This is a genomic window from Asaia sp. A2 (assembly GCF_057319415.1).
The window spans coordinates 173,015-214,878 of sequence record NZ_JBXWTO010000006.1 but is presented as its reverse complement, the minus strand read 5'-3'; the positions used below and the strand labels follow the sequence as shown (position 1 = coordinate 214,878).

Here is a 41,864-nt window from a genome sequence, read left to right as displayed (position 1 = left end):
CCGAACGCACCCGCGACGGGCTTTGGAACAGGATCGGCAAACTCATCGATCAGGTCGCGCCCGCAGAATGCGCCAACTTCTTCACCGCCGCTGGATACAAGCCAGATTGAGAGGAAAACGCTCTAGCCGAAGTATCAAGCGAAAGGGAGATCTCGGACCGCCTCAGGAGAGGCTGGATATCCTTCGGCACGGCCCTGCGAAAATGGTAGCGGGACCCGATCAGACGCAGCATCAAACTTTTCCATTCTGGGAAGAAATCCGGGAAAGCCCCGGTTTGACGCGTTGAGAGCCAAAAAACCTATCAATTTCAATGAGATAGTGGTGCGAACTATGGGACTCGAACCTCAATACTTCGGGTCGATCGCATCACTATTTCCAATGATTTGAGGTATTTCGCCCTCTGCGCGCTTCTTCCTGTTTCTTTCTGTCCGCATTCTTGGACAAACAATCCGGGAAGGCAAGAACTGATTTCGAAGGTGCTTGTGACTTGTGATTGGCTTGTCATGATCGGATGGAGCGTTAGTGGAGTTCGACCGGTGATCGCGGGGAGAATGAGCGATTGATAGCGCTTCTATCGATCATGTAAGACGTATATAGTGATCGATAGGAATTGGGGATATCGATCATGCGTTGGAACTGGCAGCTGCAGGACTGGACATGTTTCCAATCCGACAGGGCTCGTTTGTAAGACGCTAAAAAGCGACGCTCAAAGGGATCGGGCATCGTCGTTAGGTCTATGCAACATCTGGACGCTAACGCCACTCAGCAGCTTATCGTGCAACTGCTGTCGCAAGAAATGATCGAGAATTCGGCTATCAAAGGCGATCTGCTCATAAGGAAGTAGGTGCCGTTTGCAGCTGATCAGGGGGTGTTCTCATCGCTCGCACCCACCACGCCACAATTGATGCGACGTCGCCGGTGGAAATGCTGAGACGTTCTCTCTGAGTGTCTGACCGAGAATGAGTTGAGTGATTTCAGCGGGTTATGATTCATGGGTTTGCGACAACCTGATGAGATCACGATGGCCTGGACTGAAATCACCCGCGCGCAGTATCGCCGGGACGACCTGGAATATGCAAGCGACCTACGTAATGCAGAATGGAAGCTGATCGAACCCTTGATGCCCGAGAGGAGGCGTCTGGGACGGCGGCGCAAAGTTGACCTGCGCCGTGTCGTGGAAGCGATCCTCTACATCGTCACGACTGGTTGCCAGTGGCGGCAGCTGCCGCGGCACTTCCCGCCCTTCACGACCGTGCAGGGTTATTTCTATCGCTGGATCCGCGAAGGCCGATGGGAAGCCATGAACCATATCCTCGTGATCCTGTCGCGCGAGCAGGACGGGCGCGAGGCTACGCCGAGTGCCGGGATCATCGACAGCCAATCGGTCAAAACCGCAGAAAACGGCGGCCCGCGCGGTTATGACGCGGGTAAAAAGATCAGGGGACGCAAGCGGCATATCGCCACCGACACGGTGGGGCACATCGTGGCGGCCGTCGTGCATCCGGCCGACATCCAGGACCGCGACGGCGCGCCGCTGGTGGCGAGCCGGATCCGGTCCCTGTTTCCCTGGCTACGCCATCTGATTGGCGATGGCGGCTATGGCGGCCAGAAGCTTCGGAGCGCCCTGGCGCAGCTCGGGAAATGGACCATCGAGATCGTCAAGCGCTCCGATCGGGCCAAAGGCTTCGTCGTCCTGCCGAAGCGCTGGATCGTCGAGCGCAGCTTCGCCTGGCTCGGACGCTGCCGCCGCCTCACACGAGACGTCGAGGCGACGATCGCATCATCCGAGGCTTGGCTCATGATCGCTCACATCCGCAGGGTTCTGCGGAAAATCAATCAGGTCGCATTCTGATTCAGGCACTGAGATCGAAAGTCGGGAGGGAGGCAAAATCATCGATGATTATATATAATGACCCTATGCACGGCGCTTGATGAAATTGCACAGGTTCGGCGCACGGCCCAGATGGGCAAGAACCGTCGCAAGGAAAATCTCATAGAAAATCCCACAGAAGGAAAGTGCCGTGAGACGAGTGGAGACGACATGAGGTCGTTCTCATCGTGTGGTGACATAAGGGTCGATATAAGTTTCCTGCTCTTCTGCCAGCCAAGCGAGACGAGACCGCTTGCCAGGCTTGGTGGCGCATCCTTCGTCCGGGCTGACAATCTCGACCATGACATGAATGCGCGACTGGAGATTGAGACCAAGACGTCTCAATTCGCATTCGAGCAGGCTGAGCGAGATGTCGAATTTGACCACGTCCGGTTCATTGGGGGCGGAAACGGGGACGGAAACTGGGCTTGCCTGGGCTTCTGAATGCGTTGCCCGGACAGCATTCAAGTAGGCAGAGCAACGGACATAGGTGTGGGCGCCCCCAACACCGCCTTTTGCGGGACGAGGTACTTCCTTTTGCTCGTGCTTGTCTTTGTCAGGCATGCGATCGGCCAGCACGAGCCAGATACTGGCCGTCTCCTCGCGAGGAACGGAGCGCACCGTCTTTCATAGTAAGACGTCCGCGGAGATAGGTTGCGACCGGCCACCCCGTCACCTCTCTGCCGTCATAGGGTGTGTAGTCGATGGCACTTTCGAATAGGTCAGGCGAGATCGTTTTGCGAAGTTCGGGATCCCACAAAACCAGATCCGCGTCTGATCCCGGCGCGATCGTTCCCTTGCGAGGATATAATCCGTAGCGTTTCGCGGGGTTGGTGGCGGTAACGCGGACGAAATCTGTTAGATCGATCCTGTTTCCGGTTATGGCCGCATCGAACAGAACAGGCAGGCGCGTCCCCAGCCCCGGCATGCCGTTCGGTATCTTCGAAAAATCGGCATCCCGCCCGTAGCGCGCCTTGCCTGACGAGCCTTCAAAAGTGTAGCCGCAGTGATCGGAAGAGACGACCGAGATCGTGCCGTCAAGCACGGCCTGCCACATACCCTCGCGCTCCGCGACGCTCCGCAAGGGAGGGCTGCATATGAATTTCGCCCCCTCGAAGCCTTCGCGCTTGAGTTCATCTTCGGTCAAGGTCAAATAATGCGTGCATGTCTCTGCAGTTACCTGCACGCCGCGATCGCGTGCACGGGCAATCTCCGCCGCCACCTCCGGGCTCGAGACATGGAATATCTGTATAGGCTGGCCGGTAACTTCGCTTAGGGCGATGGCTCGGGATGTGGCCTCGCGTTCGACACTCACTGGCCGTGATGTTGCGTGGCTGTGCGCGTGGATCTTACCCTCAGCCAGATGCCGGGACACCAGAAACCGTATCGCGTCATAATTTTCGCAGTGAAGGGAGACGATCATATCGTGCGGAAGTGCGGCAGAGAGCACCTGCAGAACCTGATCATCTGCGAGATGAAACGCGTCATAAGTCATGAACACCTTCAGACCTGCCGCCCCCAGTGCCACGACTTCAGGTATGCCTGTCTCCAGTGTTTCCTTGTCTGTGCGCGTGACGATTTGATGGATGGCATAATCACAACGCGATGCCTGGCCTTTCTCGCGATAAGCAAGAAATTGTTCCTTGAGTTCTCCGCCAGGCAAATGGGCTGAAAAACATACAACTGTCGTTGTTCCACCGAGCAGCGCCGAGCCGGTGGCCGAGGCGAAACCGTCCTCATGAACGGTGCCGTCCGCCTCATCCTGTTCAATATGGCAATGCCCGTCCACGCCTCCCGGCATCACGATCAGGCCTGTCGCATCGACTTCTTCGTCGCCGCGAAGATGATGGGCCAGGGCGACGATTTTTTCCCCGTTTATACCGATATCGGCTCTAATTTGATCGGTAGCCGTAACAATCAGACCGTTCTTGATAACGAGGTCATAGCGGGTCATTGCAAGCTCCTGTAAGAGCGGGGGACCTTAGCCGCCGCGCAGAATTTCCATGCAATCTGCGGCGACATTGCGCAGATGCGTGACCATGGCCTGCCGGGCTGCATTCGCATCACCGTCCAGCAGGGCATCGAGGATGGCCAGGTGCTCGACAGTAGAGGCAGGCACGCGACCGAGCGGGTAGGAAACCTCGCAAAGCCGCGTAAGCGTACGCAGAGAGTCGATCGTGCGCACCATCACGCCATTTCCGGTGGTCTTGGGAAAGAGGAGGTGAAGGCGGTCATCGAGTTGCCATTGCGCAGCAGTTTGCTCGGGCGTTTCTCCCAACTCGACAACTTCTGCGCGCAGCGAGCCGAGCAAACCCCGATCAAGCCGATCAAAGGAAAGCGCAATCGCCTCGCTTTCGAGAATCTCACGAATATGGATGCCCTGAAAGAACTCTGCCGCAGAGACATTGCGTACGGCAAACGAGCGTGAGCCCTGCTTTACCAGAAGGTCCTCCGCAGCCAGGCGCATCAGCGCCTCGCGTACCGGTGTGCGGGAAATTTCCAAGTGATCTGCCAGTCTTCCCTCAACTACAGAAGTGCCGCCAGGCAGCTTCTTCTCGAGGATCATCTGTCTGATCTGGGTATAAGCCAGTTCTGCAAGATTTTGCTCGCGTTCAGCAACCCGGTACTCACTCATGCCTCTTCTTCCACTTTCATTGCGGCTTCCAGCGCGTGCCGAAGAGCCGACCACTCATTGGAAGAGAGGATAACAGAAGGTCGTCTGGTGCGGCAGGCGCTCCATTCTCCCAGAATGACGAGGCATGCCTTGAGCCGCAACGTGGCCCGGCTGGATGGCGCCTTGCCGTAGATCAGGTTGGCGAGAGGCTGGATCGCTTCATGGATCGCACGGGCTTTCGCCATGTCGCCACTTTCGACAGCGCTCCAGAGCCTGCACATCGAGCGCGGCAGTATGGCTGCAAGGCTGACGAGACTGCCTGTCGTGCCAATCGCAAAACAGGGGAGCAGATGCTCATCTCCTGAGGCCATGACCTGCACATGCGGTGCAACCCGCGCGGCCAGTCTCCTGTGGCGGTCATAGGCATTCGTTTCCCAACTGCCCTCCTTGACGGCAACGATACCCGGCAGGCCGAGAAGCGTTTCGAGCAGGGGAAGGCTATAGGCCATGCCTCCGCTGCCGATTGATGACTGATACAGCATGACCGGCACTGTCGACGCAGCGCATATGGCCTGATGATGCGCGATGATGGCCGCATCGTCCTGTGCCAGCGCCCATGAGAACGGAGGAAAGACCAGCAGGGCATCAGCCCCGGCATCAATCGCGTCCTGCACATGGAAACAGGCCTCTGTCGTCTCCTCGGCGAGGATCCCGCTCACGATCAGACGGTCGTTTCCAAGCGTCTCCCGTGCGACCTCTATGACCTGTTTTTTCTCTTCCCGGGTGAGAAGATGGTTTTCGCCAGCGTGCCCGTTGCAGAGAATGCCCCTGATCCCGTCATCTGCCGTACAGCGACGCAGATGGGCGCGTAGCAAGGAGAACGCGATAAGCCCCGTCTCGTCGAAAGGAACGAGGGTGGCGGCATAGATCCCCCTGAAGTGCGAGGCCGTTTCGAAAGACGTCATGACGATCCTGTCAGGAGAGAGTGGGGGGCAGGGAACTGGTTTTTGTCGCTGGCGGGAGAGCGAAACGACAGGGGTCAAATGCCCTCAGGTCCGGATCACCCCCCAGGATACGATCTGCAAGGAGGCGGGCCATATACGGGCCGCTGGTAAAACCGGAATGGACCGAGCCTATGACAAACCGCGTGTCGTCCGGCCCCAGGGAGCCGATCAATGGCATGGCGTCGGGTGTCTCGGCCTCCTGGCCAAGCCATACCCTGAGCACCATCGCATTTCTAAGCGCGGGAATGACATGCTGGGCCAGCCTCACATTGCCTCGCAGGTTTTCGGGTATGACGCGCGTTCCGCCTGCTTCAAGCGTGCCCTCTCCCTGCCAGCCGCCGCCAATAAGCACACTTCCATTGGTGAATTGCTTGAGCGAGAGGAGACCGTTGGCAATGCTGATGACGCTTCCCATCACTTCGCTCATGGGCTCGGTGACGACGAGCTGATTGAACAGACAGCGTATCGGGATGGCAAAACCCATCCAGTCGAGCATTTTCTCGAGCCAGGCTCCTCCGCTCGCCACGACGCGTGCGGCATGAACAGGATGGGCACGATCGCGAAGATGGATGGCATGATCGCCCCCGTTACCCGTTGCGATCTGCGCCACCTCGCCGTGCTCAAGCAGGGTGATACCCTCTCGCTCCAGAGCGCGTGCGTAGGCGGCTCCGACGCGATAGGACGGGATATGGCCGTCAAGGGCGCATGACGCAGCGGCGCGCAGTCCCGGGTTCAGCCCCGGCTCTATTTCGACGGCTTTTCCGGCAGAAATAATCTCGATCGGTGCGCCTGCTTCCGACCTGACACGCGCCCGCGCCCTGAGCAGCGCTTCTTCGGCTTCGGTGAAAGCCAGGGACAGTCCATGAGTGGAAACAGCGCCTACCGGCTCGCCAAGCCAGCGCGCCGCATCAAGCCACATCTCCCGTCCCCTGATGGCATGGGGTATCAGTTGAGCCCGGGTCATATGCAAGGTCAGGGTGCCTGCGTTGATCCCGGAAGCAGCGCGAAAGAGGGCCCCGCGTTCAATCAACGCCACCTTCATGCCAGCTTGGGCAAGGAACAATGCGGTTGTCGCGCCCATGACACCGGCGCCGATGATAGCCGCGTCATAGCGTTCATGCGCAGTCCCGATGGTCACGCTCATAGCGGCGCCGCCTTTGGAAGCGGGATATCGTCGTAATCGAATTCTCCCGAGATCGCGCTCAATGGAAGCGGAAAAAACGGGGCGCGTACGGTAAATATCCCGGTGTCCTGAGGGGATATGCTGCCAGTCTCAATCAGGATCTGACGCAGCCCGTCCTCGCAGGAACGCCCCTGACAGGGGCCCATGCCGCAGCGTGTCCACGCCTTGACCTGATTGACATCTCTTGCCCCTGCCGCGATGGCCTGGCGTGCAGCCGAGGCCATGACCTGTTCGCAGCGACACAGGATCGTCGCATCCGGTATGGCAAGAGCGCCGTCGTGACCTGACCGCATCAAACGGCGCATCGTGACGGAAATCGCGGCCAGTTTTCGCAGGCGTCGAAGCGCCGGCGCCGCCAATGAGTCGAATCCAGCCTTGGTTATACGCCCAGTATCGAGCGCGATAGCATGGGCGGTGACAAGTCCTCTGAGCCGTGAAGCCTCCGCGCCCTCTATCCCGGCTGCATCGCCTGTCACATAGAGGTTAGTGATATCGGTGCGCCCCGCAGTATCGGTGACCGGTTTGAGGTAATCTCCTGACGGATCGTATTCATGCCGAGCTCCGGCTGCTCTCGAGAGGAGCGTTGTGGGCTTCAGGCCATCGCCATAGGCCAGTATACTGGCATTCACGGTCGAGGAGGATTTCCTGCGATCCTTGGGGCAGATTGTCACGAGAACCCCATCTTCCAGATTCTGGATATCCGAGATGCGGGCATTATAATGGATAGGGATGCGGGCAGCGGTGATCTGCGCCATCCATCGTGTGGCCTCCAGCAGACGCCCGGCGTCGCGATACAATTTCGTACCGAGTTCGATCCATTCCCCCAGCCCTGCAGATGAGACAATGGCCGCGACTTTGCCGCCAAGCGCAAGCACCTGATGGGCGACCGAAAAGAGCAGCGGCCCGGATCCAGCCAGGACGATACTTCGACCGGGGAGCGTCCCACCCCCTCTCAGGAGAATGCTTGCACCTGCAAGGCCGATAACCCGCGGTGTCGTCCAGCCCGGCGCAGGAAGGAAACGCTCAACAGCGCCATTTGCGATAACCAGTCGCTCGGCTCGGAGCTGAGCCATGCCATCAGGGCCAAGCAGATCGAGCTCAAATCGCCCCGTCAGCCCCCATATGCGCGTGGCACGACGATGGTCGACCCCGGAAGCAGCAAGATGCTTACGTATCCTGTCGCCCTTTTTCCGTTCCTGGTCCGCACGGATTTTTTCTCTCGCATAGGGTGATGGAGCCCTGAAAACCTGCCCGCCTGCATCGGGCTGATCATCTATGAGCGTGACGGCAAACCCATGGCGAGAGAGTGCCACCGCGCAGGTGGTCCCGGAGACCCCGGCGCCTGCAACGGTGATATCGGGTCTGTGCTCAGAGGCGGCCATAGGGAAGAACCTGCATGTCGGTTTCAACAAAGGTGCGGCAGGCCTGTGCAAGCTTGCCATCAACGATGACACGGCACTCCTGACAAACACCCATGAAGCAAAAAGCCCCGCACGTACCACGCTGGCCCTGACCCGGCATTCGGCTCTGTCCAAGGGCGAGATATCCGGCCCTGATCAGCGCAGCGGTCAGAGGCTCCCCTTTATAGGCCTCGAGCTTCTTGCCCTTGAAAGTGAGACGCACCAGGGTCACGATATTTCCTTATCAGAACGTTTTGATAGAGAATCTCAGAAACGGGTTTATTATCGTATACAAAGCGTATATTACGATTAGATGAGGGGCGGGGAATCCGCAAGAGCAAACTCGCATTGGGGCAGGAAATCATCTTATGAGCAGCCTCGAGGACAAGGCAGCGCAGAGCGTCAGGGGCGATGCCGGGTTGAATAGGTGTTGTGCCTTGTTCAGGCGTGGCGTCGCTGCGCGCGCGGCTGTTCTCTTCCTGAGTCTCCTCGGGTCTTGTGCTTTTAGTCCCAGGCTGGCGCAGGCCCGTGATCTCGACGCGATACGTGCGAGCGGGCATCTGAATATAGGGGTGGAGCCCGGATTACCCCCATTGGCTGGTTATGATGATCACAATCGCCTTGTGGGTTACGATCTCGATGTCGGCTCGTACCTCGCTCGCAAACTCGGGGTAGAGCCGCGCTTCGTCACGGTGACTTCAAGTGGGCGTATTCTCTATCTTCTGGCGGGTAAGGTGGATGTCGTGCTCGGCGGCCTGACACGGACCGCCGATCGTGAGGCCGTCATCGCGTTTTCCGCGCCTCTCTATCGGGAGTCATTCGCGGCCATCATGCCGGGTTTTTCTCCGGTGCAGCATTTTGCCGATCTCGCTACGGGCCGTTTTCGTCTGGTTGAGGTGCGTGGCTCCACCGCCGTTTCCTTTATGCGGGCACAGGCGCCAAGAGCGGCAATGCTCGTTCTTGATACATATGAGGATGCGATGCGCGCCCTCGCTCAGGGCCGGGGGGACGCACTGGTCGATGTCATTGATTATGTCGGGCATCTTGTTCCCCAAGATCCCCGCTCCCCCTGGCGCATAGAGAGGGAGTTTGCGCCGCCGGCCGGAGAGGACGGTATCGGGATGAATCCGCGAGACCGCCAACTCATCGCAGAGGTCAACAGGATCATTGAGGCGATGCGCAGGAGTCGCGCATTGCGGTCCATCGACAAGCGATGGTTCGGTGCGGATACGCATTCAGAATGAGCGGCCTCGATTTTCATCCTGTCATGCTGAAGCTGCCTTTCCTGCTTGGAGGTGTTGGTACAACAATGCTGCTCGCAGGCATTTCCTTTGCTCTGGGCCTGCTTCTGGCAGTGGTGCTGGTGATCATGCGCGTCGATGGGCGTGGTCCGGTGAAACGGCTGAGCGTTATTTACGGTACGGCCCTGACGAATACGCCGCAATTGTCGCAGATCTTTGCCCTGTTTTATTCATTGCCGTTATTCGGCATGACGGTATCGCCTTTCATTTCCGTGCTGACGGGCATGGCGCTCAATGCTGCGGCATACCTCGCAGAAATTCTGGCAACTGGTCTGCGAACCGTTCCGCATGCTTATCATGACGCCGCGCTCACGCTCGGGATGAACCGTTTCCAGATCTGGACCCGTGTTCTTCTTCCTCATGCCGGAAGGGCCATGTATCCGGCGCTTTCTAACCACTTCCAGATCATGATCCTCGGCTCCTCGATGGCCTCCATTTTTGGCGTGGAGGATCTGACAGGGCGTGCCTACGATATTGGCACCTCAAGCTTTCGTATCGTCGAAGTAATGAGCGTTACCGCAGGCCTTTATATCATCCTGTCCTTTGTCCTTGGGGGGCTTCTCGCGCTTTTACATCACCTTGTGGAGCGCAGGGTCTGATGGTTTTTTCGGTCTATGATATAGCCCTCTTCGAACACGCTGTTCTGCGTACGGCCATTCTCTCACTGGCAGGCGGTTTGCTTGGGGTGGCTGGGGGTATCGCCCTGACCGCCATGCGTTTGTCGACTGTGAGATGGCTCCCAGGCCTTGGGCTGGTCGGTGCAGCCTATGTGCAGATCATGCGTCGGATTCCCTTCATCGTGACGCTTTATGGCCTTTTCTTTCTCGCTGGTGCATTGGGTGCCGATATCGGGGCAATGGGAGTGGCAATAGGGGCCATTGGCCTGATCGCCTCGGCCTATCTCTCGGAAATCATCCTGGGCGGCATTCGTACTGTCGGCCCTGAGCAATTCGATTCCGCACTCGCTCTCGACCTTCCTGTCTGGGCGCGCTGGCGCCATGTGGTTCTGCCGCAAGCCATGAGGGCCATTCTCCCGCCGGCAATTGGCTATCTCGTGCTCTTTATCAAGGACACGGCGCTGGCATCCCAGATTGGTGTTGTGGAACTCAGCCAGGCAGGCGTGATCCTTTCAAGTCGCGGCTTGCCAGCGACACCCGTCTTTATCGTCGTCCTCTCACTATACTTCGCCTTGTCCTATCCGCTGACGCGGCTGAGTCGTGCTCTGGAGAAGCGTCTTGCCCTATCTTGATGTAAGCAATGTTTCTGTTCGACAGGGTCGCAAGGAGATCCTTGGCAATGTGGGCTTTCAGGCCGGCCGCGGGGAAATCGTCAGCCTGATTGGGCCATCGGGTTCGGGCAAGACAACCATGCTGCGCGCCTTGATCGGGCTGCAGGGCGCTCAGTCGGGCACGGTTACCGTGGACGGACGCTGGATCGACCTCTCGGCGCCCAACGCTGCCGCCTCTTTGAGACACAAGGCTGCAATCGTGTTTCAGAATTTCGGTCTGTTCGATCACATGTCGGTCCTGCGTAACCTAACCCTGGCACCGATGCTTGTGCATAAGCGGCCTGGCGACGAAGCCGAAAAAGAGGCACGAACGCTCCTGAAAAGGCTCGGAATCGAGGATAAGGCCAAGCTGTCCCCGCGCGAACTCTCAGGGGGGCAGAAGCAGCGCGTCGCGATTGCCCGTGCCCTGATGCAGCGCCCTGCCTTACTCCTGCTGGATGAGCCGACATCGGCTCTTGATCCGGCGCGTGTGCGCGAAGTCGGGCATCTGATGCAGGACCTGGCCGCTGAGGGCATGACAATCATTCAGGTGTCACATGCCATGCAGGCTGTGCGTAGCCTGTCCAGCCGCATCATTCTTCTGCAAGAGGGAAGGGTGATCCATGCCGCTGACAGCGCTGACGCCGCCACCCCCGATCATCCGATTGCGCGTTTCATGAATTCACAGGACGCCCAGGACAACATGGCCTGACCGCTTCGGAGGTCGGAGGACATCATTTTCAATCGAGGGTAAAATCATGAAATTTCGCGGCACTTATACGGTGATGATTACGCCTTTTGATCAAGAGGGGCAGGTGGATCTGTCTGTCCTGCGTCGTTTTACCGAATGGCAGATTGCGCAGGGTATCGCTGGTCTGATTCCGCTTGGTTCAACGGGTGAATTTCTGTCCCTCACCGACGAGGAGCGTCATCTCGTTGCCCGTACGGTTATCGAGCAGACAGATGGTCGCGTGCCCGTTCTGATCGGAACGGGTGCTGAAAACACGCATGATGTCATCCGATACAGCCGCGAGGCTGAAACGCTGGGCGCAGATGGCGTCATGATCATCCCGCCATTTTATTCCACCCCGACCGATGACGAAATCTTCGCGCATTATCGCCTTGTTTCCGAGGCTATCGGCTTGCCGATCATGCTCTACAACAACCCGGCGACAGCCAATGTCGATCTGCGTCCCGAACTGGTCGCGCGGCTTTCGACCCTCGCGAATTGCCGCATGATCAAGGAATCGACAATGGATGTCACGCGTATACGCGACATCCAGCGCCTGTGCGGCGATGGCATGGCCGTCTTCGGCGGGATTATGGGATATGAGAGTTTCCTCGAAGGGGCAGTGGGCTGGGTGGCCGTTGCCTCAAACGTCGCGCCGCACGCCATGAGCGAGATCTTCCGCCTTTGTGACGGATATCGCGACATCGCGCAGGCCAAAGCTCTCTATCATCGCTACCTTCCCCTGATCCAGCTTGTTGGCGGACAGGGGTATGTTGCGGGCAGCAAGGCGCTTCTGGGAATGATGGGTCTTGAAGTTGGTCTTCCCCGGGCGCCGCGTCTGCCCCTGCCGGAGGCGGCGCGTCTGAGGGCGGGCGAAATCGTGCGTGATCTCGATCTCAGGTTTGAGGACCCGATCTAAGATGCGAGGGAAGGGACTGACTTGCGCGGCCCTTACTCTTTGGACGGCCACAGCCGGGGCGCCTCCCGGTTTTTCGTCAGATAGCGTCGCGAGAGATCGGGGCTCGGCCAAGAGTAGCGAAGTCGTGCCCGATCACGCGACCGCTCCGGACTATCGGGTTGAAGCTGATCACCCGAGCGGTGAGAGATCCTGCCCGACGCTTGACGGCCTCGTCAGGCCAGGTGAGTTGGCCCTAGCAACAAACCCCACATTGCCGCCACTCCAGTATGTGACGCCCTCCGGGGCTCTCGTCGGATTGCGTGTTGAGCTCGGGAACGTCTTAGCGCGTCAGCTATGCTTGCGGTCGGTCTATTACCGGGCCTCCTTCGCCCAGCTCACGCTCGGGCTACTCGAAAAGCGCTGGGATGTCATCGACACCGGAATGTTTTTCACTCCGTATCGCGCAACGCTCATGACGATGGTGCCCTACGAGCTACAGGCGATCAGTGTGTCGATGCAGGTCGATGATACGCGCAAGATACGAGATATCGAGGCACTCTCAGGGCGCTCCGTGGGGGTCGAGATGGGAGGCATGGAAGAAGCTCATGCCCGCGCCACCGATGAATCTCTGCGGAAATCGGGGCGGGCAGGGCTCGATATCAAGACGTTCCAGAACGTTGGCATTGCTTTTGCTGCGCTACGGGCCGGACAGGTTGCTGCCGTCCTGTCGATAGACGCGGTTGCGCAGCGCAACGCAGATCAGGGCGGCGTGAAGCCTGTATTGCGCGGGTTGTTTCCGACGCCTGTCGCTCTAGCCTTTCGCGATCCCGGACTGGCACGTCTCGCGGCAACCGTGCTCGAACATATGCGCATGAATGGTGAGTTGCTTCGTCTGATGGCGCCCTACGGCGTCGCGCCGTTCAATCATGTGATCATGGCGATCGGCCCCGATATGTCCGCCAGTAAAAGCCGGTAAGGAACCCCTCATGCAGGTCTGGAATTGGCAAGGTTTTTTCTCCTATCTCGAAAGCGGCTATCTTTTCCGTGGCGCACTGATCACGATAGGTATGACGCTGATAGCGATCATCCTTGGCTTTGTGCTTGGTCTTGTGCTGGCGCTGATGAAGCGCTCACCCGTTTTGTGGCTCTCGGCACCAGCGCGGCTTTATATCTGGTTTTTCAGAGGGACGCCGCTGCTTGTACAGCTGGTGGTTATTTATGCCGGTCTGCCAAAGCTGGATATCCGCCTGAGCGTCTTGAGTTGCTCCATCATCGGGTTGACTCTCAACGAGGGGGCCTATCTTGCCGAGATCATCCGGGCGGGACTGAATGCAGTCCCCAAGGGGCAAATTGCTGCAGCGCGTGCCTTGGGCCTGAGCGAAAGGCAGATCGCCTGGAAGGTCACATTTCCGCAGGCATTCAGACTGATTATCCCGCCACTTGGCAACTCTGTTAACAGCCTGCTCAAGACAACGAGTGTTACTTCCGTGATTTCCATGGAGGAACTCATGCAGCGGGCACAGATCCTTGTGCAGGATCGGTTCATGGTGCTCGAGCTTTTCTTGGTGGCAGCCCTCTACTATCTGGCGATGACAACCGCCTGGGACGCCCTTCAAAGGCGCCTGGAAATCTATGCTGAGCGTCCGTACCGCCGGGAGAAGAGCGTGTCGGTAGGTCAGAAAGGCATTGCCATCGATCTCTCACAAGATGCTCGATAGGGGCATGCGATGCTAGATTTCACGTTCGAGGGCCGTCTGATTACCGCACAGCGCGGTCAGACAGTGAGTGCAGCCCTCCTTTCAGCGGGTGTGCTGGACCATCGTACGGCGTCCGACGGCACGAAGCGCGGTGCCTTTTGCGGCATAGGCGCCTGCCAGGAATGCCTGCTTTCGATTGATGGCGGTATGCCGCAGCGTGGGTGTCTCACCGAGGTCGCGCCGGGCATGAATGTCAGGCGTGCGCTCGCCCTTCCCGTTGACGAGAATGCGCCTGGCGTGTCGTCACAGGAGCCCCGGCGATCCGAAGCAATGCGTCCCGATAATCACGGGATGTCAGATGAAGCGCCGCTTGAAGAGATAGGGTGCGATATTCTGATCGTCGGAGCCGGCCCAGCCGGACTGGTCGTGGCGCGTGAACTCGCCAGAGGCGGACGCGACGTTCTCCTTGTTGATGAGCGGCATCTTCCGGGCGGTCAGTATTTCAAGCAAAACGCTGTTGCCACTGCCCAGGGCGACGCTCAAGCGAAGCGCGGAAGTATCCTGATTGAGGAAATGGTACATAGTGGCACCCGTTATCTGGGCGATACCATGGTCTGGGGCGCTGCACGCGAAACAGATGGCCTGGTGCTAGGTGCAATAAAGGCAGGCCAGGCCTTTTACATCCGGCCTTCCCATCTGGTTATCGCGACAGGCGCGCAGGAAGCGCCGAGAGCGCGCCCCGGCTGGACCTTGCCTGGTGTGATGACCACCGGGGCCATGCAAACATTCGGGCGTGGTTATGAGGTAAGGCCAAAGGGGCCGCTCGTCATTGCGGGTAATGGTCCGCTCAATCTGCAACTGGCGGCAGAATATCTGGCGCATGGGGAGACGCAGATTAGCGTGGTGGAGGCTGCACCGCCACCCTGGCGTCGACTGCGCCAGATGGTTCTGGCCTTCATATGGTCGCCACGTCTGGCCCTGACCGGGGCACGGCATCTTCTGGCCCTCCGGCGAGCGGGGGTTGCGATTTTATGGGCGAGCGCTGCTTCGGCATTTGACGGTAAAGGCTCCTTGCAACGTGTCTGCATTCGGGGGAAGGACGGCAGTGAAAAATGGGTGGAGGCGCGTCTCTGTACACTTGGTGACGGGTTTCTTCCCGCCAGTGAACTCGCGCGACTTCTGGGCTGCAGGACGCGGATCTCCACACGTTTCGGGACGCATCCTGAGACCGGCCGCCGTCATGATGGCCGGACGGAGCAGGAAGATATCTCGATTATTGGCGAGGCAGGGTGTTTCGGCGGAGCGACTCTCGCCCAGGCTCAGGCGGTGCTCTGCGCAGATCGCCTTCTGACACCGCATCAGGGAAGCTCGATAAGGGACATCGCGCCCCGACTTGTACGTCGCTCCCTGGCGAGGCTTCGTTATGCTGTGGCTGCGCGCTTCCAATCCACGCTCTGGAAGCTCTATGAGCCGGATATCGTCCTCTCACGGCCCACCGGAGATACGATCGTTTGTCGTTGCGAGTGTGTGACAGCCAAAACGGTCATCGAGCGGATCGAGCGCGATCACCTGTCTGATCTTGCCGCGATAAAGCGGGCAACGCGCGCTGGCATGGGCCGATGTCAGGGACGTTTCTGTCAGGCCACGTTGATGCAGTTCCTGCCCCAGCCGGAGGACGTGCAGGCTTTTACCGCCCCACAAATACCGCTTCGACCTGTTCCGATAGGGGCATTGGCGCGTCAGAAGCCCGAGTGGCGGGGGCATCGTCGTGTCGAGACCCAGCGAGGGAGGCCATCCCCGCGCCCGATCGACAAGACCCGCCATCGTGTCGCCGATGTGGCCGTCATCGGTGGCGGTCTCGTTGGCTTGTTCGCCGCCCGTGCTTTGGCCCAGGCGGGGCAGAAAGTGGTTGTGCTGGAAAAATCACGATTGGGCGCTCTTGCATCAGGGGGAAATGCGGGCAGCCTTCACGCCCAGCTCATGGCGTTCGATCCCGCTGAGGAAGGGGGCGGTGTTTCCTTGCAGGCGAGAACACTGGATCTGCAACGGCGTTCGATTGCGCTATGGCAGGCCCTCAGGCTCGAATTTGATCGCGATATCGAATTGAGTGTCTGCGGTGGTCTGGTGATTGCCGAGACTGATGCTGATATAGCCCGTTTGAGACGAAAGGTCGCGATAGAGCAGCAACTGGGTATTGCGTGCAGCATGGTGGACGCCCAGCAATTGCGTGTCATCGAACCAAAACTCAGGGAGGGTTTTCAGGGCGGAGCCTATTGTCTCGAAGAAGGCAAGATCAATCCCCTGGCAGCCACCCTGGCTCTGGCGCGGCTGCTCCGGGAGCGCGATGTCACGATTGAGGAGGGCCAGCGTGTCCGGGGTCTGAAGCAGGTTTCCAACGGTTTCGAAATCGATACGGATAACGAGGGCTGGTCGGTCGGGGCAGTGATCAATGCAGCCGGAGCCTATGCCGGTGATATCGCCGGTATGCTTGGTCAGTCTCTTCCGGTCTATGGCGCCCCCCTGCAGATGATCGTCACCGAGCCCGTGGCGCCTGTCGTGTCCTCGCTTCTCGCGCATGCCAGTCGGCATCTGACACTCAAGCAGGCGAAAAACGGATCCTTGCTGATTGGAGGCGGCTGGAGTGCCGGGATAGATCCGATACATGGTCATCCTCGTCCCTCGCGAGCCAGTCTCGAGGGAAATCTCTGGGTAGCGCTTCGCCTGCTGCCAGCTCTTTCCGGCGTCCGGATTGTCAGAAGCTGGGGGGCGATGAACATCGATATCGATGGCGCACCTATTATCGGGGTGCAATGCGATAGGCCGGGATTCTGCTCGGCCGTAACGGCCAATGGCGTCACCCTTGCGCCGCTCATGGGGCAGGCCGCATGCGATCTCGTGCTGGGAAAAGACACAGGACTCGACCTTACCCCGTTTTCACCTGATCGTTTCAGGAGCAATATTTCATGATCACGCTGGACAAGGTTTCCAAATCCTACGGCGATTTCCCTGTGTTGCAATCTTGCTCGGCAATTATCGGCCGAGGCGAAGTCGTTGTTGTATGTGGCCCCTCGGGTTCGGGTAAATCGACACTCATCAAATGCATCAATGCGATGGAAAACTTCGACGCTGGTCAGATTACCGCCGCAGGTATCGTCGTCGCACCCGGAACACGACCCATAACCGAATTGCGCCGCAAAGTTGGAATGGTGTTCCAGAGTTTTGAGCTTTTTTCGCATTTGACAATCGAGGACAATATCCTTCTGGCGCCGAAACTGGTTCTCAACCGTGGGCGTGACGAAAACAGGATGGTCGCGCAGTCTCTGCTAAAGCGCGTGGGGCTGGGCGAGCATGCAAGAAAATACCCCAGCGCCCTTTCCGGCGGACAGCAGCAGCGCGCCGCCATCGCGCGGGCTTTGGCCATGCAGCCTGAAATCCTGCTTTTCGACGAACCCACCTCTGCGCTCGATCCGGAGATGGTCCAGGAGGTGTTGCAGGTTATGACGGAGCTCGCGAATGATGGCATGACGATGATGTGCGTCACCCATGAAATGGGCTTCGCCCGACAGGTCGCGACACGGATTATCTTCGTCGATCGCGGCCAGATTCTCGATGATTGCAGCGCCGAGGCCTTTTTTGCGGGTCGCTGTTCCGAGAGGGCGCGGTCGTTCCTGACACATACATCTTCCGAGCTGCTCCGGTAAGCAGCGCTTGCCTTTCAGATGAGCTTTTGTCCAGGCGTGACCTGTGCCTGTGCCTGTGCCTGTGCCTGTGCCTGTGCCTGTGCCTGTGCCTGTGCCTGTGCCTGTGCCTGCATTTCACCTGAGGCGCGCCATTCCCTAGCACGATTGCTGGATGGCCCCCATTTCACAGAAAAATACACGGAATCGTAATATTTCGCTTCCCCATCGAACTCTCATTGTATACAAATCGAATATCAAATGAGGACAAGAGGTCGAGGGGAGCTGCGGTGCGCAAACTGGCTCAAAATGACAGGCAGGATTTGTCTGCTGAACTGATCAGTGTCATCGAGCGGAATTTTGAGCTGGAGCAGGTTCCGTTCCTGCAGGAGCTGGTTCGTGTTGCTTCCGACAATCCGGCAGGCGACTGCGCCCCGCATGCGGCCCATACGGCTATCCTGCTTGAGACCATGGGCTTCGAGGTGGAGCGTCATCCGGTCCCTGAGGCAGTTGTGCGCCAGCACGGGATGCTGAGCGTGACCAACCTCGTCATCCGCCGGATGTTTGGCGATGGTGAAGGTCCGGTTTTAGCCTTGAATGCCCATGGCGATGTCGTGCCGCCGGGTGGCGGGTGGACCTGTGATCCCTATGGTGGCACGATTATCGAAGGGCGCCTGCTCGGCCGGGGCGCTGCGGTATCAAAATCCGATTTCTCCACCTACATCTTTGCATTGAGAGCCCTGGCTGAACGCGGGAATGGCCTCAACGGGCAGGTCGAGGTTCACCTTACCTATGACGAGGAGACCGGTGGTCATCTTGGCCCAGGATGGCTGCTCGATCAGGGAATAACCCGCCCCGACTATGTTATCAGCGCAGGCTTCACCTACGATGTGATGATTGCTCATAATGGCAGCTTGCAGCTTGATGTAAGGCTCGCTGGCGTGGCAGCCCATTCGGCCTGGCCTGAAACCGGTCAGGATGCGATCGAAGCATGCACCCGGATCATGCAGGCCCTTTATCAATATCGAGACGGACTTTCCAACATTCGTTCCGATGTCGAAAAGATAGATACGCCCACTCTGGTAATTGGCCTCATCTTTGGCGGGGTCGCAGCCAATATCGTGCCTGAAATGGCGCAGTTTCGTCTTGAGCGACGTATCCTCCCGGATGAAGATCCCGCCCTGGTCGAAGCCGATCTCAGGACACTGATCCTGGACGCCGCAGGCGGAGTCCCCTGCCAGATCGAGCGCCATCTTCTGGCAGATCCACTCGTGCCGTCTGCTGGCCAGACCCCTCTCGTTGAGGCGCTTCAGGACGCCGCTCAGAGTGTTCTGGGTGAACTGATACCGGCGTCCGGCATGCCTCTTTTTACGGATGCCCGCCTCTACGCCAAAGCCGGCATTCCCACTGTCTTGTATGGCGCTGGCCCGAGAGATCCGCGTGATGCCAATGGTCACCGCGCCAATGAGCACGTGGTTCTTGATGACTTGCGCCGCGCCACAGAGGTCGTCGCGTTGGCGCTGTCGCGTCTCCTTCAGTGAGACTTTTCCTCGCTTTCAAACGCGCCCCTGGGCGCGCGCCGATTTGGGGCACAGCCCCCGTATTCCTGGAAACCGATAATAGGCCGCGCATCTGCGGGATATGGAGCCGACCATGAAGATCAGAAAGCTTGCGCTATACTCAACGATCCTGTCGGTTGGCCTTTGGGGCAATCTGGCTCAGGCACAATCTTCCCCGGAGGTGAAGGCATCCGGCAAGGAGGTGCGTAAGGAACCGTCTCATGCAACGAGCAAGAACGGTCATGGTGCAAAGGCAAGGAAAGCCGCTCAGATCCGCAAGCCAGTCAGTGGCGGTGAGGAAGCGCTGATCGTAACCGGCACGCATTCCACAAATCGCAAGGCGCGACAAAGCACAAGCCCTATTACCGTTCTATCTTCGGCGACGCTGCGTCGTTCGGGGATGCTCAATCTTGCTGACGCACTGACGCGCACCTATCCGTCTATCAATATCAGCACGATGGGCAATGATGCTGGGGCATTGACATCGTTTATCCGTATGCGTGGTCTCAACCCGAACGAGGTTCTGGTGCTGGTCGATGGCAAGCGTCGTCACACCACCGCCAATATCAATGCCGATGCCGGTCCGAACTTCGGTGCGACGCCTGTCGATCTGAACATGCTTCCTTCGAACATGATCGATCATATCGAGATTCTCGAGGACGGCGCGGCGGCGATGTACGGGTCGGACGCCATTGCGGGTGTCGTGAATATCATTACCAAGAAGCAGGACCACGGCGCCTCCATGAGCGCACAGACGGGCGCGAATGCCTATAATGGTGACGGTTGGCAATATCAGCTGAATGCCGATGGCGGGACGAAGCTGGGCAAGGATGGGTTCCTGCATATCGGCGCGCAGATTTACCACACCGATCATTTCGTAACGAATACCGTTGATAACCGCCTTGCTGGCTACGTGCCGGCGGGCGCTGCAAATGAGCTCTATACCGGCTCGGTCAAAGTGCCGAAAAATTCGAACAAGATCATGAGTACACCCGAGGAGACACGCGAAAATCTCGGGATCAATTTTGGCAAGGATATTACCGAAGATCTGTCTTTTTACGGACAGGTTACCTACGCGCATCGTCATGCCGAGGCCTATGAAAATTATCGCGTGCCGTCTGGTACCAGCGCGAGCAATCCGGTCGTGTTCCCCTACGGGTACTCCCCTCTTGAGACCATTGATGAGAATGATTACGCGGCTACGCTGGGACTGAAGGGTGGCCATGTCTTCGGGTTTGACTGGGATCTGAGCACGACCTGGGGTGAGGATCTCGACAAGATCACGGTACAGAACACGACCAACCCCAATATGTATGCGGCGACAGGATACACGCCTACGACGGTGCGGGCTTCGAATTTTCGTATGGCGCAATGGACGAACAACCTGGATTTCAGGCGTAATTTCCGTATCGCGAATGCCGTGCCTGTGACTGTGGCTTTCGGTGGCGAGCATCGTCTTGAGCAATATACCATTCTCGCTGGAGAGCCGGCTTCCTACGAATACGGGGGCACATCCGCGCTGGCCGGCTTGACTCCACAGGATGCCGGGAAATGGGACCGTGACATATGGGCAGGTTATCTGGACGGGGATTTCCATCCTCTGAAGAACTGGGATCTCGATTTCGCCGGCCGGTTCGAGCATTACACCGATGTCGGCAATACCGAGAATGGCAAGGTATCGACACGGTATGATTTCACGCGCCGTATTGGAGTACGCGCGACGATCAGCAACGGCTTCCGGGCGCCCACAATGGCGGAGCAGCACTATAGTGCGATCAATGTCGGTCCGACCTCGGTGCTTGGCTTGCTGCCTGTCTCTTCGGAAGCTGCACGAGCCACAGGGGCGTCGCCGCTGAAGCCAGAGCGTTCGACCAGTGCGAGTGGAGGCATTGTACTGGAGCCGATCGACGGGTTTCATATCGAAACTGACGTGTATCAGATCAATATCCGTGATCGCGTCGTTCAGGGCGGGAATGTGACAGGACCGACGGCGATCGCGGCTTTGTCCAGCCTTGGCGTTTCATTGCCTGCCCTGACCCAACTTTCCGAAAATGCAGTCCAGACCTACTACTTTACCAACGGGGCCAGCACCCGGACACAGGGGTTGGATATCAAGGCAGACTATATGCTGCGCATGCACCGATACGGCAATGTCACACTGTCTATGGCGCTCGACCTCAACAGAACACGGCTCACGCATAACGGAATGTCATCGAGCGGCTCACCCCTCCTGAATGCTCAAAATATTGCCTATCTCACGACTGGTTTTCCACGCAGCAAGATCATCCTGAATGCCTATTGGACCCTGGGGGACTGGGACGTGAATTTGAGGCAGACCCGGTACGGTGAGACTGTCGGTATGATGACGTATCAGGACTGGACCCCAACCGCTGCGATCTGCCCGATTGACGGCAAGCAGTTACAGCAATCCAGCACATGCTTCGCCCAATTCAAGAATACGCCGCGCTGGCTCACCGACCTTGAAGTCGGTTACCGGATTTCACCACGCTGGCACATTGCGGTCGGTGCCAATAATATCTTCAATATTCGTCCCAGAAAACTGCCTGCGGAGCTCAATCAGCTGGGTGGCAATCCTTATGATACGTTCTCCTCCCAAGTGCCGATGACCGGCGGGTACTACTATGGAAGGGTCAATCTCACGCTTTGAGAGTTTTTGAGGCAGTTATTGGAGGCCTGCTCCTAATTTTTTATGTAAATGCCACAGCAAGCTGGATGGGATTCCGGATACGTTCAATAGAGAAAGCGCTACTTATTCGGAGCGATGGAAATAGAGCTCGGTAATATCATCCGAATACTTCAGTTGCGCGGGACATGGGGATTGTTTGGAGCATGTACCCCGATTATCAGCAGCGTAGTTTGGGAGTTCAATTGCAGCCCATCATTGTATGAGGCCCATTAAAGGCGAGGGGCGGAAACATATTCGCTCTCGCCTCTGTAGGCTGATTTGTTCTCAATGGAGCGCGCATGAAGACCCCAATCACTTGACCCACATCATGTGCGTAGATTTGGCTCTTCCATTAGCGGGGGGGCATCAGATTTTCATCACTGATGGGGAAGTCAGGGCCTCGGCGACAGGGAAAGCTTTCTCACTTTTTATCTCCTCTGCCAGTCGTTCTGCCTCCGCCTCGTCCAACTTCCTCAAAGCGGTGCGCGTCACATATTTGGCCTTTTCAAGATTGCCGATCAGCTTGCATTTCATGATCTCTGCCTGTGTGGCGCGAGGCAGTTTTGCTGACGGCATCCAGATGGCCTTCAGCAGGTCCAGATCTCTCCTGGCCCTATCGCATTTCGCAACATGGCGTGCTTTCCATGCAGCGATCTCCGCTTGCCTGAGTTCCTCGGTCTTACGGCAGAGTTCATTGAGCCATTCCCAGCATGTCTCTCGCCTGACGATCTGCTGAAGCAGCTCACTATTCTCTCTCCTCAGCCGTGCATTGGCCTCTTCGCGTTCCGTCGGCACGGGCAGGCAAAGCGGCTCGGGCGGCGTAGAGCGCAGGCCGAGATGCCAGAATACGGTCTCCAGAAGATAGCGCAGGATCTCGGCCAGCATTTTCGCGAGCCGTTCGATCTCCTCGTCGAGATGGGAGAGGCGTTTTTTCTTCGATAGAACGAACACCCTGTCCTGCATAGCGTCACGCTCCCGCCGTGTTTCCTGCAGCTGTTTTCCGGTCAGCCAGAGCTGTCTGCGCGTGTCTTCTATCTGCGCAAACAAAGCCGCGCCTTGTTCATCGACAGAGCGCCGTGGACCATACTCCATAGGCGGTTTTGCATTCAGTACCGTGCGGCACGCCCTGGCTTCACATTTCCACTGCCGGATGTAGTGAGCAAAGTTCGGTGGCAGTTCGTCGATACGGCTCAGCGAAACGATCTTCGGCTTTTTTTGCAAAGGCTGTGACGGCCTTGTTTTCGCAGCCGCTCTCGCAAATGCTTCAGGGTCACGCCTGAGTTCCTCAAGGGGCGGCAGGAGCAGACCGCTCTGCTCCGCGTGACTTTCCATCGCAGCCGTCTTCAGGACTACACGCTCTAGAAGCGGTTTGACTGCTGTCCGGATATCTCCGCATTTCGGTCTGATCGCCTCATCCATCAGCAACTGGCGGAAATCCTTCATGCGCGTTTTCGTCAGGCGCGTGAAAGACCCGATCAGAACACCATCAGCCGTCTCGATTATGTGCGCGTCCTTGCGCGTGTCCTGCCGGTCTCCAGCGCGCATGACCCAGCCCCTTGTTTTCAGCCGGGCGCGAAAACGGTGCAGCTGATTATCCGACTGCGCCCACAAGGAAGCGATAGCCTTCTTCGCCTCCGCAAGATCCAGCCCCTGTCGCTCGGCCATACGACGTGATTGCGAGGTGTAGGCTGCGCGGGGAAGGGGCCGTGACGCGGGTTCTGAATTGAAAGGAGCAGATGGTGTGTCAGGAGATGCACGGGTCGTAGCGGCGATGTTTGCAGCATCGGCTGGCCCCTGCAGGACCGCCTCAACGCGCTCCGCTTCTGCCGTCTTTCCTTCCTGACGCAGGGCTTTGACAATGGCCCGGTCATGCCGACCCGGCACTAGGTGATGCCCCAGACGGATTTCTTCGAGACGGGCGCATTTCTCCAGACGCTGCCACGAGAAGCGCGAGCTCAGCACATGGTCGTCCTGCCATTCGGGCAAGAGCAGGTGACCATGGGTGTTGCCATCCTTCTGATGCACGACCAGCGTCATACGCTCCCTGTCCGCCTGCAGCTCATCGCACAGCCTGGCTGCAAAAGACGCAAGGGCCGCGTCACTCATGGGCTGGGCGGGGTTGAACGCGATATGACGCAGGCCATAGCGTATGCCCTCACGCCTTGCTTCCTTCATCCAGTCCGCAAGGCACCAGTCACTGCCACACAAGACACGTATGGCTTCGTTCCTTGCGCCCCGAAGCACATGACGTGAAACGGCCTGATGGCCGCTGCTGGTCCGGATGCGGGTTTCCTGCACAATCATGCGTTCCCCTCCGGAGTTTGAGGCGGTCTAGTGCAGTGTTGTGGGGGCGGTCGCTATCGGCTGGGATACTTCCGCCTCTGTCCCTGTCTCTGGTTCGACCAAATGACGCGGTCGGGACGTCCTCCTTGCCCTCGTCACACGCAGGGATTTGAGCAGGACATCGACGCGGTCCTTTATCTCTTCCAGCGCATCCAGAACATCCCCCGCCCGGACGGCGTCGCCACAATGGGCCGAATGAGCCAGTTGATTGAGGTTGTTGCCAATGCGCCCAAGCTCGCCCCGCAACTTGCATAACGAGGCGCCCACCGCCATCCCGTCATGACCGGTCAGGGCGGCTTCCTTCAGCAGGGAGCGCACCCAGAGGGCAGTGGTCTCATGACCCAGAAGACGTGCTGTACCGGCCCAGGTGGCCAGCTCCTCAGGTGAGGCACGGACGGACAGGCGGGACGAGCGGGCAGGGCGGGACAGGCTGGGGACGCGAGGCGTCGCTGGCACAGGAACATGGGGTGAGACAGGCATGGGATGCGCTTTTCATCAAGGGGGTCAACGGGGGCGACAGCCCCCTTGCCAGCTGCTTCGTGCACCCAACGGGTAGCCACGAAGCACTGCTGGCTCAGGGGAGCCAACCTATGACCTCATGATAGAACAGGACGGGAACAGATGCCGGATGGACCAGGCGGCTTCTGACAAACCCCATGCAGAACGAGAGGAATTTTCTGCCTTCCGTCTGAGAAGAAACCGTTCTCTTGCGGGCTGTCCCCTCCGGTCTCCCGGATGACCTTCCTTAGCTTGCCCCGGTCTCCTGTGACGCAGTCTCAGCGGTATCAGCATCGGCAGCGGCGTTGGCGGCAGTCTTCGGTTCCTCGACGGCCTTCAGTCTCACACCGGGGCCGAACTGCTCATCGGCCGGGATGAACACCGCCCCGCAGGCTTCCAGCGTCTCACGCATGGCACGCAGGGTGCGGATATGGGGTGTGCGGGCATTGGTCTCGAAATCGGCCACCGTGCGATGCGCCATCTCGGCCATTCTGGCCAGGTCACGCTGCGAGAGCCCCAACATGGCGCGGGCGGCACGGCATTGCGAAGCAACGAGCGTCATGGAGGGCTCCGTAAAGGTAAGGGCAGGGGGTGGCAGAGGAGAGGAAAAGGAAGAGGAAGAGGAAGAGGAAGAGGAAGAGAGACAGGCGATAGGGACAGAAAGTAGGGCAGGGATATTGATGCCGATACTGCCTCATATGCGGCGCTTTCGAAAGACGCTCGGACGGTTTTCTGAAAAAAGCCGGGGTTTTTGCGTGGCTTGGTGTGCTGAAGTCAGACACAACGAGTCCAAAAGAGATTGTAGGGAGTCCATATATGGTTTGGAGTCCAAATACGTTGACTGCGACCTAAGAACGCCGCTATCTGTCGTCTCGAGAAGGAGAACGCAGTCATGGCGCGCTATGGATATGCCCGTGTGTCGACCGATATGCAGAGTGTCGATGCCCAGCTTCCCGCTCTCGAAGCCGAGAAGCTGGACATGATTTTCGTTGAGACCGTGTCAGGTGCCGTGCCTGCCAGAGAGCGTCCCGTCCTTGCCTCGCTGCTGGACCGGCTGCAGCCTGACGACAGCCTTGTCGTGGTGCGTCTCGACAGGCTCGGGCGCGATGCAATCGATATGCTGCAGCTCGTCTCCGCGCTGGATGAGCGCAACGTCAGAGTGCGTATTCTCTCGCTGGGTATCGAGACGGGCACGGCCAATGGCCGCCTGTTCCTCACTATCCTGATGGCGATAGCGGAGTTCGAACGCGAGCTCATTCGCGAACGTACTCGGGCCGGGATTGCGGCAGCGCGGGCGGCGGGGCGTCGCATCGGTCGGCCCCGTGCGCTGACGTCGGCGCAGACCCGGCATGTGAGGGCATTGGCGGCACAGGGACTGTCTATCCGGGACATCGCGTGCGTCATGAATGTCGGGCGCGCTACCGTGCATCGAGCGCTGCAGGGCGAGGCTGGACCGCTGCAGGTCGGGCAATCCTCCAGCGCCGCAGCCTGAGCCTCATGGTATGGGAAGCTTTGAAAGCCGCGAAAGGTTTGAGGAATAAGGCTCCGGCTGGAGCAACCGAGGTGTTGTTGGCTCAGTGACGGGGCCTTTGCATCAGCGTGAGACCCGCCAGCCCGCAGGCGGCGACGAGCGCAAGCCAGTAGCCGCTGTTCCATGAGGTGGCATCAATCAGCGCGGTCGCCTGTTTCTGTACCATGGCCTGCAAATCATGCTGCATGGCGGCATTACCCCCAAAACCGCCAAGAAGCTGACCCGTGCTCTGGGCTGCCTCGGCTGCGAGATGACGCAGTCGTGCATGCACGACCAGAGGCATGGCGAGCAGCAGGAGCAGCGGCAGGGTATTGAGCAGACGCGCCCGGGCAAAACCGAACCAAGGTGTCACCCAGGGCAGGAGCGTGATGGCGCAGCCGAGCAGGCGCCAGAAGCTGAACTGCACAGTGATGCCCGCGCCTCCCGTCTGCACGCCGAGCAACTGGTTCAGCGTGTAATCGAGCCTCATGCCCAGCATGGTGTTACCTGCATCGAGCGTCCATCCCGGCAGAATGTAGAACCCGAGCAGCAAGGCACCTGACATGACCATGCCAGGCAGGGTCATGCGGTCTTTCTGTTGGCGCAGGTGAAGGAGCATCACAGCTCCCAGTGAGCCACCATTGCTACGCAGGGTCTGACCGAATGCGCTCAGCGTCTCATTGGCCAGGATATCGCGTCCCAGAACATGGATGGACGCGATGCGTCCTTCCGGTGTCAGGGTAAAGCTGACTTTCTGGTTCAGGGCCGGGGCTGCCGGTCCCTGCCAGATACCGGAGAGCGTGAACTCATATTGTTTCCCGTCAGACACGAGAAGGCCCGGCTGGGTGTCGGGAACGCGGATGATTGTGCCGCGATTGGCATCATTCGTATCTGCAATGCCGGACGAGGAGGAGGAGGGATGGTTCATCGGTCTGTGCTCACAGGGCGGGCTTGGCGGTAGCATGCGCGAGTTTGGCGTCAATGGCTGCATTGAGCTGCCGGATGATCTCGGCTGTGATGGCCTGCTCGGCACCGATATCCTCGGTCGTGATGCTCAGGCTGCGCACGGCGGACGGGTTTTGCGGCACGACGCTGACAGCGATGCGCAGCCAGGCCTGTGTGGTGGCAGCGCGCGGGTCTGACGAGGGCGAAGGATCAATCCCGGTGCCATCCGCCTTCTCGACGACGTTGCCGCTTTTGAGCGCGTAGAGTGCGGTGGCGGCACTCCCGCCCGACAGCGGTGGCAGATGCGCCGTGTAGTGCGCGGCGAGTTCAGTCTTGAGTGTATCGTATCCCGGTGCATTAAGAGGCGGGTAGGAGACATTGCGCTCGATGCGGGTCACCACGCCGCCCATCACCGGTGGGGCGAGGGTGACATCGAACCTGTCGTTCTCGCGCTGGCAGGCCAGCGATGCCGGATAGGGCTGGCTCTCGATATCCACCCCCTTATGCGATGTCCGTAGCGTCTCGGTCCGGATGCTTGGTTCTGTCTGGCAGTACTGACGCAGCGCGTTGGTGGCTTCGGGCGCGGACATGCCGAGGGAAAGACCGAGTATGGAGGCCTGACCGAGCGCATTGCTCATTCTGGAATAGGTGAGCTTCTGTGTCAGCGCGACGCCGCCATTATCCTGTGTCGCAGGAGACGCCGGGGGTTCCGTGATGTGCCCCTGGCCAAGCGCATTGGCCGCATTGACCATGTTGCGGCGGAAAGCCTCCATATCCTGGGCCTGAGCGAGCGGCGCTGAGGCCGCAGACAGCAAGAGGCAGGCGATGACGCGTTTCATGGTTTCCCCCGGAGTGATGTGACGCAGGCCAACACAGGACCGGGACAGGTGTCGGTCTGAGCCGCCCAGGAAGTCATGGCAGGGCAATGTCAGGGCTATGGGTGAGCGGAAGCCCGACTTGCAAAACCATTGCCCTGACTAACTTTCTGGCGGTTCGACCTTGCCCTGGCCGGTTGTGATGACCGGTTCACAATCCGTCGGTTTTGGGACTGCACGGCATTGGGCGGTGCGTCCCGTCTCCAAACCGTGTTCCGAAATCAGCGAGGGGGTTTTCATGACACGGTATGGCTATGCACGCGTCTCAACCGATGAACAGACGCATGATCCGCAGCTTGTGGCACTCGAGCGGGAAGGGGTGAGGGAGATCGTGCTCGATACAGTCTCTGGCGGGGTTCCGGCCGCGTCACGACCGGGGCTGTCAGGGCTACTGGCGAAACTACAGCCGGGCGACAGTCTCGTTGCAGCACGCCTCGACCGGCTCGGCCGGACCATGCTCGACGTGATGGGGCTGGTGAGCAGTCTTGTGGACCGTCAGGTGCGCGTGAGGCTTCTCGATGTCGGGATCGAGACCGGCACGGCGAACGGGCAGCTCTTTCTGACCATCCTTGCCGGGTTTGCCGAGTTCGAGCGCGAGATCATCCGTGAGCGAACGCGGGCCGGGCTGGAGGCAGCACGGCGTAGCGGGTCACGGCTGGGACGGCCTGCGCGGTTTACCGAAAGGCAGCGCAGGCACGCGGTCGAGCTGCACGTATCAGGAAAATCTTTGTACGAAATTGCGCAGATCATGGCTGTCTCGAAAACCACAATCTGGCGCGCGGTTTCCAGCGGGAGAGAGGGTTCCGGAAACAGAGGTTGCGGGACGGGTGACAAAGCCGCCCGGTCGGTCCGATTGACACCGACACGATAATGACCGGTTCCGGGACAGAAGAACGTGGCGACGGGCGGTAGGTTTGGCGTGAGAAGTCGGCTCTGGGGGGACAGCGGAATGGCGGCTATCGAGAAGCGATAGCCGAAAGCAGCCATTCACAGCGCCTCTGTTTGTCGCGGCTTCCGATCAGTTCAAGCCGTACTCCAACCTGTGCGGGAATGGCCATTCTTACCAGCGTCAGCCATTTTCGTTTGATCGAGCGGCCTGAGCGTTAATAATGGCCTACGCGATGCAATTCAGAGAAAGGCTGGCTAATCATTGCCATTCAGCGCTGTCGACCATGTGCGTTCTAATGGACACTGGACGTGTTCCCGACGGAGCCGCTTCCCCTAGCCGTGGCAGGCCTGAATTCCGTCTCAACGCCGTCCCGTCCGGTCCCGAGAAGGCTGAGAACGCTGCAAGGTATGCCGCGCGCCGCGCATTTCCGGTGCAGAAACTCAGCTTGGGCCTGATCGTGGGTCGAAAGGAAAATCTGATAGTCCCGTTGCTCGACCAGATTGCAGGCAAGGTCCGCGAACGCTGCCGTATGAATGGCATCATTGTGCTGCATCGGATCATCGAGAATGAGCGCGGGCCAGCGAGACCAGGGGAAGGTGATGCTCGCTGCGCACAGGAGGCTGACGGCCAGCGCCGACATTTGCCCCTCACTGTGGATGAGGACAGGATCGATATCGTCAAGGTCGGACGGAAGATCGCCGGTCTTTACCGCATTCTGCTCGATCTTTTTCTTTTTGACCTGAAGATCGATACCAACCCGGGGATCTGTCAAGATCGCCTGATTGACGCGCTTCATCAGCGTGTCGAGTGGCTGTATATATTCCGCGTTAAAATCGTCGAGTTCGTTCAGAAGATCCTGGCTCGCCGACTGCGCAATGACTTTGACCTCGCGCGTTTCGGTAGCCGCCAGCGTTTTTGCATCGCGTAACTGTTCAGCCGCCAGACGAATTTCATCACGTCCGCTGTTCGGAGCTGCGTTGATCGCTTCGCGGAGATCGTCGAGTGCCGCCCGATGGGTTACCTGCGAGGCCCAGGCACGCCGTCCCGCCCTCAGGCGCTCGAGCACATCGCCGGCAGTGGCCAAATCACGAGCATGGTCGGCAGTCTTTGCGAAACGATAAGAAACATCGTCGTCAGTGGGCTGCTCGCTCGAAAAGCCCAGGTCCGCCCATTTCTCTGCAACAAGTCGGAGTTGCGCGTCCACCTCCGCCAGCTGGCTTTCCAGTTCGCGTCTCCGGGCGGTTGTTGCCGCATCGGACGCATCGATGCGTCGCAGCCATTCGATGGCGAAGTCCGCTGCACTTCGCGCTTCCGCTACGACATTGAGACTCTGCTGATGACGGTTTCTCGCCGTGTCGATCGCACTGCCCAGCGGCGGTCCCGACAATGGCTCCGACAACCCCAATTGTTCCTCGATCGCTTGGATACGCGCCTTGTGGTGGTCGAACGTCGACTGTCCGTCCTCAAGTGCGCGCGCGCAGCTGTCGCGAGCAGCTTTTTCCTTGTCCCGGAGACGTGTCAGGCGCTGAATCTCGTTCTGGATATCCGCGCCCGAAGCGCCACGCAACCGCTGAATCCAGACCATCTTGCGCGCGCGTCGGGATCTCAGCCCTCGCTGCTTCGTGCCGAGGTCCTGCATGAAGGCGTCGAAATCCGTAGTCACGTCACCGAGGTGTGCGATCCGCTCGAAGAGCGTGGATCCCTGATCACGCGCCGCGGCCAGTTCCGATCTTTGGAACTGAATCTGTCGTAGAACCAATCGAAGCTCTTCGACACGGGATTGCAGGTCTTGAAGTCGTCGGCGCGATGCCGCCAGTCCCTCTTCTTGCGACAGAAGGACGGGGCTCAGTCGCTCTGCAGCGCCGCCAACCCGGGCACGCAGATCCGACGCTTCACTAAAGTGGGTCGCGCACACCGGGCAGTCGTAAGCATCTTCAGGCAATGTCGCGGCGATTGTCGCGACCGCTCCCGCTAGGCTCGTGGCCGTTTCGCGCAGAAGCAATAAGGTGCGGGACTGCGCCTCGATGTCCATAGTTGCCGCCGCCATCGCTTCTTCCGCGTCGCGTAACCGGTCGGTGAGGCCTGGATGCTGGCTCTCGACGTCGGCAAGGGCTGCCGACAGCGTCTGGATCGACTGGTCCTTGGCTTTCCAGGCACTGATACGATCCAGATCGTCTTGATGGCGATCTGCCTCCTCGTCGATCCGCGTCACCTCGCCGTCGAGGCGAAGCGCAATCCGCGACCGGCGCTGGGCGCGTTCGAGCTGGGTAGTCGCGTCGGCTAGACGGATCTCGGCCTCCCTGAGCGGTTGCAGCGCGCCGCCCAATCTTGATCTGCTCAAGATCGCGGCCCGGCGCACATCTTGCAGTGCGACCAAGCGGCCGAGATGAAGACGCGCCTCTTCCGCCGTGGCGAACGCGCTCGCATGCGCACGCTCGGTCTCGGCCTTTTCGCCCGACACACTGATGCGGTTTGTCGCAATCGTCGTCAGTTGCTCGATCGTTTCGGCCAGCGCACTCTTGGCGATCGCTCGCGTCGAATTGTGTTGACGCCAGGTTTCAACACATTGGGTGGCCTGGCTGAGACGTGCCTGTTCGTCGCGAAGATCCACTTGCGCGCTGTCGAGCGCCGCCTCGAGCCTATCAAGGTCGTCGGCGATAGAACTCGCCGTCGATCGGGAACCGGCGGTCGCTTCTCCGGTCAGAGATCTCAGTTCGGCAATCATCGCCAGCGACCGGGTGTCATCGATTGCCCCGGAGCCTTGCATCGCCAACCAGAGGCGCTCTTCCTGGTCGAGAAGCTCGCCGAAGCGCGTTGCTTCCTTCTCCAAGGCCTCAATGCGACGCGCGAAGGCGCGCACTGTCACCGTATTTCCGCGGCCATGTATGGCGGTCGCGACAGCCTCTACGTCACGGCTCTGCGCCGCCTCCTTGAGAATATCGAACCGTTCGGCAGCGTCGCGATGCGTCAGTCGCGATAAGGTTGCTTGCCCGAGGATATGGGTCAGAAGAAGGTAGTTCGGGAGAGCGGATATGCTCTGCCGCCAGCTGGCAGCCCTGAGATAGGACGTGATGTCGTCTACGGTACCGCCGAGCGTAGACGTCACAGATTCCGGCGATGCCAACGATCGCACAATCGTTTCTCCATCCGAGAAGGACATGGCGACGGACGTCGGATCAGTCGGGTGCTCGCGCCAGCGGGCCAGATAGTGACCGACCTTCTTGACGCCTCTTGCTTTGCGGAAATGATCGATCTGGTCGGACAACCCCCATTCAAGGCTGTCGAACAGCGAGGACTTGCCCAAGCCATTGCTGCCATGAACGACGAGAACGCCGGGTTCCGGAGGCAATTCGACATCGAGCGAGGCAAAGCTACGGAATTGGGCTAGTTTGATACGGGTCAGATAGATGTTCTTGCTCATGCTTCGCTCCGGGCCTGCACGAGCTGCGCCACCAGGGTGTCAGGGTCCGCCCCGAATCGCTCGGCTAGCGCGACCCAGCGGACGGCAACGGCGTCAGCCAGACCGTGTCGGACCAGCGTTCTTTGAGCGAGGCCCTGATTGCGATCGAGCGGCGCATCGAGCTTGGTCTCGGCCGCGAGCCACGGCGTCGTGAGGAACGTGCGCGCAACGAACGCATCGTAGGTGGCCTCCAAGGAATCCTCCTGTGGGATCCATATGATCTTCCTGCAAACAGTCTCGTCTCGCTCGGCCAGATCGACAAGCTGCCGCCAGTCGGCGGAGCCAACCGTATCGGTTGCGCACAACATAATGTGCGCGTTGATCACCTCCTCGGGTAGCATATAGGAGCGGGCGATGACCATCTGGCTGTGCAGCCCTCTCAGCGTACGTTTCATTTCCTCGACGTCTGCGAGCGTGATGGGCGCGACCAGGACAGGGTATGCTCCGAGGCGCAAACCGAAGCTTCCCTTCGGTAATCCTGATCGAGGGTCATCGGCGCGACCACGAAAATGATTCGAAACGAAGGCCGGCGCGTCGCTCGAAGGCCAGCCTAGCAATTTGGCGGATTGGACGAGCTTTCCGCGGAGGATTTCGGGCGTCACTGGGCTACCTTGCTATATTGATCGTCCTGCCGTTGACGGAATGCGTCAAATTCGGCCGCCACTGCAGCCTGCCAAGATGTAAAGCCTTCGCGAAGCCTTCGTCGCCATTGGCTGTCATTCTGGATGATGGCGGGGCGAACCTGCCGGGCTTCGGAAAAACTCTTGCTGGGCGATCCGCCATTCAAGATTGTCCCGGCGGGCGCCGGGGCGATCTCGATCTCTGCGCTTGATGAGATGATCAGCGCGTCGACGCCCCATTGCTGCGCCTCGGTCCATGCATCGGCGAGAAGCCGGCCGCCGATGAGCTCGCACCCCGTCCCGAGAGCGATGGCATCGGTATCGAACGTCATGTTCCCGCGCGCGGCCGCGCTGAGGGTGAGCAGTCTTCCATGGTGCGTTGCCAACATCATGAGCATCGCGCTCACAAGCTTGTTCAGCAAAGAATGATCCCCGCTCCAGGAGGCCGGATTGGCCGGGTCGACGTGGGCCAGCAATCGAAAGACATGCTCACGCAGCGTCTCGTTGCCCTCAAACGTCGCTTGCCAGTTCGCCCACGTCACTGAAACATGAGAAAGGAGGGTCGCATCGACATTGCCGATGGTCGGACAGTTACCGGATTGAAATATCTGATTGAGGCGGTCGTGCAGCAGACGCCCAAGGCACGCATCAATGGCAACGCCTAATGCTGGCACGTGAAGCTCGTGCGAGCGATAGCGGGATGGCGCTGCTATTGCAGATGTGATCTGGTCCGAGAATTTGCGCCATTCGTCCTGATGAGCTGACTGCGTCTGAAGTCGAACGCGACCATTGCTCGCACGGCTCAACCTAACCAGATCCTTGGCGATGGCGAGCTTTCCTGGTGGCAGATCGAGCAGGACCGTCATCTGCTTTGGGAGCAGCTCTGCCTGGTCAGCGATTTCCGAAAGACGAACGTCGCCGCGCTCGACCACGACATTCGCGGCCGCATCGACCTCAAGATGGATGGTCGCCTGCTGCTGGTGAAAATTCGCAAGCACGCCTGCGCGGCTTGCAGGATCGTTGAGCGCGTCGATCGCCAGCAGGCTGAACCTGTCATACGTTTCGGGCGCAAGTTCGGGCGGATCCGCGAACTCGGGATCAGCGTTGAGAAGAGCCTTCATATAGGCTTCATGAGTGGCGTAAAAGGCGTCCGCGGCCTCGTAGCGGGCCGCCTTTTCTGGACCGTGACGGGCGATCACATGCTTGAAGACGGTCATAACCGGATTTGTGCCGTCGGCAATTCCAACTGCGGTCATGCCTCCGCCTACGGCAGGCTCAACACTTGTCAAGTGGCCTTTGGATCGAACCACCGGTACATTCTTTCGCCTTGCGGTCTCCAGGAGCGCAAACACCATACATTGATTCAGCTGCGAAGCTTTGGCAGTAGCGTAAAGGGGGCCGCTGCTATTGACTGTCACATGCCGATCGTGGCGCAATAACGTAGCTAGGCGATCCAAAATGCTATGCTCTTCGAGAAGCGGAAGCAAATGCTGCCGGAATGAAGCTTCCAGATCGTCGCCAACTGCAGTCCCCGCAAAAGAACGATCAGCTGCCTCGCGAAGAGTATTTCCAGAGAACATTCCCAAGAATTTTCGCGTGAATGCTACATGCTCGAAATCGGTGACCAAAAGTCGAAGCAGTTCAGTTAGAGCACCGTCACCGTTCCCGCTTACGAGATATTTCGCAGGTGCTTCGGGTTCGTTGGCGCTGGTCCCGATTGCGTTCTGTTTCCAGTAATCGGTCGGGGTCACGCCACCACATTTGCGCTCCGCCCCGAAGCCGATACAGAGAACGACATGCTGTTTGATACGGTGGAGATCGGTGCCTTCGTGCTTTAGCGTCAGCCGCCAGTCTCCGTTATCGCGTTTGAGCCGCTCGAGCCGGTGGCGAGGCATGAAGCGCAGCTTGGTTGACAGACGGCCAAGCGCGCTCGCGAAGCTTTGCTGAAGGGCGGCGCATACTTGGGCACCACTCCCGGCAGTCCAGTCCAGAAACGGCAGGCCCGCCTGATCGTCGAGCGACCCCACGCGCGGCCATTCGTATATATGGGGATGGAGCAGCCGATCGGAGCCGCTTTGTAGATGAAGGATATCATCCGCCGGATCGTAGAGCGTTACATCATGCCCCATCAGCGCGAGCGCCATCGCGATCGTCGCGCCTGCCGCGCCGGCGCCGACCACTGCGATGGTGTCCTGGGGCGCTATCGCATTCGTTGCATCGAGCGCGTGTGCCAACCGTAATGCGCGCACTTGCTGCGAATAGAAAGTGATTCGCCGATCGAAGGTGCCGAGGAAGTAGAGACGCTGCTGATTGGATTCTCTCGGATCGCGAGCACAATCGATCCAGTCAGCGAATGGCAAGACGGCCTTCGCCATGGCTATCTCCCTGCTCTCGATGATAGTTGCTCCATCAGAACAGCCCCCGGCTCAACGGAGTAGGATGTAAACGAGAGCATCAAACTGAGTCGACACTCGAAGCTCGTTCCAACTCGGCACCCCCCACCCCAATCATCGTAGTTTTAAACCCTACTCCATTACACAGTCTTGGATGGCAGCGGCCAACCTATTCGTCAAGCAAAGAGGCTCCTCCGTTGCTAACGATGCCCAAATGGGCGGGCGGATGTCACGAGACCCGCACCCTGTTCAAAAAATCGTAGTAGTGGTCGAAATGGATGCAAGGGAAGGAAACTGATCATAATGAGAGGGTAACGAAAAAATGTCTCCATTTAGGGTGAGGAAGCACGATATCTGTCGTTCCGCCTGCGGCCAGAGCGCCTCATTTCAGGACGGTACGAGCGAGACACTCTCGAAAGTCGGGTCTTGGCCACGGCGGACGTTCGAGTTGCTGGTTTGGAACGGCAGACATGTCCCAAACTCGCTCTGTCGCAGTTTTCCTTACAATGTCTGCTGTCGCGCAGCCGCCATCGCCGCGTCGATGTCTGCTATGAGGCGAAAGCGGACGAGCTAACGTCTAAAGATGTATTTCCGCTCAACTTTCGGAAATTGCTAGATCAAGCGTCTCGTAACGGATCGCTTCGACAACACGCTTAAGGTTAGGGACGTCAATCGCGGAGGTGTAGTTCGTGGTCCCTTGGCTGCGATGCGTCGCTTCATGCCCCAGGAGACGGTCAATCCAGATCTCTCGAAGTTCATGCCCGGTATTGCGCAGCTTGGTCGAGACTGTGTGCCGGAAGCTGTGGAAACAGACTTCCCTGGGGAGTCCGGCTCTGCTTCGCAGGCGCGCAAAGGCCTGAGAGAAGCTTGCCGAACGGTCGCCGGTTTTCGTGACGACCAGATCCGGGAATAGCCAGACCTGATCGGGCTTCATGAAAGACAGGATACCTCTGGCGATCAACTCAGGGTGGATTGGTACGATGCGTGTGCCTGCCTGGGTCTTCGGGGACCATCCGCTCTCGCTGTGCGGGCGGACCTGGAAACAGGCGACACCCTCGACCATCTCGATGTCGACGCATCGCAGGTTGCAGATCTCACCCAGTCTCATGCCTGTATAGGCAGCAATATTGATGATTGCGGCTGCCGTGCGTGCAGAGGGCGTGCGGCCCGCCCATAGTGTCGCACTGAGCTGCGCCAGCTCAGCATCGCTGAAGCAGCGTCGTTCGACCTTCTTCGTGACATGGTAGTCCCAGCCCGCCCAGACATTGCGTGACACCAGATCACGTTGCAGCAGGAGCGCCCAAAGAGCGGAGAGACGCGAGAAGTGGTTCTTGACCGTCTTGGCGCTGATGGTCTCGAGCTTCTCAGTTTCAGCGCGCGCGACCTCGTCACGGATCGAGCGACCGTTGCGCTCCTTGCCGTGGGTGGCAGGAAGACGGAAGAGGAGATCACGGAACTCGCCAGCCGTCTCGCCGGTAATCCGTTCAACCTCCATGTCGCCAAAGGCATCGATGAACAGGTTAAGCGCTTTGCGCGTGCCGCGTTTCGTATCGTCTGAACGATTGGTATCCGGGTAGATAAAACGCTCCGCAGCCTTGCTGACTGTAAGAAGCTTCGAGCGGGAGCCGGAGCTTGCCAGCTTTTTCTTTGGTATGGTTAGTCCGCGTGGGTCTGGTTCAGCAGTCAGCGGCACTGGGGCGATAGGTTCGCTCTTACTGGCCGTTCCAATGTCGACGACGATGCTTTTCAGGAGATTGACCTGAGCGGCCAGATTAGCGGCCTCCGCACGCGCTTCAGGCAGATCCTTCTTCACGATTTTCCGCATCGTTTCGAGCCGCTCGGTATCCTTGGCAAGATAGGGGCCGATGATGGAGAGAAAACGCGTCACAAGGTTGTTGAACTCGAGGAAGCGTACCTGAACCTCTGTCATTTCTCTCTCATGCTTGAGCTCGAGCAGGCGCATTTCGATGGCATGGGCAGACTCGGTATCGCGAACGAAACTCTCATAGAAAATGATGATCTCGTCCGGTGTGGGCGGTCGGGCTTTCGAGTCACTCATGGCGCGCACCTTGTCGAAGAACTGTCCGGTCCGGTCATATAGCTGTGCCGCCCGTCTGCGAGCCTCGAGCTTAGCCGAAGTATCAAGCGAAAGGGAGATCTCGGACCGCCTCAAGAGAGGCTGGATATCCTTCGGCACGGCCCTGCGAAAATGGTAGCGGGCCCCTATCAGACGCAGCATCAAAAATTCCCATTCTGGGAAGAAATCCGGGAAAACCCCGGTTTGACGCGTTGAGAGCCAAAAAAACCTATCAATTTCAATGAGATAGTGGTGCGAACTATGGGACTCGAAACCATACAGGTTCGAAAAGCACCCCCATAAGGCACTGAAAAACAGACATGTTTCTCAAGCGATGTTGCACAAGAGTGTAGCAGAATCCATGTCGGGCGCAACGCGTGGTTGCCTCCAACATACACTACGATGCAATTTGGTATTGCTTGCAAAAGTTCTTGTTATGTTCGTTCTTTGCGTATATGCGCAGTTGCCGGTAGATTTGGTGGGCGTATGGCGGATCGGATCCGCATTCTAGGCCGGGGCTGAGTGGTATAATGGCAAAGACAGTGATTGACCTCTTCTGCGGAGCCGGAGGCCTGAGCGCCGGATTTCAGCAGGCGGGATTCAAGATACTCGCAGGTCAGGATATGGATACGAAGGCTGGTGAGACATTCGCCAGAACGCATTCCGATGCCATCTTCATTGATGGGCCGATTCAGGAAGTCAGTGCCGAAACACTGTTGCTAATGACCCGGCTCAAACCTGGCGAACTTGATGTCTTGATTGGGGGACCGCCCTGCCAAGGATACTCCGTCTACAATCACCAACGTGGTCTGCATGACCCTCGAGCAGGATTGTTTCGAGAATACCTTCGTATGGTCGCGGGACTTAGGCCTAAATGGCTTGTGATGGAAAATGTCGCGGGCATTACGAGTATCGCAAATGGCGCGATTATCGACGAAATCAAAGCAGGTATGGATCAGCTTGGTTATCGCGTCGATATGAAAATACTCAAAGCTGAAGATTTCGGCGTCCCGCAGACAAGACGTCGTATGGTAATCATTGCGACCAGAACGAATGAAAGTATTCGCTTTCCTCAACCGACACATGGCTTCGGACTTTTGCCCTACGTCAGTGTATGGGATGCAATTTCTGACCTGCCTGTCATCCAAAATGGTGAGAGGGCCGATGGTCTTGATTACCGAACAACGCCTCAGAACGCGTTTCAATGTGCGATGAGGGGTGATGCCAAGAGCGTGTTTAATCACTCAGCTCCTAAACTATCTGCAATCAATCTGCTAAGGATGAACCATATTCCTGAGGGTGGGTCATGGCGTGACATACCAATAGAGCTACTTCCTGCGGGAATGAAGCGGGCGAAGAGAAGCGACCATACGAAAAGGTATGGGCGCCCGAGGAAGGACGATCTCTCCTGCACCATACTGACTAAGTGTGATCTTCATTGGGGTGCATATATTCACCCGGTGCAAAACCGTAGTTTTACCGTGCGGGAGGCAGCTAGATTGCAATCATTTCCTGATGCATTCGTTTTTAGTGGCAACAGAACTGAGCAGTTTGTGCAAGTTGGTAACGCAGTCCCACCGATATTAGGCACCGCAATCGCAGAAACCTTATTGGGCAAAAATAAGGGCGCAAAAGCCAAAAAATGCAAACATCCTATGGAAGAAAGTAAAGTCTCATTGTTTGCGTAGGCTCGCATTTATAGCTTGTTCGTATACGCGTGCGGGAGGCAAGTTTTGAGGAGAGCTAAAGGCAAGGCAAACCTGATCCACAGTAGTGGTGAAAGTCTCGGCTAAGGTAATTGGGCGCGGTAATTGTGATGTAACTTCGGGTGCTACAGTATAACTCACAAATGTTATTGTGCCGGAAGAGGGGTGGTAGGAATGAAGAGAGTTACCGAGGCGGTCACGAATGCGTTCGAAAACGGCTCTTGGGCAACAAAAAAATAGACCCTTCGTGCATTTGGGTTCTCGACGTAAAGCATGCCCCTTGTAGATAACTTGGGGGAGAATGCGTTTATTAACATTCTCCCAGTTGAAGCCTGCGTCGCTGTAGCCTGGAATGCGCCCTTGTGCGTCTTTGAAGGTTGCGCCGTTGAAAAACGCGTCTGACTGATTTGAGTAATTTCCGGTTGTATCAATTGTCTGCACTTCTACAGCAGTGAGCTCGGATACGTTGCCGAAAGCGTCGACCTTAGCAAGAATCCAGTCCATATAGTAGGATCCAGACACTTTTTTGCTATCTTTGTTTTGCCCCTTCGGTAAGGGTAGCTCGCCACCCCAATATTTGCCGAAAGCAACAACCTCATTGCCCGATATAGAACATGAAGCTATTCGAGCCTGTAGCTCTTGAGCGCGCATAATTTCGGTGCCGGCGCCAAAAGCGATATCTGCTATATCACTCAGTATTTTGAAATCATGAGCGTAAAGCCGATTGGGGCAACAAATAACAGCTTCATTGTCTTTGAGTGCTTGTAATGTGCAAGCGCCGTGTCTTGGCTTCAGGCAGGCATCGTCAACGAAAGGGCAATGCTTCTTTTCGGCAAGCTCTCTCCCTACGAGATTGCCTGGAGCGTAACCAAAAAACTCAACGATTCGAATGGCCATCGTTGAAATAGAGCACAGCCTGGGTAGATTCGCTAGTGGGCAGGCTCAACAAGCTATAACTCAGTATCGAGAGCGTCTGGGGATCATGGAAATATGATCGCTGAGTGTATATTCCGATTTTCCCTCTATGTGCGATTACTTAGAAAAGTGTAGTGCTGTAATCCTCTGAATAGTCCTCAGTCCTACGCCATACTCCTTGGCCAGTGCAGTTCCGGTTTCTTCGCCGTAGCGCTTGCGGATAGCTTCCTGAGCTTGTCTGCTGAGTTTGGGTTTCCTGCCCATTTTGATGCCACTCTCCATGGCTCTCTTCCTGCCAGATTGGGTGCGGTCGATGATAAGCGCACGTTCGAACTCGGCAAAGGAGGCAAGGAGGTTCATCGTCAGGCTTCCCATCATGTCATCCTTGATGGTGCCAACCCCTTGGATGGTTATGGCGATACCCTGCTGTCTGAGATTCTGGAGGACGGTCAGGATGTCGAGGGTGGACCTTCCGAGCCTGTCGAGCTTCATGACAACCAGCTCGTCACCTGTCTGGAGCTTCTTCAGCAATTTCGCGAATTGTGGTCTGTCATCAGATTTCACGGCGCCGGAAATCTTCTCCTTGAAGATATTGGTCCTTGGGACACCCAAGGCCATCAAGGCGTCTTCCTGTTCCTGTAAATCCTGTCCTGAAGTCGATACTCTGCAATAGCCATATTTCATATAATTCCCCTTATAGTTTTGGCGGGGATTTATGGCGGTCCATTTTTGGCTGTCTTCTGCGGTTTTATAATACCGCCATATTTCCCAATCTATGGCGGTATTGTATCAGAGTGAACTAATGATTTTGTACTATTTCGGAATCAAGCCCAGGCTCTTCATGGTCGCTATACATCCAGAAGTGGTCAACGCTTGCCCCGCCATTGTATCCTGCTACGTTGCTCCAGAATGAAGATAACGCAGTTGCAAGACGGTCTGCTGAAATATCAACAGCGGTATACGTGGCCGTACGTGTCCTGCTTGCAACAAAGCCATTGTCGACGAGCGCTCTTCTGAGCTTAGGGCGAAGTGAATTGTCTGTATCGTTATTGAGAGAAAATCTAATCAGAACTTCCACGTTACACACCTTTCATTATCTTGAAATTTTCACAACGAAGCGGAGGCTTCAGTTGAAAATATGGTTCGAGAAATCTCCTCTATCAACTCTTTTATTTCGTAATGTGTGGAGTTATTTTCTTCATAAGAGGAGCAATTTTGAATCATATCGGCGCTCATCAATGGCCAGTATTTATCGATAACATCATTCGGGTTTATTCTAAGGGCCGCACCAATAATTTTCTTCGCATCGCATGTGTCCGTATATGCTATTCTTTTATCCGTTTTTTGAAATAGCATCTCCGTACAAATATAGTTTTCTATTTCTCTTTTTCTCGTGGTATATAATTTTTTTCCTGCGCTTTCTATCTCCCGTCGTCGCTTGGCCAAGCTTGCTTCAGCTTCAGCGCCTCCACCAACGTCTGAGTCGATGAATACACACCAAGGAACACCAATTTTGTCCGCTAGACGAAGTGTAACCCAATGCTTCACGCTTCCACATCCTCCCATCATGATGGGGACTACACCTAAGTCACTCAGGCTAGTGCTGAGTATTCCTGCTTCCTTGAGTGAATCTGAGGCGTGATTTAGGAAGCAGATGTCAGATTTTCCCTCGACCAAGACAATCGCCTTAGCACGCTCAATACCTGGTTCAGGTAGAACGCCAAGGCTCTCGCTAGCCTCTTGCAGT

At 57.8% G+C, this 41,864-nt stretch carries 35 protein-coding genes and 3 pseudogenes (1 of these 38 cut by a window edge); 17 read left to right on the top strand and 21 right to left on the bottom strand.

Annotation, left to right across the window (positions count from 1 at the left end; genetic code table 11):
- Positions 1–110: pseudogene (locus ACWNRM_RS07370) on the top strand (IS630 family transposase); the annotation flags it as partial.
- A 23-nt stretch (positions 111–133) separates the two neighbouring features.
- Here ACWNRM_RS07370 and ACWNRM_RS07365 read toward each other — a convergent pair.
- Positions 134–232: pseudogene (locus ACWNRM_RS07365) on the bottom strand (DUF6538 domain-containing protein); the annotation flags it as partial.
- A 483-nt stretch (positions 233–715) separates the two neighbouring features.
- On the opposite strand from ACWNRM_RS07365, the pseudogene ACWNRM_RS07360 reads away from it, so the two are divergent.
- Both ACWNRM_RS07360 and ACWNRM_RS07355 read left to right on the top strand, forming a co-directional pair.
- Positions 716–844, top strand: a pseudogene (locus ACWNRM_RS07360) (DUF4172 domain-containing protein); the annotation flags it as partial.
- A 177-nt stretch (positions 845–1,021) separates the two neighbouring features.
- The gene (locus tag ACWNRM_RS07355) at positions 1,022–1,852 is read left to right on the top strand and encodes an IS5 family transposase (protein WP_485170056.1); all 831 of its coding nucleotides are present in this window, start codon (positions 1,022–1,024) and stop codon (positions 1,850–1,852) included.
- A 201-nt stretch (positions 1,853–2,053) separates the two neighbouring features.
- On the opposite strand, the gene ACWNRM_RS07350 is transcribed toward ACWNRM_RS07355, so the two are convergent.
- The 7 genes from ACWNRM_RS07350 to ACWNRM_RS07320 all read right to left on the bottom strand — a co-directional run bounded on the left by ACWNRM_RS07350 (position 2,054) and on the right by ACWNRM_RS07320 (position 8,303).
- Complete coding sequence (locus ACWNRM_RS07350) at positions 2,054–2,257, bottom strand: hypothetical protein (RefSeq protein WP_485172185.1); 204 nt, start codon at positions 2,255–2,257, stop codon at positions 2,054–2,056.
- Between the two features lie 169 nt (positions 2,258–2,426).
- Entirely contained in the window at positions 2,427–3,824 is a 1,398-nt protein-coding gene (gene hydA, locus ACWNRM_RS07345) for a dihydropyrimidinase (RefSeq protein WP_485170058.1), read from the bottom strand.
- 27 nt (positions 3,825–3,851) lie between these two features.
- On the bottom strand, positions 3,852–4,505 hold the full coding sequence (locus tag ACWNRM_RS07340; protein WP_025840412.1) for a GntR family transcriptional regulator: 654 nt from the start codon (positions 4,503–4,505) through the stop codon (positions 3,852–3,854).
- Positions 4,502–5,449 carry a dihydrodipicolinate synthase family protein gene (locus ACWNRM_RS07335; protein WP_485170059.1) on the bottom strand — a complete coding sequence of 316 codons (948 nt, stop codon included), beginning with the start codon at positions 5,447–5,449 and terminating at the stop codon, positions 4,502–4,504. The genes ACWNRM_RS07340 and ACWNRM_RS07335 overlap by 4 nt, the downstream gene beginning before the upstream one ends.
- Before the next feature lie 10 nt (positions 5,450–5,459).
- Positions 5,460–6,632 (bottom strand): NAD(P)/FAD-dependent oxidoreductase, encoded by a 1,173-nt coding sequence (locus ACWNRM_RS07330; protein ID WP_485170060.1) that lies wholly within the window; start codon positions 6,630–6,632, stop codon positions 5,460–5,462.
- Complete coding sequence (locus ACWNRM_RS07325) at positions 6,629–8,053, bottom strand: FAD-dependent oxidoreductase (protein ID WP_485170061.1); 1,425 nt, start codon at positions 8,051–8,053, stop codon at positions 6,629–6,631. Before ACWNRM_RS07325 ends, ACWNRM_RS07330 begins: the two co-directional genes overlap by 4 nt.
- Positions 8,040–8,303: a 2Fe-2S iron-sulfur cluster-binding protein gene (locus tag ACWNRM_RS07320; protein ID WP_485170062.1), complete on the bottom strand. Its 264-nt coding sequence runs from the start codon at positions 8,301–8,303 to the stop codon at positions 8,040–8,042. Before ACWNRM_RS07320 ends, ACWNRM_RS07325 begins: the two co-directional genes overlap by 14 nt.
- A gap of 136 nt (positions 8,304–8,439) precedes the next feature.
- Between ACWNRM_RS07320 and ACWNRM_RS07315 the strand changes: the two genes are divergently transcribed.
- From ACWNRM_RS07315 to ACWNRM_RS07275, 9 genes are all read left to right on the top strand, one after another.
- A complete protein-coding gene (locus ACWNRM_RS07315) occupies positions 8,440–9,315 on the top strand; it encodes a transporter substrate-binding domain-containing protein (RefSeq protein WP_485170063.1) in 876 nt (291 codons plus the stop codon).
- On the top strand, positions 9,312–9,971 hold the full coding sequence (locus ACWNRM_RS07310; RefSeq protein ID WP_485170064.1) for an amino acid ABC transporter permease: 660 nt from the start codon (positions 9,312–9,314) through the stop codon (positions 9,969–9,971). The genes ACWNRM_RS07315 and ACWNRM_RS07310 overlap by 4 nt, the downstream gene beginning before the upstream one ends.
- Positions 9,971–10,621 carry an amino acid ABC transporter permease gene (locus ACWNRM_RS07305; RefSeq protein WP_464095670.1) on the top strand — a complete coding sequence of 217 codons (651 nt, stop codon included), beginning with the start codon at positions 9,971–9,973 and terminating at the stop codon, positions 10,619–10,621. The genes ACWNRM_RS07310 and ACWNRM_RS07305 overlap by 1 nt, the downstream gene beginning before the upstream one ends.
- Entirely contained in the window at positions 10,608–11,351 is a 744-nt protein-coding gene (locus tag ACWNRM_RS07300; protein WP_485170065.1) for an amino acid ABC transporter ATP-binding protein, read from the top strand. Before ACWNRM_RS07305 ends, ACWNRM_RS07300 begins: the two co-directional genes overlap by 14 nt.
- Positions 11,352–11,397: 46 nt before the next feature.
- Entirely contained in the window at positions 11,398–12,288 is an 891-nt protein-coding gene (locus ACWNRM_RS07295; protein ID WP_485170066.1) for a dihydrodipicolinate synthase family protein, read from the top strand.
- Between the two features lie 124 nt (positions 12,289–12,412).
- Positions 12,413–13,243 (top strand): transporter substrate-binding domain-containing protein, encoded by an 831-nt coding sequence (locus tag ACWNRM_RS07290; RefSeq protein WP_485172184.1) that lies wholly within the window; start codon positions 12,413–12,415, stop codon positions 13,241–13,243.
- Positions 13,244–13,253: 10 nt separating this feature from the next.
- On the top strand, positions 13,254–13,985 hold the full coding sequence (locus ACWNRM_RS07285) for an amino acid ABC transporter permease (RefSeq protein WP_485170068.1): 732 nt from the start codon (positions 13,254–13,256) through the stop codon (positions 13,983–13,985).
- A 9-nt stretch (positions 13,986–13,994) separates the two neighbouring features.
- The gene (locus ACWNRM_RS07280) at positions 13,995–16,931 is read left to right on the top strand and encodes an FAD-dependent oxidoreductase (protein ID WP_485170069.1); all 2,937 of its coding nucleotides are present in this window, start codon (positions 13,995–13,997) and stop codon (positions 16,929–16,931) included.
- Complete coding sequence (locus ACWNRM_RS07275; protein ID WP_485170070.1) at positions 16,928–17,665, top strand: amino acid ABC transporter ATP-binding protein; 738 nt, start codon at positions 16,928–16,930, stop codon at positions 17,663–17,665. Before ACWNRM_RS07280 ends, ACWNRM_RS07275 begins: the two co-directional genes overlap by 4 nt.
- 14 nt (positions 17,666–17,679) lie before the next feature.
- Here ACWNRM_RS07275 and ACWNRM_RS07270 read toward each other — a convergent pair whose 3' ends face one another.
- Positions 17,680–17,832 (bottom strand): hypothetical protein, encoded by a 153-nt coding sequence (locus ACWNRM_RS07270; protein ID WP_485172183.1) that lies wholly within the window; start codon positions 17,830–17,832, stop codon positions 17,680–17,682.
- Positions 17,833–17,931: 99 nt separating this feature from the next.
- Between ACWNRM_RS07270 and ACWNRM_RS07265 the strand changes: the two genes are divergently transcribed.
- Complete coding sequence (locus ACWNRM_RS07265) at positions 17,932–19,182, top strand: M20/M25/M40 family metallo-hydrolase (protein WP_485172182.1); 1,251 nt, start codon at positions 17,932–17,934, stop codon at positions 19,180–19,182.
- Positions 19,183–19,294: 112 nt separating this feature from the next.
- Complete coding sequence (locus ACWNRM_RS07260) at positions 19,295–21,868, top strand: TonB-dependent receptor plug domain-containing protein (RefSeq protein ID WP_127103148.1); 2,574 nt, start codon at positions 19,295–19,297, stop codon at positions 21,866–21,868.
- Positions 21,869–22,252: 384 nt separating this feature from the next.
- Here the strand turns inward: ACWNRM_RS07260 and ACWNRM_RS07255 are convergent, their stop codons facing one another.
- From ACWNRM_RS07255 to ACWNRM_RS07245, 3 genes are all read right to left on the bottom strand, one after another.
- Positions 22,253–24,190 carry a hypothetical protein gene (locus ACWNRM_RS07255; RefSeq protein WP_485170073.1) on the bottom strand — a complete coding sequence of 646 codons (1,938 nt, stop codon included), beginning with the start codon at positions 24,188–24,190 and terminating at the stop codon, positions 22,253–22,255.
- Between the two features lie 27 nt (positions 24,191–24,217).
- Entirely contained in the window at positions 24,218–24,709 is a 492-nt protein-coding gene (locus tag ACWNRM_RS07250) for a MobC family plasmid mobilization relaxosome protein (RefSeq protein ID WP_485170074.1), read from the bottom strand.
- Between the two features lie 265 nt (positions 24,710–24,974).
- Positions 24,975–25,289 (bottom strand): helix-turn-helix domain-containing protein, encoded by a 315-nt coding sequence (locus tag ACWNRM_RS07245; protein ID WP_485170075.1) that lies wholly within the window; start codon positions 25,287–25,289, stop codon positions 24,975–24,977.
- Between the two features lie 330 nt (positions 25,290–25,619).
- Between ACWNRM_RS07245 and ACWNRM_RS07240 the strand changes: the two genes are divergently transcribed.
- Positions 25,620–26,219: a recombinase family protein gene (locus tag ACWNRM_RS07240; RefSeq protein ID WP_023978175.1), complete on the top strand. Its 600-nt coding sequence runs from the start codon at positions 25,620–25,622 to the stop codon at positions 26,217–26,219.
- Between the two features lie 82 nt (positions 26,220–26,301).
- On the opposite strand, the gene ACWNRM_RS07235 is transcribed toward ACWNRM_RS07240, so the two are convergent.
- Together ACWNRM_RS07235 and ACWNRM_RS07230 are read right to left on the bottom strand one after the other, a co-directional pair.
- Entirely contained in the window at positions 26,302–27,165 is an 864-nt protein-coding gene (locus ACWNRM_RS07235) for a hypothetical protein (RefSeq protein ID WP_485170076.1), read from the bottom strand.
- Positions 27,166–27,175: 10 nt separating this feature from the next.
- Positions 27,176–28,021: a hypothetical protein gene (locus ACWNRM_RS07230; RefSeq protein WP_485170077.1), complete on the bottom strand. Its 846-nt coding sequence runs from the start codon at positions 28,019–28,021 to the stop codon at positions 27,176–27,178.
- Between the two features lie 274 nt (positions 28,022–28,295).
- Here ACWNRM_RS07230 and ACWNRM_RS07225 point away from each other — a divergent pair, with 274 nt between their 5' ends.
- A complete protein-coding gene (locus tag ACWNRM_RS07225) occupies positions 28,296–28,928 on the top strand; it encodes a recombinase family protein (RefSeq protein ID WP_485170078.1) in 633 nt (210 codons plus the stop codon).
- Positions 28,929–29,238: 310 nt separating this feature from the next.
- Here the strand turns inward: ACWNRM_RS07225 and ACWNRM_RS07220 are convergent, their stop codons facing one another.
- From ACWNRM_RS07220 to ACWNRM_RS07205, 4 genes are all read right to left on the bottom strand, one after another.
- A complete protein-coding gene (locus ACWNRM_RS07220) occupies positions 29,239–32,367 on the bottom strand; it encodes an AAA family ATPase (RefSeq protein WP_485170079.1) in 3,129 nt (1,042 codons plus the stop codon).
- Positions 32,364–33,008 carry an ABC-three component system middle component 1 gene (locus ACWNRM_RS07215; protein ID WP_485170080.1) on the bottom strand — a complete coding sequence of 215 codons (645 nt, stop codon included), beginning with the start codon at positions 33,006–33,008 and terminating at the stop codon, positions 32,364–32,366. The genes ACWNRM_RS07220 and ACWNRM_RS07215 overlap by 4 nt, the downstream gene beginning before the upstream one ends.
- Positions 33,005–35,401: an ABC-three component system protein gene (locus ACWNRM_RS07210; protein WP_485170081.1), complete on the bottom strand. Its 2,397-nt coding sequence runs from the start codon at positions 35,399–35,401 to the stop codon at positions 33,005–33,007. Before ACWNRM_RS07210 ends, ACWNRM_RS07215 begins: the two co-directional genes overlap by 4 nt.
- Before the next feature lie 613 nt (positions 35,402–36,014).
- Entirely contained in the window at positions 36,015–37,658 is a 1,644-nt protein-coding gene (locus ACWNRM_RS07205) for a DUF6538 domain-containing protein (RefSeq protein WP_485170082.1), read from the bottom strand.
- Between the two features lie 368 nt (positions 37,659–38,026).
- On the opposite strand from ACWNRM_RS07205, the gene ACWNRM_RS07200 reads away from it, so the two are divergent.
- Entirely contained in the window at positions 38,027–39,184 is a 1,158-nt protein-coding gene (locus tag ACWNRM_RS07200; RefSeq protein WP_485170083.1) for a DNA cytosine methyltransferase, read from the top strand.
- On the opposite strand, the gene ACWNRM_RS07195 is transcribed toward ACWNRM_RS07200, so the two are convergent.
- The 3 genes from ACWNRM_RS07195 to ACWNRM_RS07185 all read right to left on the bottom strand — a co-directional run.
- Complete coding sequence (locus ACWNRM_RS07195) at positions 39,170–40,099, bottom strand: NotI family restriction endonuclease (RefSeq protein WP_485170084.1); 930 nt, start codon at positions 40,097–40,099, stop codon at positions 39,170–39,172. The two genes, ACWNRM_RS07200 and ACWNRM_RS07195, sit on opposite strands and share 15 nt — an antisense overlap.
- Before the next feature lie 135 nt (positions 40,100–40,234).
- The gene (locus ACWNRM_RS07190) at positions 40,235–40,801 is read right to left on the bottom strand and encodes a recombinase family protein (RefSeq protein WP_485170085.1); all 567 of its coding nucleotides are present in this window, start codon (positions 40,799–40,801) and stop codon (positions 40,235–40,237) included.
- Positions 40,802–41,224: 423 nt separating this feature from the next.
- On the bottom strand, positions 41,225–41,864 hold the final stretch of the coding sequence (locus ACWNRM_RS07185) for an AAA family ATPase (RefSeq protein WP_485172186.1). 1,214 nt of this gene lie beyond the right edge of the window; only the last 640 of its 1,854 coding nucleotides appear in the window; the start codon falls outside the window, past its right edge — the gene reads right to left on this strand; its stop codon occupies positions 41,225–41,227.

Bases quoted from the DNA above. Each gene is read 5' to 3' on its own strand.
- ACWNRM_RS07355 (WP_485170056.1), top strand. From the start codon at position 1,022: ATGGCCTGGACTGAAATCACCCGCGCGCAGTATCGCCGGGACGACCTG.
- hydA (WP_485170058.1), bottom strand. From the start codon at position 3,824: ATGACCCGCTATGACCTCGTTATCAAGAACGGTCTGATTGTTACGGCT.
- ACWNRM_RS07340 (WP_025840412.1), bottom strand. From the start codon at position 4,505: ATGAGTGAGTACCGGGTTGCTGAACGCGAGCAAAATCTTGCAGAACTG.
- ACWNRM_RS07335 (WP_485170059.1), bottom strand. From the start codon at position 5,449: ATGACGTCTTTCGAAACGGCCTCGCACTTCAGGGGGATCTATGCCGCC.
- ACWNRM_RS07330 (WP_485170060.1), bottom strand. From the start codon at position 6,632: ATGAGCGTGACCATCGGGACTGCGCATGAACGCTATGACGCGGCTATC.
- ACWNRM_RS07325 (WP_485170061.1), bottom strand. From the start codon at position 8,053: ATGGCCGCCTCTGAGCACAGACCCGATATCACCGTTGCAGGCGCCGGG.
- ACWNRM_RS07315 (WP_485170063.1), top strand. From the start codon at position 8,440: ATGAGCAGCCTCGAGGACAAGGCAGCGCAGAGCGTCAGGGGCGATGCC.
- ACWNRM_RS07310 (WP_485170064.1), top strand. From the start codon at position 9,312: ATGAGCGGCCTCGATTTTCATCCTGTCATGCTGAAGCTGCCTTTCCTG.
- ACWNRM_RS07305 (WP_464095670.1), top strand. From the start codon at position 9,971: ATGGTTTTTTCGGTCTATGATATAGCCCTCTTCGAACACGCTGTTCTG.
- ACWNRM_RS07295 (WP_485170066.1), top strand. From the start codon at position 11,398: ATGAAATTTCGCGGCACTTATACGGTGATGATTACGCCTTTTGATCAA.
- ACWNRM_RS07285 (WP_485170068.1), top strand. From the start codon at position 13,254: ATGCAGGTCTGGAATTGGCAAGGTTTTTTCTCCTATCTCGAAAGCGGC.
- ACWNRM_RS07280 (WP_485170069.1), top strand. From the start codon at position 13,995: ATGCTAGATTTCACGTTCGAGGGCCGTCTGATTACCGCACAGCGCGGT.
- ACWNRM_RS07275 (WP_485170070.1), top strand. From the start codon at position 16,928: ATGATCACGCTGGACAAGGTTTCCAAATCCTACGGCGATTTCCCTGTG.
- ACWNRM_RS07260 (WP_127103148.1), top strand. From the start codon at position 19,295: ATGAAGATCAGAAAGCTTGCGCTATACTCAACGATCCTGTCGGTTGGC.
- ACWNRM_RS07255 (WP_485170073.1), bottom strand. From the start codon at position 24,190: ATGATTGTGCAGGAAACCCGCATCCGGACCAGCAGCGGCCATCAGGCC.
- ACWNRM_RS07250 (WP_485170074.1), bottom strand. From the start codon at position 24,709: ATGCCTGTCTCACCCCATGTTCCTGTGCCAGCGACGCCTCGCGTCCCC.
- ACWNRM_RS07245 (WP_485170075.1), bottom strand. From the start codon at position 25,289: ATGACGCTCGTTGCTTCGCAATGCCGTGCCGCCCGCGCCATGTTGGGG.
- ACWNRM_RS07240 (WP_023978175.1), top strand. From the start codon at position 25,620: ATGGCGCGCTATGGATATGCCCGTGTGTCGACCGATATGCAGAGTGTC.
- ACWNRM_RS07235 (WP_485170076.1), bottom strand. From the start codon at position 27,165: ATGAACCATCCCTCCTCCTCCTCGTCCGGCATTGCAGATACGAATGAT.
- ACWNRM_RS07230 (WP_485170077.1), bottom strand. From the start codon at position 28,021: ATGAAACGCGTCATCGCCTGCCTCTTGCTGTCTGCGGCCTCAGCGCCG.
- ACWNRM_RS07225 (WP_485170078.1), top strand. From the start codon at position 28,296: ATGACACGGTATGGCTATGCACGCGTCTCAACCGATGAACAGACGCAT.
- ACWNRM_RS07220 (WP_485170079.1), bottom strand. From the start codon at position 32,367: ATGAGCAAGAACATCTATCTGACCCGTATCAAACTAGCCCAATTCCGT.
- ACWNRM_RS07210 (WP_485170081.1), bottom strand. From the start codon at position 35,401: ATGGCGAAGGCCGTCTTGCCATTCGCTGACTGGATCGATTGTGCTCGC.
- ACWNRM_RS07205 (WP_485170082.1), bottom strand. From the start codon at position 37,658: ATGCTGCGTCTGATAGGGGCCCGCTACCATTTTCGCAGGGCCGTGCCG.
- ACWNRM_RS07200 (WP_485170083.1), top strand. From the start codon at position 38,027: ATGGCAAAGACAGTGATTGACCTCTTCTGCGGAGCCGGAGGCCTGAGC.
- ACWNRM_RS07195 (WP_485170084.1), bottom strand. From the start codon at position 40,099: ATGGCCATTCGAATCGTTGAGTTTTTTGGTTACGCTCCAGGCAATCTC.
- ACWNRM_RS07190 (WP_485170085.1), bottom strand. From the start codon at position 40,801: ATGAAATATGGCTATTGCAGAGTATCGACTTCAGGACAGGATTTACAG.